Origin of the sequence: Leifsonia sp. AG29 (assembly GCF_009765225.1) — a bacterium.
GTDB lineage: Bacteria > Actinomycetota > Actinomycetes > Actinomycetales > Microbacteriaceae > Leifsonia.
Map to the genome: position 1 here is coordinate 2,436,259 of NZ_VMSF01000001.1, position 57,671 is coordinate 2,493,929.

The following is a 57,671-nucleotide window of genomic DNA, read 5'->3' on the forward strand; positions in this document are numbered from 1 at the left end:
GCCGCGGCGAGTTCCCCCGCCGCGTCACGATCCGCCACCACGACCACTTCGGCCATCAGTTCTCTCCTACCAGGGCCGCCCCGAGGGCGGCGACCGGGGTCCCCTCGGGCACGAGCCGGACCCGCCGGGGAAGCTGCAGCGATGCGAGGAACGGCGACGTCCGGCTCCAGCGCTCGAGCACCTCCCGCACCTGGGCGAGCAGGGGCTCACCCAGGTGGCTCAGACCGCCGCCGATGACCACCGCGTCGACGTCCACCGTCAGCACCAGGACGCGCACCGCCGAGGCGATGCCCTCCGCCAGCACGGCCGAGACGGCGAGCGCCTCCGGATCACCGGCGGCGGCAGCCGCGAACAGCGCGCGGACCGGCAGCGGGTCGTCGGTCGGCCAGTGGCGCGCTACCGCCGATCCGCTCGCCATCGTCTCGAGGCACCCGCGCTGGCCGCAGCGGCAGAGCTCTCCGGCCGGGTCGACGGGGAGGTGCCCGATCTCGCCCGCGATGCCGGTGGCGCCCCTCCACAGCGACCCGTTCACGACGATACCGGCCGCCATGCCGGTGCCGAGGTTGAGGTAGGCCATCGAGCCCCGGAGCCCGAGCACGTGGTAGGCGCCGAGGGCCGCAGCGTTGACGTCGTTCTCGAGGCGGACGCCGCGGCCGAGCCGGCCCGCGAGCAGATCGCCCAGCTCCACCCGGTCGAGCCCCAGGTTCACCGCGTGCGCGACACGGCCGGAGCTCCGGTCGACCATGCCCGGGATGCCGATGCCGATCGTGTCGAACCCCGCGGCTGCGAGCCCCGTCAGCTCCCCGATCCGCGTCACCGCCGTCACGGCGGTCTCCACCACCTCGGCCTGCCCGAACCCGGTCGAGAGGCGGACCCGCTGGGCGACCGAGCCCTGACCGTCCACGGCGACGGCATCGGTCTTGGTGCCGCCGATGTCGATGCCCAGTCTCACGCGTCCGACTCCGTTCGGTTCCGGGCCGGGTCGCCGCTCCCGTCCAGGAGCTCGAGGAGCGCTCGCCCGACCAGGCGCGAGGCGCCGAAGGTGGCCAGGTCGGCGTACGCGCGGCCGGCGTCCGGCCAGCCCATGTCTATCACGAGCACGCGGTCGTTCTGCGCGCGGAGCCGGTCGATCGTGTCGCGAGCGGACGGGTGCCGCTGGTTGTCCCTCCCGATGACGACGACGGGTGCAGAAGGGTCCGCCGCGACGGCGGCGAGCGGACACCACGGCGCCTCCCCCACGGCGATGTTCGCCTCCGTCTCGATCCGAACCACGGAGAACTGCTCACGAAGTCCGGTCAGCCACCGGCGCGCAGCCTCGGAGATCTCGAAGCTGCGGAGCACACGCGAGACGTCGTCGGAGTCCAGCTCGCCGCTCGCCGAGGAGGCGTCACCGGTCGCCGGCAGCGCGTCCGCGGCAGCGAGCGCCTCCACCCGGGACGCCGCCCGCACGATCCGCTCCTCGGAGAGGCGACCCGCGGCGACCGCCTGCGCGATCGCGTCCTCGATCTCGGTCAGCTGCTCGTCGGTGTTCCCCGTCCCGAGACAGAGGAGGTCGCAGCCCGCGGAGAGCGCCCGCACGGCCGCCTCCGGGATCCCGGTCTCGCCGCTGGCGCCGCGCATGTCGAGCGCGTCCGTCACCACGACCCCGTCGAAGCCCAGGTCGCCGCGCAGCAGCCCCTCGACGATGACGGGGCTGAAGGTCGCCGGATGCACCGCGTCGAGCTGCGGGAGGAGGATGTGCGAGGTCATCACGGCGCGGACCCCGGCGTCGACGACGGCCCGGAACGGGACGAGTTCCCGTTCCCGCAACGCGTCCGCGCCGGCATCGACGACGGGCAGCGACACGTGCGAGTCGGCCGATGTGTCACCGTGCCCGGGGAAGTGCTTCGCCGCCGCGGCGACGCCGGTGGACTGGAGGCCGCGCGTCCAGGCGACGCCGTGCGCGGCGACGAGCTGCGGGTCGGCGCCGAAGCTGCGCACGCCGATCACCGGGTTGCCGGGGTTCGAGTTGATGTCGACGTCCGGGGCGAAGTCGAGGGTGACCCCCGCCTCGCTCAGCTCGTGCCCGACCCGGCGCGCGACGGCCTCGGTGTACGCCTCGTCGCCGATCCGTCCGAGCACGGCGTTACCCGGGTAGGGCGACCCCGTCGCGTAGTGGAGCCGTGTGACGTCGCCGCCCTCCTCGTCGATGGCGATGACGGCCTGCGGGTTCGCATCGCGGATCGCCGCGGTGAGTTCGCGCACCTGGCCCGGCGAGGCGATGTTCTGACCGAACAGGCACACGCCGCCGAGTCCTGCGCGCAGCCGCTCCTCGAGCCAATCCGGGAGGGACGTGCCGAGGAAGCCGGGGAGGAGCGTGCCGGCGATGCGGCGGCGGAGCGCCTCCGGATCGGTGGAGGCGATGACGGGAGCCTCGCTCACCCCTTGACCGCCCCGCTGACGAGCCCGCTCGTCATCCGGCCTTGCACGATGAGGAAGAAGATGATCACGGGCACCGCGACGAGCGTGGAGGCGGCCATCACCTGGCCCCAGTCGGTCGCCCGGGACGCCGACTGGAGGATGAACCCGCGCAGCCAGAGCGGGAGCGTCTGGCTGCTGTTCTCCTGCAGGATGACGAGCGCCACCGTGAACTCGTTCCAGGCCTGGAGGAACGCGTAGACGCCCGAGGCCACCAGACCCGGGGCCAGGAGCGGGAAGGTGATCCGGAGGAACGCCTGGGTCCGGCTGAGCCCGTCGACCATGGCAGCCTCCTCGAGGTCGGCCGGGATGCCGGCGACGAACCCGCGGAGCATCCAGATCGTGAACGGCACGACCGCGGCGATGTAGAGGATGCTCACGCCGATCACGGTGTTCAGCAGCCCGAGCGTGCCCATGAGCTTGTACTGCGCGATGAACAGGCCCTCCGCCGGCAGCATCTGGATGAGCAGGACGGCCAGGACGAACCCCCTCCGGCCGCGGAACCGGAACCGGCTGATCGCGAGCGCCGCGAGAAAGGCGAACCCCAGGCAGAAGACGACCGTGACGAGGGCGACCACGACGCTCATGCCGAGTGCCGGGAAGAAGGTGCCACCGCCGATGACGGCCGTGAAGTTGTCGAACGAGCCGCCGAAGGGCAGCCAGGTCGGGGTGGTGCCCTGGAGGACGACGTTCGGCAGGAGGGACGAGTTCAGCATCCAGTAGACCGGGAAGACCCAGATCAGGCCGATCACGACGGCGAGGACACCGAGCAGCACCTTGGCCGGCCGGACCCGCGGACGAAGGCGGCGACCCCGCGCGGCGGAGACCTCGGCGGCGGTGGCGGCGGTCGTCATGATTCGTCCTCCTTGAGCAGCGACCGGACGTAGAACCAGCTGAGGGCGACCGTAAGGACGAGCACGAACACCGACACGGCACTCGCCATCGCGAAGTCGCTCGAGCCGACGCCGAGCTGATAGATGTACGTGCCGAGCAGGTTGGTCTCGCTCGCGATGGAGCCCTTGTCCTGGAGGAGCTTGATCTGGGTGAAGACGCGCAGATCCCAGATGATCTGCAGCAGCAGCACGATCCCCAGCACCGGCCGGATGATCGGCAGGATGATGAACCGGAGGCGCTGGGCACCGCGTGCGCCGTCCATCTGCGCCGCCTCCAGGACCTCGGTCGACACCTGGGTGAGCCCGGCGTAGACGGAGAACGCCACGAACGGCACGCTCATCCACACGACGATGATCGACGCCACGAGGAAGAACGACAGCGGGTTCTGCAGCCAGTTGTGGTTCCGGAAGTCCAGCCCGATCGATGTCAGCACCGAGTTGATCACTCCCCGCCGCCAGTCGAAGAGCCAGTTCCAGACCGTCATCGCGGCCACGACCGGCATGGCCCACGCGAGCAGGAGCGTGATCTGGAGGAAGACCCGGGAGGCGCGGCCGATCACGGTCATCAGGAGGGCCAGGCCGACTCCGATCACGACCGTGACGAACGCGGTGACCAGGCAGAAGACGATCGAGCGCGCGACCACGACCCACATGTACGGGTCCGAGAACAGCGTCACGTAGTTGTCGAACCAGACGAACGGCGCCGGCTGGCCGAACTGCTGGGCCAGGCCGAAGTGCTCCATCGAGGTGACGAGCTGCCACACCACGGGATAGCCGAGCGCGACGAGCAGGATCAGCACGGCCGGGAGCAGCAGCGCGTACGGGGTGAGCCGGAGGCGGCGCCTGCGCGCGCCCGGCGGGGTGTCCGAGGGGGGCACCACCGCGGCGGTGACGGGCTCGCGGGTCGCGGTCACGGCGCTCCTCCTTCTGTGCGGGCCCGGGCCGGGCGGCGGCGGGCGGGGATGGTCCAGGTGAAGTCTGACGGCACGGACGAGGGCGCGGAAGGGGTGCCTCCGCGCCCTCGCCCGACCGGTGTCAGGTGGTGCGGATCAGCCGTTCTTCTCGTTGAGGAGAGCGTTGATCTTGGTGTCGTACTGCTGGGCGAGGCCCTTCAGGTCGGAGGCGTCGCGGATCTTGGAGAAGAACTCCTCCATGACGTTCGCCGCCTCCACCTTGGCCCAGCCGGGAGCGGCGGGCGTCAGCTTGGAGTTCGACGCCGACGCGATGAGGGCCTTCGCGAACTGGTCGTCGCCGAGCGAGGAGGTGTACTCCTTGTTCGCCGGGCCGAGGCCGTTCTTGCCGAGCATCTCCTGGTACTGCTTCGAGAAGATGATCTTGAGGAGGGTCTTGGCGAGGCCCGGGTTCTTCGACTTCGCCGAGATGCCGATGTTCGAGCCGCCCGCGAAGACGGGGGCGGGCTTGCCGTCGGTGCCCGGCAGCACGTAGGTGCCGAATGTGGCGTCGTTCCAGGTGCGGACCGGCTTGCCGTCCTTCGTGGAGAGGTCGCCGATCGACCAGTGCGCCCAGCCGGGGGCCATGATCGTCGCGGCGGCGAGCGACGTGTCGCCCGTCTTGGTGCCGTTCGCGTCCACGGTCTGGTCGGTGTCGTTCAGGTAGATGTACTGGTTCGAGTCCTTGGCGTCGTTAGGTGCCTTGGAGGCGTTCTTGTACAGGTCCTGCAGCTGCTTCAGGCCCTTCAGCGAGTCGGCGGAGTCGAGCGTGGCCACCCACTTGCTCCCCTCCTTCTTCGCGATGTCCCCGCCGTTGGCGAAGATCCACGAGATGCCGTCGCGCCAGTCCTGGCCGCCGAGGAAGAAGCCGGAGAAGTCGGCGATGCTCTTCGGGTTCTTCGCGGTGATCTGCGCCACCGTCGAGTTGAACTCGTCGAGGGTGGTCGGCACCGAGACGCCGGCCGCCTGGTAGACGTCCTTCCGATAGAACATGTAGCGCGAGCCGAAGTAGTACGGCAGCGTGTAGTTCTTGCCGTCGACCTTGCCGGCCTCGACGAACGACGGCAGCAGGTTGTCGCCGCCCAGCTCCTTGTACATGTCGGAGATGTCGAGGAAGGCGCCGACGTTCGTGAACGTGGGCGACTGCGTGTTGCCCATCTCGGTCACGTCCGGCGTGTTGTTGGCGTCCGGGAGGGAGGTGGTGAGCTTCGTGACGATGTCTCCCCAGTCCTGCTGCTCGATCTTGAGCGTCGCTCCGGTCTCCTTGGCGAACTCCGTCTTCAGGTAGCTGCGGAGCGCGTCGGGCGTGTCGGAGCCGACGAGCCACAGCGTGACCGTCTTGCCCTTGCCGTCGGTGCTCGGAGCAGAGGCTCCGCCTGATGCGCATCCGGCGAGAACGAGAGCGGAAGCGGTGGCCACAGCGGCGAGGCCTACCAGCTTTCTCTTCATCGCGTTGTCCTTTCGTGATGTGGAGCTGTTCGTGGTGGTCGGTGGCCGCGGTCGCAGCGCACCGTCGGTGCAGGGGTCGGATTCGGCGATGCTGTGCTACGAGACCCCGAGTTGTCCGGACAGGACGAGTACGGCCGCGCCGCGCAGGACGATGTCCTGCCCCTGCGCGGTCATCCGGACGGCGAGGTCGGCGTGGTTCTCCGCCATCGTCCGGTTCCGGAGCGTGTGGACGGTCGCCTCGGCGAGCGGACCGTCGAGCAGATCGGTCGGGCCGCTGAGGACGATCTCCGACAGGTTGAGGGCGCCGACGACCGGCGCGAGCGCGATGCCGAGCCGCTGCCCGGCCTCGCGCAGGACGGGGGTGGGGTCGGCGCCGGCCTCCTCCGCCTCGGCGATCCCGCGCTGCAGCTGCGGCACGCTGAGCCAGTGCTCGAGCACCTGATCGCGGCTGTACGTCGCCTCGAGGCCGAGGTCGGTGCCGACCATGACCTGCCCGATCTCGCCCGCCGCGAAGTGGCTGCCGTAGACGAGGGCGCCGGCCACGATGAGCCCGGCGCCGATGCCGTGCCCGACGCGGATCAGCATCATGTCGCCGGTCGCTCCGCCGTAGCCGTACTCGGCGAGGACGGCCGCGTTGGCGTCGTTGGCCACGACGACCGGAAGGCCGGTCCGCTCGGCGAGGAACGACTGGAGGGGCAGCCCCACCCAGCCGAGGTTGGGAGCGGTGAGCACGGTCCCCGCCAGGTCGACGACACCCGGGGAGCCGACGCCGATGCCGAGCACCGGAGCGGTGGACGCGGCCACGAGGCCAGCGACCAGGCGCTCGACCTTCGCCAGTGCCTCCTCGCCGGTGGCGTCGTCGAGCATGACCTCGCTGGAGGTGAGGATCTCGCCATCGAGGTCCATGACCGCGCCGCGGAACCGGTCGTGGCCGCTCAGGTCGACGCCGACGATCCGGTACGCGCCGCGGTTGATGTCGAGCAGCACCGCGGGCTTGCCCGGGCGGGGCGCCTCCCGCTGGCCGAGCTCGACGACGAGGCCCTCGGCGAGGAGCTCGGCGACGAGGTCGGAGACGGTGACGCGGGTCAGGCCGGTCTCGCGGGCGAGGTCGGCCCGGCTGCGCTCCCCCGACCGGTAGAGCGTCTGCAGCACGAGCGACCGGTTGTGGCTGCGCGCGTGCTCGGGGAGGACCTTGGCGCTCGGACGGAGCGCGCGGCCGGGGGCGAACGCCGGGACGGCGTGGGCACCCGTGGCGGCACCGCGGGCCGCGGGAGCGCCGTTGCGCCCGGGGGCGACGACCCCCACCGCGGGGCCGGTGTCGGCAGCCTGTCGCTGAGCCGGCGTCGTCGCGCCTCCGGGCACCTCCGTGGTGGTCATGTTTGTTAGTAAAGCTTACGAACAATCAAAATGCAAGCATCATGTGGTCGTCGTTTCTGCGCCCGTGGCTAGGGGAGGAAGATCACGCCGGCACGCCGACAGCCGCAATCCCGGGAGGAGAACCCCGCGCGCGACCTGGCCCCGATCCTCCATTACCGCCTCCTACTGCCTCCCTCACCGCCTCGCATCACCCGGCGGAACCGGGCCCCGCAGCTCAACCGCACCCGCTGGGCCACCCGCTTGCAGCAACGGAGGGGGACACACGCGCCCGGCCGCGCCGATCCTCCGTTCGCCGCCGACACGCCAGTCGCAGCCCCAAACCCCCTCCCCTGATAACGCGACCCCGCAAACACGACGGGCCCGGCGGATCGCTCCGCCGGGCCCGTCGTCGAGGCGTCTCAGCCGAGACGCGCCTTGAGGTTCTCGCTGATCGCGTCGAGGAACTCCTCGGTGGTCAGGAACTTCTGCTCCGGGCCGACGAGGAGGGCGAGGTCCTTCGTCATCTTGCCCTCCTCGACCGTCTTCACCACGACGTCCTCGAGGGTGTGGGTGAAGTCGATGAGGTCCTGGTTGCCGTCGAGCTTGCCGCGGTGGGCGAGACCGCGGGTCCACGCGAAGATCGAGGCGATCGGGTTGGTGGAGGTGGGCTTCCCCTGCTGGTACTGACGGTAGTGCCGCGTGACGGTGCCGTGCGCGGCCTCCGCCTCGACGACCGAGCCGTCGGGCGTGGTGAGCACGGAGGTCATCAGACCGAGCGAGCCGAAGCCCTGCGCCACCGTGTCGGACTGCACGTCGCCGTCGTAGTTCTTGCAGGCCCAGACGTAGCCGCCCTCCCACTTGAGGCTGGAGGCGACCATGTCGTCGATGAGGCGGTGCTCGTAGGTGAGGCCGGCGGCGTCGAACTTCTCCTTGTACTCGGTGTCGAACACCTCCTGGAACAGGTCCTTGAAGCGACCGTCGTACGCCTTGAGGATCGTGTTCTTGGTGGAGAGGTACACCGGGTAGTTGCGGTCGAGACCGTAGTTGAAGGAGGCTCGCGCGAAGTCGCGGATGGACGCATCCTGGTTGTACATGGCGAGCGCGACGCCGGCGCCCGGGGCCTGGTAGACCTCGAAGCTCTGCGCCTCCCCGCCGTCGTTCGGCTGGAAGCTGATGGTCAGCGTGCCCGGGCCGTCGAAGGTGAAGTCGGTCGCGCGGTACTGGTCGCCGAAGGCGTGACGGCCGATGACGATCGGCTTGTTCCAGCCGGGCACGAGCCGCGGGATGTTGGAGATGATGATCGGCTCGCGGAAGACGACACCGCCGAGGATGTTGCGGATCGTGCCGTTCGGGCTCTTCCACATCTTCTTGAGGCCGAACTCCTCGACGCGGGCCTCGTCCGGCGTGATCGTGGCGCACTTGACGCCGACACCGTGCTTCTGGATCGCGTGGGCCGCGTCGATGGTGATCTGGTCGTCGGTCTCGTCGCGCTTCTGGATGCCGAGGTCGTAGTACTCGAGGTTCACGTCGAGGTACGGGTGGATGAGGGAGTCTTTGATCGCCTTCCAGATGATGCGCGTCATCTCGTCGCCGTCGAGTTCGACGACCGTTCCGTCAACCTTGATCTTGTCCACTGGTTCTCCTGGGGGGGTCTGCCTTTTTGAGCCGTCGACAGCTTACCGGAGAGGGACAACTATCTTGACATCGAGACAGTTTCTCCCGGCGGATGCTCGGCTGGCCGCGACTATGCCGCGGTCACCCGCGCACGTTACCCTTTCGTCATGGCTGAGTTGAGACTGGAAGAGCTGAGCGCGAAGACCGTGGTGGCGGCGAACGCGCTCACGTTGAAGCCCGGACAGGAGCAGTTCATCGCTCCCGTGTCCTACTCGGCCGCGGCCGCCGTCGCGGACCCGAACACGTCGTGGCAGCGCGTCGTCCTCGACGGCGATGAGGTCGTCGGGTTCATCATGGGCGACTTCGACCCCCACGCCCACCAGGAGGAGTTCAAGGCGATCCTCTGGCGCATCAACGTCGACGCCGACGACCAGGGCCGCGGCATCGGCACGTTCGCGGTCCGGGCCCTCGCCGACGAGGCGCGTGCTCGGGGGCACAAGCGACTGCACGTCATCTGGGAGTCCGGCGAGCTCGGCCCGGAGCAGTTCTTCCTCCGCACCGGCTTCAAGCCGATCGGCGAGACGCAGTACGGCGAGACGATTGGTGCCCTCGACCTCTGAGGAGGCGCCGGGCCGCGATCCTGACACGTTCGTCGAGCGCGTGCTCGACGTCGTGGACTCGATCCCCTCGGGCCGGGTCATGACCTACGGGGACGTGGCCGCCGCCCTCGGTTCCCGCGCAGCGCGCATGGTGGGCCAGATCATGGCGTACTACGGGGGCGACGTGCCGTGGTGGCGAGTGGTCCGGGCCGACGGGCGCCCGGCCCAGAACCACGAGCACATCGCCCTCCAGCACTACCGGGCTGAGGGCACGGCGCTCCGGGGAGGCGAGGGCCGGCCGTATCGCGTCGACCTGGCGATCGCCCGGCACCGCCCCTCCCTCTGAGACACCCGCCGCGGGGCGTCGGCGCGACATCATCCCCTCGGACGATGAAGCCCTCAGGTCGATGGTGTTGAATGAAGGTCGTCCACATCACATATCACCGGGAGCCTCCGTGTCACGAATCCGAACCGCCGGACTGGTCGCCTCGGGCGCATCGATCGTTCTGGCCCTGTCCGGATGCTCGGTGGTCTCCGCCTTCACGCCGCACGTGCAGTCGGGCATCTACGACACGGCCAAGGAGTTCCGCGCCGCCGACCAGAAGGCGTTCGGCTCCCCCTCGTTCGTGCCCGACGACGCGACCATCGTCCGGGTCGACTGGGACACCCAGGCGGGCACCGCGATCCTCACCTACAGCTCGAAGACGCACTTCGTGACCGGAACCTGCACCGCGCCCGCGCCCGTCCCGAAGGCGCCGCTCGCCGACAGCTGGTGGCCGGTCGACGGCTTCCCCGCCCAGGGCGTGCAGTGCCCGGGTGGGTGGACGGCGTTCCTCATCGGCGACCAGGTCTACGCGGCGAAGGGCTCCGCCTCCAGCTGACGGGCGTCACCCCGCCGCCGGCGCCTCGGTCGGCGAGCCCTCGATGTCCGTCTCCTCGCGAGCGGAGGTCGCGACGGGGATCGTCAGCTCGACGATCGTGCCCAGCCCCTCCACGGAGCGGACCTCGGCGTGGCCGTCCACCGCCTCCACCCGGTCGCGGAGTCCCTCGAGTCCGCCGCCCGGCTCGATCGCCGCGCCTCCTCGCCCGTCATCCTTGACGGTCACGGTCACTGTCGACCCGTCGCGGGTCACCGTGACCGAGCAATTCCGCGCGCGGGCGTGCTTGGCGGCGTTGGCCAGGCACTCCGACACGCAGTAGTAGATCGTCTCCTCCACCACATCGGGGAGGCGTTCGGGCACCTCCACCGCTACCTGGACCGGCAGGCGGCTGCGCAGCGCCAGCTCGTCGATCGCGGACCGCAGGTCGCCGTCGGTCAGCACCGTGGGGTGGATGCCGCGTGCCAGCTCCCTGAGTTCGCGGAGCGCATCGGCGAGCTGGTCCGAGGCGCGCTGGAGGTCGAGGGCGAGGTCGCCGTCGCCGTGCGCCTCCGCCTTCGCCGTCGCGATGCGCAGGCTGATGGCGAGCGAGACGAGCTGCTGCTGTGACCCGTCGTGCAGGTCGCGTTCGAGCCTCCGACGTGCGAGGTAGCCCTCCTCGACGATCCGCAGCCGCGACTCGCGCAGCTCCTGGATCGTCCGCTCGAGGCGCTCCCGGAGCCGGTCGTTGTCGACGGAGAGGAGCAGCGCGGACGACACGGCGTCGAGCAGGCGGTCGTCCTGACTGAGCGCGACGTCGTGCTCGATCAGGGCGATCGGACCCTGATCCGAGTCGATCGCGAGCGTCGAGCGGCCCGGACGCAGCGCCGCGGGGTCCGGCTCCTGCTGGTGGGGTGCGCGGTCGCCCTCGCTCGTCCGGTACTCGCGCCGGTGCTCGTCCCACCAGTAGACCCGGAGGGAGGGATCGTGCAGCGTCCGCGCGAGGCTCGACTCCCAGAGTCCCCGATCCACCCGGTCGCGGGCCGCGATCACGAGGTCGGCGACCCGCGAGCGCAGGCCGCGCGCGTAGAGCACGCCCGCCACGAAGGCGGGAGGGACGAGCGCGATCGCCAGCGGAGGGATGAACTGGAGCTCGCCGCTGTTCCAGCCCACCGCGAAGCTCACCGATTCCTGCACGGTGCCGTAGCACCACAGGATGAGCGCGAGCGGCATCACGAAGGCGACGCGACGGGCGGGCAGAGAGCTCGTGACCCATCGCACCGCCAGCCGGCCGGCGACCACGAGCATCGAGCCGAGCCCCACGAGCCGCCACGCGATGCCCAGCCAGTAGTCCGCATCGGCGCTCGGCATGACCGCGTACGGATTGGCCGCGCACCCGCACTCGATCGGGGACGGCGACGCGAAGAGCAGGATGCCCGCGAGCCTCACGATGAAGGCAATGGTCACCGTCAGCGCGATGACGCGGTCAAAGCGTGCGACCAGGCGGCCCGTCGGGTAGCAGAGCACCAGGATCCCGACGAGGACGGCCCACAGATCCGTGACGCCCTCGACCCACGGCCAGAGCCAGCCCCACTGCCGGACCAGGGGGTACCACGCGCCCGCCGACCAGAAGAAGGCGGCGCCCACCATGAGCCAGCCGGGAACCGGGCTGCGCACGATCCGCCACGCGACGATCGCCGAGACGCAGAAGTCGACGGCGACCGCGATGAATACGACGGCCCACGTGGCGCCGGAGGGACGGGGGCCGTAGTCGCCGGTGATCGCGCTCAGCGCCTGGGCGACGACGTTGGACGCGAGGGCGACGGTCACCGCCAGCGCGCGGACCCACACTCGCGCGGTCCGCACCTCAGCCGTCCCGGCCGAGGAACCTCAGGACGGCGAGCACCCGGCGGTGACCCTCGGCGGAGTCCTCGACGCCGAGCTTCGCCATGATGTGGCCGATGTGCGACTCGACCGTGCGGAGGCTGAGGTGCAGTTCGCTCGCGATACCGACGTTGGAGCGGCCCTCCGCCATCAGGCGGAGCACGTCGCGCTCGCGCGAGGAGAGCGCCTCCACCGCCGCCTCGGACGATCGCGCCGACACCAGCAGATGGACCACTTCGGGGTCGACGACCGAGCCGCCCGCGGCCACCGTGCGGACCGCGTTGACCAGGGTGTCGGCGTCGGCGACGCGGTCCTTCAGGAGGTAGCCGGTGCCGCTGCCCGCGCTCATCGCGCGGATCGCGTATGCGGCCGTCGTGTACATCGAGAGCAGGAGGATGCCCGCCGTCGAGCCGTCGGCGCGCAGCCGCTCCAGGGCGCGCAGGCCCTCGTCGGTGTGCGTCGGCGGCATCTTGATGTCCAGAACGATCGCGTCGACCGCCCCGTCGCCGCCCACGACGTCGAGCAGGTCCTCGGCCGAGCCGACCGCGGCCACGACCTCCAGGCCGCCGGCGCGCAGGATCTGGCCGATTCCCTCACGCAGCAGCACCGCGTCGTCGGCCACTGCGACGCGGAGCGGGCGGCCCTCCGCCTTCGAACCCCCGGGCACGCGCTTACCCTAGCAGTCAGAGAGCCCCCTTTGAGCCTCCCGGGAGGCTCATGCCAGCAGGCTGAGGATGGCCTCGCCCGTGAGCTCCTCCTTCGCGATGAACCCCTCCGCCCCGGACTGCGCGACCCGCTGCCCGTAATCGCTCACGGACCGGCTCGAGGTCAGGACCACCGCGGCGCCGGTCTCGTGCATCGCCGGGACGAGATCGAAACCGCTGCCGTCCGGAAGGCCCACATCGAGCAGCACGAGGTCGGGCGACAGTCGGCGGCTGAGCTCGACCCCGTCGTGGCCGGAGCCGGCACCCCCGACGACGGAGAACCGCTCCAGCTCGAGCAGCAGGGTGGCCTGTTCGCGGAACCGCACGTGGTCGTCGACGATCACAACGCGGAGGCACATGCCGACATCTTCTCCCGGGCCCGCGGACGCAGCATCCGTGCCACCACGCATTCCGAATGCGGTGACCCCCCGGATGCGGGCCAGCACGCGCAGCGCGACGATATGAGGGAAGCTCACCGGACCCGAATCGGTGGGCCGCGACCGGGAACCCGGCGGCTGATCCAACCCCTCGGTCGCCGGGCAGCCACCGGGGCCCTGCGGGAGAAAGGCTTCCTCCCGCAGGGCCCCTGGGGCCCCGCCGCGGCGGTGCGCCCCGGCGATCCGCCGATCCGCCGCTACACCAGCGAGTCGCGCCAGGCGGCATGCAGCTGGGCGAAGCGGCCCGTGCCGCCGATCAGCTCGCCGGGCGAGCCATCCTCCACGACGCGGCCGTGCTCCATGACGAGCACGCGATCCGCGATCGCCACGGTCGACAGGCGGTGCGCGATGATCACGGCGGTGCGGTCGGCGAGCAGCGTCTGCAGCGCCTCCTGGACGAGCCGCTCGCTCGGGATGTCGAGGGAGCTCGTCGCCTCGTCGAGGATCAGGACGGCCGGATCGGCGAGGAAGGCCCGAGCGAACGAGATCAGCTGCCGCTGACCCGCCGACACGCGGCCGCCGCGCTTGTTCACGTCGGTGTCGTACCCGTTCGGCAGACCCGCGATGAACTCGTGCGCGCCCACCGCGCGGGCGGCCGCCTCGACCTCCTCCCGGGTGGCGTCCGGCTTGCCGAGCGCGATGTTGTCGGCCACGGACCCGCTGAAGAGGTACGCCTCCTGGGTGACCATGACGATCGCTCGCCGGAGATCCTTCGGGTGGAGATCGCGAAGGTCCACGCCGTCGAGCGTCACGGCGCCCCGGCTCGGGTCGTAGAACCTCGAGATGAGCTTGGCCAGCGTCGACTTGCCGGCGCCGGTCGATCCGACCAGCGCGACCGTCTGACCGGCCGGGATGTCGAGCGTGAACTCCGGCAGGATGACGCGGTCCTCCTTGTAGGCGAAGGCGACGCCGTCGAAACGGACGTGGCCCTGCGCCTCCCAGAGGTCGTGCGGCTGGACGGGGTCGGGAACGCTCGGCTCCTCCTCCAGGACTCCCGAGATCTTCTCGAGCGCGGCGGCGGCCGACTGGTAGGAGTTGTAGAACATCGCCATCTCCTCCATCGGGTCGAAGAACCGGCGCGTGTACAGCAGCGCCGCCAGGAGCACGCCGATGGCGAGCTGCCCGTCGGCCACGCGGAACCCGCCGACGAGCAGCACGACGCCGACCGTGACGTTTCCGATCATCACGAGCCCGGGGTCGAAGATCCCGAACAGCTGGATGACGCGCGCGTTCACGTCGCGGTAGTCCTCGACGAGGCCGCCGAACTCCTTCTCGTTGCGCTTCTCCTTGCGGAACGCCTTCACCGCGCGGATGCCCGTCATCGTCTCGACGAAGTGGACGATCAGCTTGGCCGACGCCACCCGCGAGATGCGGAACAGCACCTGCGAGCGCTTCTGGAACCACCGCGTCAGGAGGTACAGCGGCACCAGCGAGCAGACGAGGACCACGCCGCTCAGCCAGTCGATCGAGAACAGCGCGATCGCGATGAACAGCATGTACAGGAAGCCCTGCACGAGCTGGTTGATGCCCGAGTCGAGCAGCTCGCGGATCGAGTCGAGGTCGCTCGTCTGCCGCGAGATGATGCGGCCCGACGTGTACGACTCGTGGAACTCGAGCGACAGCTTCTGGGTGTGGAGGAACACCCGCTTGCGCAGGTCGAGCAGGATCGCCTGGCTGATCCGCGCGCTGAGCACGGTGTACCACGCGATCAGCACAGCGCCGATGACGCCAGTCACCAGGTAGGCGACGCCGGCCGCGGCGAGCGGGAACCAGTTCTGCTTGAGCAGGGCCGGCAAGCCGTTGTCGATGCCGAACGCGATGATCGCCGGGCCGGCGACCTGCGCCGCCGTGCTGACGACGACGACCGCCGCCGTCAGCAGGAGCCGCAGGCGCAGCGGGCGCAGCAGCGACCCGAGGAGGCGCAGGGAGCGCCGGCGGATCTGCCGGCTCTCCTCCGCGCTCAGGTCGTTGCGCTCCTCCCCCTCGACGCCGAGGACGGATGTCGTGCTCACAGGTTCACCTCCTGAAGGAGTTCTTCGTTGTGCTCGTCCTCCAGGCTGGAGATGACGAACCGGTAGTGCTCGCTCGTCGCGAGCAGGTCGTGGTGGGTGCCCACCGCGGTGATCCGGCCGTCCTCGAGGAGGGCGACACGATCGGCCAGCATGACGGTGGAGGGGCGGTGCGCGACCACGAGGGCCGTGGTCGCTGCGAGCACGCGCCGGAGCGCGGCCTCGACGAGCGCCTCCGTGTCGACGTCGAGCGCCGACAGGGGGTCGTCGAGCACCAGGATGCTCGGCGCCGCGGCGACCGCTCGGGCCAGCGCCAGGCGCTGCCGCTGACCGCCGGAGAGGCTGAGCCCCTCCTCGCCGACCTTGGTCTCGACGCCCTCCGGCAGCTCGTACACGAAGCCGGCCTGCGCGATCTCGAGGGCCTCGGTGAGGACGCGTTCCGCCTCGGCCGAGTCCGGGTCGAGGTCGTCCCGCCCGAGCAGCACGTTGTCGCGCACGGTCGCCGAGAACAGGGTGGCGTCCTCGAAGGCCATCGCGATGGCCCGGCGGAGGTCGTACCTGGTCAGGTCGCGCACGTCGACGCCGTCGACGCGGACCGCGCCTCCCGTCACGTCGTACAGACGCGTCGTGAGGGCCGTCAGGGTCGACTTCCCGCTGCCCGTGAGGCCGACGAGCGCCATGGTCTCGCCGGGGCGGACCGTGAGCTCGATGCCGTCGAGCAGGTCCGGGAACCGCTCCGGGGAGTCCTGGTACCGGAAGTGCACGTCGTCGAAGACGAGCTCTCCCTTCGGCTCCCGGATCTTCTTCGGCTCGGCCGGGTCGGTGATCGTGTTGACCTCGTCCAGGACGTCGAAGAACCGGTCGGCGGCGGTCCGGGTGTCGAACGTCATCGAGAGGAGGAAGCCGATCGACTCGATCGGGAACCGCAGCACGGTCGCCGTCGCGAAGAACGCCACCAGCTCGCCCACCGTGAGCTGCCCCTGGGCCGCCAGCCAGACGCCGACGACCAGGCACAGGCCGAAGGCGATGTCCGGCACGAGGAGGAGCCAGAGCCAGATCCCCGCGATCGCCTTCGCCTTCTCGATCTCGGTCCCGCGCAGCTGCTCCGCCTGCGACTCGAACTTCTTGAGGGCGTGCTTGCCGCGGCCGAAGGCCTTCAGCACCCGGATGCCGTGCACCGACTCCTCGACGGCGGTCGCGAGGTCGCCGGCCTGGTCCTGGCTGCGCCGGGCGACGATGGAGTACTTCTTCTCGAAGACGAAGCCGTAGATCCAGAGCGGGATCGACAGCACCAGGAAGATGAGGCCCAGGATCGGGTTCCAGCCGATCAGGATGGCGAAGCCGACGACGATCGTCACCACGTTGACGACGAGGAGGACGATGCCGAACGACAGCCATCGCCGGATCAGGCTGAGGTCGCTCACGGCGCGGGACAGCAGCTGGCCGCTCGGCCAGCGGTCGTGGAACGCCACGGGGAGGTCCTGGAGCTTCGCGTAGAGCGCGTTGCGCATCGTCGCCTCGACGCGGGTACCCGGCGTGAGCACGAACCACCGCCGCAGCGAGATGAAGACCGCCTCCGCGGCCCCCAGGCCCACGACGAGCAGGGCCGCCGGCCACACCGCGCTCGGGTCGCCCGTCGACAGCGGGCCGTCGACGAGCCAGCGCAGCACCTGCGGGATGGACAGCGCGACGAGGCTCGCCAGCAATGCGGCGACCATGCCGAGGACGATGCGCGGCGCCGCCGAGCGGGCGAACGGCAGGATGCGCAACAGCGTGCGCGCCGTGCCCGGGCGCTTCGGGGTCGTGGATTTCTGGGACTGCTGACCGAGTTCAGCCGAGGACATGAAGATTCCGATTTCTCGTGGAGAGCGTCGTGATGCGAGGCGACCCATCGGCGCGGAGACGCGCGCGGTCGCGGGGAGGGACGGCGGACGGCACCCTGCCGGGCCGGCCCGAGGGAAACGTGGCTTCGGCGCCCGTCAGCGGGCGGCCGACCTGGGACCTACCAGGCGGGAACGGGTTCGGCGGGCCGCACGACGGCGGCGACGAGCCCGGACACGATCCACGTCCGTGTGTTCTCGATCGTCGTCATTGCGTCCTCCCAGCCCCGAAGCGATTCCTCTGCGTTGCTGCAACAAGGCAGCCCTACAGGATATTGCCAGGTTCGCCTCGAGCGCAACCCCGGCGCGGGGTCCGCCACCCTGGGGCGAGCCATGAGCACGTCGAAGATCTCTCAGAATGGGGGTCCCGATTGCGGCCCCGTCCGAGTCCCGCGTTGCTACTGTGAGCGCGTGACCGCACCCGAGCCCGCGCCGCTCAGTCGCCGCCGTCGCCTCCACGAGGAGGCCGGAGGCGGACGCTCCGTGCGTCACGGGCGCCTTCGGCGGCGCTCACCGGCGGGCGCGATCGCGGGTCTCCTCGGGGCCGTCGTGTCCGTAGCTCTCGTCTCTGCGGTCGGTGTCGGGACCTTCGCCGTCTTCGACACCGTGCGCAGCATCCGCCCGGCCGTCCACCTTCAGCTCGCCGCCAAGTCGGGCGCCGCACAGCCGGTGCCCGACGTCGCGGCCGCGACCGGTGAGATCAACGTCCTGCTCACCGGGACGGACACCAGAACCGGCCAGGGCGGTTCGTTCGACACCCCCGACGAGCTCGCCGGGAGCTCGGGCGCCGGGAACAACGACGTCACGATGGTGCTCCACGTGGCCGCGGATCACCGGAGCGCCGCCGTGATCAGCATCCCGCGCGACCTCGTCGTGCCGATCCCCGAGTGCATCGCCCCGGGTGGAGGCACGCTGTCCGCCACCACGGACATGTTCAACACCACGCTCGCCCGCGGCGGCCTCTCCTGCGTCGTCGCCACCGCCCAGAAACTGACCGGGCTGAGCATCCCGTTCGCCGCCGAGATCTCGTTCGACGGGGTCATCGCCATGTCGAACGCCGTCGGCGGCGTTCCCGTCTGCCTGGCGACGCCCGTGACGGACCCGTACGTCGGGCTCGACCTGCCGGCGGGCCAGCAGACGCTGGTGGGAGCGGATGCGCTCGCCTTCCTCCGCAGCCGCCACGGCGTCGGCGACGGCAGCGACCTCGGCCGCATCAGCGACCAGCAGCTCTTCCTCTCGGCGCTGATGCGGAAGACGACCAGCGCGGGCGTGCTCTCGAACCCTCTGACCCTCTACTCGCTCGCCCGGGCGGCCACGCAGAACGTCCAGTTCTCCGACACGCTCGCGTCGCCGACCACGCTCGTGTCGCTCGCGCTCGCGCTGAAGAGCATCCCGCTCGACCAGTTCGTGTTCCTCCAGTACCCCGCGGTCACCGACCCATCGGACACCGCGCGCGTCATCCCCGACGACTCGGCCGTCAGGTCGCTCCAGGAGGCGCTGGCGAGCGGCCAGCCGCTCGCCCTGACGGGTCGGACGGGCGTCGCGACCCAGCTCGCTCCAGGAGCGCCCGCGGGCACGGACGCAGGCTCCACGGCGTCACCCGCAGCGCCCGCGACGGGCGCACCGAGCGCCACTCCCTCCCCCGCTCCGACGAGTTCGACGCCGACGCCGACGCCGACACCGACCCCGACGCCGGGTGCCGCAACACTGCCCAGCACCGTCACCGGTCAGACCGCCGCCGAGCAGACCTGCACGAAGGGGAATTGACGCGACCGGTCCGCGTCAGCAGATGCGGATCGACAGGCAGGTGACGCAGCCCTCGAGCTTCTCGAACTCCGAGATGTCGACCTGGATGACGGTGTAGCCGAGGTCCTCCACCAGGGCGACCGACCGAGGCGCCGACGACGACATCAGCACGGTGTCGTCCGAGAGGACGACGACGGCCGTGCCGTGCCTTTCCGGGACCGGCAGGAAGCGCTCGAACACCCGCGGGTCGTCGACGAGCGGCTCGTAGCCGATGACCGTGCCGTCGGGGAGGGCCGTCACCGCGGTCTTGAGGTGGAGCGCCTTCGTCATCGGGACGGCCACGACCGTGTAGCCGAGGTCGCCGGCGATGGCGCGCAGCTGGCGGATGCCCTCGGCATTCGTCCGACCGCCGCGGCCGACGTAGACGGTCGACCCGACCTTCAGCACATCGCCGCCGTCCAGGGTGCCGGGCTCCTCGATGCGCTCGAGGCGCAGGCCCTGCGCCCGGAGGGCCGCCTCCGTCCCCGCGGTCTCGGGGCGGCGCGAGTCGGCGCCCGGACGGGTGATGACCGCGGTGTCGCCGAACACGACGGCGGTGTCCTCGACGAACACGGAATCGGCGAGGTCGTCCGCGCTGGCGACCTCGACCGTCTGCCAGCCGGCCTGGGAGAGCGCCGCCACGTAGGCGTCCCACTGCTGGTCGGCGAGGGAGGCGTCGATCGGCTCGCGCTCGATGTGGGTGACGAGCCCCTCGGAGAGGTTCTTCGCGGGGATGCGGACGAGGGCGATGCGGCGACCGGCGGCGGCGAACAGACTGCCGGACTCGATCGATGCGGCCAGCGCATACCCCACGGTGGGGAAGGCGACGGCGGCGATGAGCCAGAACGCGAGGTCGACGCCGATCAGGAAGAGGGCGGAGTTCTGCCAGGCCGAGTTCGTCAGCCCCGCACCCTGGGTGACGAAGAGGATCACCGTGCCGCCGATCACGCTGAGGACGGCGACCACGACACCGGCGACGATGCTGACCCAGCGACGCTGGAAGGCGCCGATCGCGCCCGCCACGAAGGCGAGGACGAGCAGCAGCAGGGCCGGGTACTGCTGGTACAGCACGGCGTTCGCGAGGATCTGAGCCTGGGGCGATGCGCCCTGCAGCCAGATCAGCACCCCGACCACGAAGACGATCGCCGCCACCGACCCGAAGAAGGCGGTGGCGGCGACCGCGACGGCGGAGACCAGGGATGCGACGAGCCGGCGGCCCCACGAAGACGTCATGGGTACCAACCCTAGCGGAGCCCGGCTATGCGTTTGCTGGCTCGCGGAGGCGCGCCAGGGCGAGCTCCTCGGCCGCCTCGAGGGCGGTGATCCCGCGCTCGTCGGCGGCCTCGAAGATCTCCGTCACGGTGTCCCCGATGCGCTCCACGCGCTCCCGCGTCGCCTCGGCGGACGGGTGCTCCTCGTTCATCATCGACAGGAAGATCACGCCTCCCGCGTTGACGACGAAGTCGGGCGCCCACAGGATGCCGCGGGCGGCGAGGCGCGCGGCGCCGTCCCGGGTGGCGAGCTGGTTGTTCGCGGGCCCCACGACGGCCTTCACCCGAAGCTCGTCGATGACCTCGCCGGTGAGGACGCCGCCGACTCCGGCCGGCACGAACAGGTCGCCCTCGACGCGGTGAGCCTCGGCAGGCTCGACCCAGGCGGCGCCGAGCGTGTCGGCCAGCGCTCGCTTGGCGGGATTCACGTCGGTGACGGTAAGGACGGCGCCTTCCGCGGCGAGGCGCATGGCGATGAGCGAGCCCACGTGGCCGAGGCCGAGCACGGTCACGCGGCGGCCCGACACCGAGCGCATCCCCGTCGCGCGCTCGAGCGTGGACAGCAGACCGGCGTAGACGCCGTTCGCCGTCGCGTCGCTCGGCTCGCCGACGCCTCCCTCCGACGGCGGAAGGCCGCAGACGTGCGCCGTGCGCGTGGCGACGACGGACATGTCCTCGGCGCTCGTGCCGACGTCCTCGGCGGTCATGTAGGCGCCTCCGAGGCTCTCGACGGCGTCGCCGAGGTCGAGCATGATCTCGTAGCGCTCGGTCGCCGTCAGCTCGTGCCCGCGGGGCACGTAGACGACCGTCTTGCCGCCGCCGCGGGCGACCCCCGCCGCAGCGTTCTTGAGGGTCATCCCCTCGGCGAGGCGCAGCGAGTCGGCGACCGCCTCCTGCCAGGAGTCGTACGTCCAGACCCGGCAGCCGCCGAGGGCGGGGCCGAGGACCGTGGAGTGGACCGCGATGCTGATCGTGAAGCCGCTCCGCCTCCCCTTCACGACGTGCAGTGTTTCGTGCGGAAGTTCGCTGGGCAGGACGGACATCGGTGTCTCCTCGTGGGATCGCGGGTGAATCGAAAGGGTCTTGTGGACCGCCGTCCATTCTCCCGCTCCCGGCGGGGAGCCGCAATCGGCGCGCGGCTCAGTGGAAGAAGTGCCGCTCCCCGGTGAAGTACATCGTCACGCCGGCGGCCTGCGCTGCGGCGATGACGTCCTCGTCGCGGATGGAGCCGCCCGGCTGCACGATGGCGCGAACACCCGCCCCGATGAGGATCTCCGGGCCGTCCGCGAACGGGAAGAACGCGTCAGAGGCGGCCACCGACCCCGCGGCGCGCTCGCCCGCGCGGGTCACCGCCAGGTTGCACGAGTCCACCCGATTGACCTGCCCCATGCCGACACCGACCGAGGCGCCGTCGTTCGCGAGCAGGATCGCGTTCGACTTCACGGAGCGGCAGGCCTTCCAGGCGAACTCGAGATCGGCGCGGGTGGCGGCATCGGCCTCCTCGCCGGAGACGAGCCTCCACGTGGAGGAGTCGAAGTCGTCGAAGCGGTCCGAGTCCTGCACGAGCACGCCCCCGGACAGCTGCCGGAACTCGGACGCGGACCGGGTGTAGCCCTCGGGCAGCTGCAGGATCCGGAGGTTCTTCTTGGTCTGGAGGAGCTCGAGCGCCTCCGGCTCGAAGCCCGGTGCGACGAGCACCTCGGTGAAGATGCCCTTCACCGTCTCGGCCATCGCCCGGGTCACCGTCCGGTTCGCCGCGATCACCCCGCCGTACGCCGACACCGGGTCGCACTCGTGCGCCTTCCGGTGCGCGTCGGCGATGTCGTCGGAGACGGCGATCCCGCACGGGTTGGCGTGCTTGATGATCGCGACGGCGGGCTCGGCGAAGTCGTAGGCGGCGCGCAGCGCCGCGTCCGCGTCGACGTAGTTGTTGTAGGACATCTCCTTGCCGCCGAGGAGGGTCGCCTGTGCGATCCCGCGGCCGCGCGGGTCGGCGTACAGCGCCGCCGCCTGATGCGAGTTCTCGCCGTAGCGCAGCGTGTGGGCGAGCTCCGCCTCCACCCGGAAGCGCTCGGGGAAGGCGTCCGTGGAGGGGGCTTCACCGGCGAACCACGCCGCGACGGCGCCGTCGTAGGCGGCCGTGTGCGCGAACGCCCGGGACGCGAGCTCGCGGCGCTGGTCGAAGGTGGTGCCTCCCGCGGCGATCGCCTCGGCGATGCGCGGGTAGTCCGACGGCGAGACGACGATGGCGACGTTCGCATGGTTCTTGGCGGAGGCGCGGACCATCGCCGGTCCGCCGATGTCGATCTGCTCGACGACGTCGTCGCCGACCGCGCCCGAGGCGACCGTCTCGACGAACGGGTACAGGTTCACGACGACGAGCTCGAACGGCTCGATGCCGAGATCCTTCAGCTGCTGCTCGTGATCCGCCAGTCGCAGGTCGGCGAGGAGGCCCGAGTGGATCGCCGGGTGAAGCGTCTTGACGCGCCCGTCGAGCGACTCCGGGAAGCCCGTGACGCTCGCCACATCGGTCACGGCGTAGCCCGCGTCGCGGATGGTGGAGGCCGTCGAGCCGGTGGAGACGATCTCGACGCCCGCCTCGGCGAGCGCCTTCGCCAGGTCGAGCAGTCCGGTCTTGTCGCTGACCGAGATCAGCGCCCGGCGGATCGGGACGACGTCCCGCTCGCGGTACAGGCTGGGGTCGTGACGTGGTCCGCTCATGCTCGGGCAAGCTCCTCGAGGTCGATGTGTCCGTTGGCGATGTCGAGGACGGCCTGGATCAGCAGGCGCCGCTCGACGGGCTTGATGCGCTCGTGCAGCGCTGTCTCGGTGTCGCCGGGCAGCACCGGGACGCGCTCCTGGCTGATGATCGGTCCGGCGTCGACGCCGTTGTCGACCACGATGAGACTCGCCCCGGTCTGGGTGACGCCCGCCGCCAGTGCGTCGCGGACGGCGTGCGCGCCGGGGAACTCGGGCAGGTAGGCGGGGTGTGTGTTGATGAGGGCCGGGGACAGCGTCTCGACGACCCGCGGCGGCACGAGGCGCATGAGGCCCGAGAGGATCACCAGGTCCGGTTCCCAGCGGAGGATCTCCTCCAGCAGGGCGTCGCCCCACTCCTCCCGGCTCGGATACGAGGTGAAGGGCACCGTGAAGGTCGGGACCCCGTACTCCTCGGCGTGCTCGAGGCCGTCGGCTTCGCGGTCCGCACCGACCGCCACCACGCGGGCGGGGAACTCCGCGTCCTCCGAGGCCTCCAGCAACGCGCGCAGGTTGGAACCGCCACCGGAGATCAGGACCACGATCGAGAGCACCCGTCAAGCCTAGCGGGGAGGGCGCGCGGCCGCCGCGCCGGTCAGCGGCGCACGCGCTCGCCCACCACGAGCCCGATGACGGCCGCGACGCCCACCTCGACGGCCGCGAGCCCGGCCACGAGCCACGGATTCGGGCCGACGTCGTGCAGCCTGCCCGGGCCGAGCGCGCCGGACGACCACCACGCGAGGAGGCCGAGCTCGACGCCCGCGACGACGCCGATGCCGAGGGCCGTGAGCAGGAGTGTCGGCAGGCCGAGGGCATCCAGGGGGCCGCGGCGGAACCGCAGCAGCGTCGCGGCCGCGAACCCCGCCAGGAGGGGCACCACCAGCCCGGCGAGACCGAACGAGTAGCCGTGCGCGGGCACGACGGCAAGCAGCGGGACGCCGGGCACGGGGCCGAGCGCCGTTCCGATCGGGCTGACCGAGGAGCCCGTGCCGATCGCGAAACCGGGCCCGACGAGCCACGAGGCGATCCACACCACGAGGTTCGGCAGGAAGGCCAGCTGCGCCACGGTCAGCGCGATGCCGCCGACGACGCCGGTCTGCAGCTGCTCGTACAGGCTGATGATGGAGCCGTAATTGCCGAAGATCAAGAGGGCGAGCACGAGCGCGGACGCTCCCACGACGATCGCGGTCGCAGCGGTTCCGGCTCGGAGAGCCGCCGCGACCCCGACGCGAACGGGCCCGGGTATGGAGCGGAGGCGCGCGAGCCCCTCCGCGCGGAGCCGGACGGGGGCCAGGAGGGTGCCCCCCGTGACCGGACGCCCTGTCTCCTCCCGCGATGGGATCGACGATCCGGCCGGCCCCCCGTTCCGCTCCAGCGGGGCGGCCGCGCGCAGCGTCGCGCCGATCAGCCCGACCCCGATCCCCAGCGCGTAGACGAACGGCGGCAGCACCACCCCTTGCCACAACGACGGTTGGACCACGGCGCTTCCGGCGCTCAGGGTGACGACGAGCGAGAGGAGGGCGAAGACGACGACCGCGCTGACCGCGCCGGTCACCCGGAAGCCGGTCTCCGCCGCCCGGATGCCGGTGCGCGCTCCGAGCCCGGCGGTCAGCACGGCGAACCCGAGGAGGGCGATCGTGACCTGGAACGGCACGGCGGCGGCCGGGAGTCCCAGTTCGGCGACCGTCTGCGGGTCGAGGCCCACGGTGAGGTTCACGCCGTGACCGACCAGCCAGATGTCGGCGGCGGACCGCCAGACGACGGTGAAATCGCCGGCCAGATGGTACTGCGCCGCCCACAGGATCGTCAGCGGGACGAGGCAGATGCCGAGTCCGATCGCGGCGACGATCAGCGCCTCGAGCGCTGCGAGGAGGGCGACGGTTCTGGGACTCATGACCGAACGGAGCCTACCGGGAGGCGGGGTCGCCCGGCGGCCGACACTTCGGCCCTCAGGAGACGGTCATCGCAGGGGTGTCCTCGTCGAGCTTCTGCGGCACGGCGACCGCGGGCCGTTGCACGAGCTCGAGCACGGCGATGACGAGCGCCGCGATCACCAGCGTCCAGATGATGAGTGCCGGCGTGAGCGGCCGGACGAACAGGATCACGGCCGAGGCGATGACCGCCACCGCCGCTCGGAGGAGCGCACGCTGCGCGTACAGCCACTCCCCCGTCCTGCCCGTGGTGATCCCGTGACTCTCGGCGGAGTTCCTCACCCAGGCCACCCCCGAGCCGAAGAAACCGCGCAGCCGTCTCGCGAACGCGAACGGACCGGCGTACCAGCCGACCAGCGCGACGGCGATGGCGAGCACGAGCACGGCGATCGCCGTATCGCGCATGGCGTCGCTCACCGTGCCATACAGCGTCTGAGCGACCGCCGAGGGCATGAGCGACGGGGTGACCGACGCCTGGAAGAGAAGACGGCCCGTGCCGACGAGCGCCAGCACGACGAGCATCGCGAGGGCCAAGCCGATCGAGGCCCAGACGAGGGCGAGGGCGCGACGCCGCGCGACCACCACCCCGAGCGCGAGGAACCCGATCGCGATCCAGGGGAGCCACGACCCGGCCGCGAGCGCGACACCGTAGAGGAGCTGCAGCGTGGGGACCGACGACTTCTGCGCGACGGTCACCGTCGGATTCACGGCGGGGATCTGGCTCGCGAAGGTCAGCCCCCGGTCGATGAGAGCCTGCTTGACCCGCTCGATGATCGGGCCGAGCTGGATGCCGATCGAGCCGTTCGCTCCGATCGTCACCGCCGATTGCGGGTTGTTCTGCATGGTGGCCACGAACTGCTTGTGCGTGGCCCGCAGCGCCTCCTGCCAGACCTGTTTGAAGGTGTCCGACCGCACGAAGTTGGCGACCGTGTCGTGGAGGAGCGAGACGATCCCCTGGGCCATCGGCTCTTTGAGCGCGTTCAGCGCCTTGGTGGCGACGGGCCCGGTCCCGAGACCGGTGATGCCGTCGATGACCTGCGAGGTCAGCTTCGGGATGTCGACCTTCTGCTGGACGACCGTCACGACCTGATCGGTCACGTAACTCTGCACGGCGGGGTCGTCGGCGAGCGGCGCGTACGTCGCCACGAATGTGTCCGTGTCGGTGAGCTGGACCTTCGCCCACGACGCGACCACCGCGACCGGCGCGAGCACGGAACCGATGACGATGAGGACGACAGAGAGCAGTGTCCACGCCCAGCTGCGCTTGTGGGGGGCGGCTGGAGCGGCCGGCGGTGCACTCGCTGCACCGGCGTCGAGAGCGGCCCCCGTGGAGGCTCGTTCCAGCTCGCCCCGCAATGCCGCGTTCTCCGCTTCCAGCGCCGCGAGCCGCTCGCGCACCTCGTCGTCCGTCATCCTCGCCATGACCGCCCCTTCCGCCGAGTGCGGCCACTGTAACGCCGCGGACCCCCGCTCGGGCATCCCGGTATCCGGAGGCGTGGAAGACGCGGGAAGGCCGGACCCCTGTGCGGGATCCGGCCTTCCGGTCGGGGCGATCGGTCAGAGCGCCGCGTACACCTCGCGCAGGAGCGCCGCGGTCTCGGACGGCGTCTTGCCGACCTTGACGCCGGCGGCCTCGAGCGCCTCCTTCTTCGCCTGGGCGGTCCCCGCGGAGCCGGACACGATCGCGCCCGCGTGCCCCATGGTCTTCCCCTCGGGAGCCGTGAAGCCCGCGACGTAGCCGACGACCGGCTTCGTCACGTTGGCCTTGATGAAGTCGGCCGCGCGCTCCTCCGCGTCGCCGCCGATCTCGCCGATCATGACGATCGCCTTGGTCTCGGGGTCGGCCTCGAACGCGGCGAGCGCGTCGATGTGCGTGGTGCCGATGATCGGGTCGCCACCGATGCCGATGGCGGTCGAGAAGCCCAGGTCGCGCAGCTCGTACATCATCTGGTACGTCAGCGTGCCGGACTTGGAGACGAGGCCGATCGGGCCCTTGCCGGTGATCGTCGCCGGCGTGATGCCGACGAGGGACTCGCCGGGGGTGATGATGCCCGGGCAGTTCGGACCGATGATCCGGGTCTTGTTGCCCTTCTCCTTGGCGTAGGCCCACGCCTCGGCCGAGTCCTGGACGGGGATGCCCTCCGTGATGACGACGAGGAGCGGGATCTCGGCGTCGATCGCCTCCACCATCGCGTCCTTCGCGAACGCGGGCGGCACGAAGATGATCGACACGTCGGCGCCGGTCTTCTCGATCGCCTCGACGACGGAGCCGAACACGGGGAGCTCGACGTCGCCGTGGGTGACGGTGGTGCCGGCCTTGCGGGCGTTCACGCCGCCGACGACCTGCGTGCCCGCCTTCAGCATCAGCGCGGTGTGCTTGGTGCCCTCGCCGCCGGTGATGCCCTGGACGATGACCTTGGAGTCCTTGTTGAGGAAGATAGACATGGTTGTTCGTCCTTCGCTTACTTCGCTGCCAGCTCGGCGGCCTTGTCGGCGCCCTCGTCCATGGTGAGCGCGAGGGTGACCAGCGGGTGGTTCGCCTCGGTGAGGATGCGGCGCCCCTCCTCGACGTTGTTGCCGTCGAGACGCACGACGAGCGGCTTGTTGGCCTCGTCGCCGAGGATCTCGAGCGCCTTGACGATGCCGTTCGCGACCGCGTCGCACGCGGTGATGCCGCCGAACACGTTCACGAACACGCTCTTGACCTGCGGGTCGTTCAGGATGACATCGAGACCGGCGGCCATGACCTCGGCGGAGGCGCCGCCTCCGATGTCGAGGAAGTTCGCGGGCTTGACGCCCTTGTGGTTCTCGCCGGCGTAAGCGACCACGTCGAGGGTCGACATGACGAGGCCCGCGCCGTTGCCGATGATGCCGACCTGGCCGTCGAGCTTGACGTAGTTGAGGTCGGAGGCCTTGGCCTTCGCCTCCAGCGGATCGGCGTCGGCCTTGTCCTCCAGCGCCCCGTGGTAGAGGTGGCGGAAGCCGGCGTTGTCGTCGAGGGTGACCTTGCCGTCGAGGGCGATGATGTCGCCCTCCTCTGTGAGAACCAGCGGGTTGACCTCGACCAGGGTCGCGTCCTCGCCCTTGTAGACCTCGTAGAGCTTCACGAAGACGTCGGCGACCTTCTCGACGAGCTCGTCGGGGAAGCCCGCAGTGCGGGCGATCTCGGTCGCCTTCGCCGAGTCGATCCCCTGGATCGGGTCGACCTCGACGCGGGCGAGCGCCTCGGGCTTCTCGACGGCGAGCTGCTCGATCTCCATGCCGCCCTCGACGCTCGTGAGCGACAGGTACGACCGGTTGGCGCGGTCGAGGAGCACCGAGAAGTAGAACTCGCGCGCGATGCGCGCTCCGCCGGCCACCATCACGCGGCGGACGACGTGGCCCTTGATGTCGAGGCCCAGGATGGCCTTGGCGGCCTCCTCGGCGTCGTCGGCGGTCTTCGCGACCTTGACGCCGCCGGCCTTGCCGCGGCCTCCGGTCTTGACCTGCGCCTTGACGACGGTGACGCCGCCGAGCTTCTCGGCCGCGGCGCGCACCTCCTCGGGCGTGTCCGCGACGATGCCCGGCAGCACCGGGACCCCGTACTTCTCAAACAGGTCTCTGGCCTGGTACTCGTATAGATCCACGGTTATCCAATCCGCTGCTGGCCCGGTGCGCTCGTGGCTTCCGGCTGGTGTCTCATGGCGGCTCGGCAGAATAGCTCGACGCCGAGATAAATTCGCCAGTGAGAACTTTAGCGCCTCCGCCTGACCGGACCGTAACCCTCCTGCCCTCACACCGGGCCCTCGGCGGGTGCTCTCCACAGATCGTCGGCTCCCCCCTCGCCGGCCTCCCGCGCTCGCGAGGGTGGAGACATGACTCACCGGATCTCGAACCTCCTGCTCGCCGTCATCCTCGGCGGCCTCGCCGTGCTGATCGGCGCCGTGCACTCCGCGCTCAGTCTTGCTCCACCCGCTCGCGCTCTGGCGGGCGACGGGCACGGTCCTGGCTACCGCTCCGAGTCAGGCTGGTGGCTGGGCAGCTACCGGCTCGACGACGGCGTGCAGGGCTTCTGCCTCGATGCCGGCAAGAAGAGCCCGACGGGGTACGCCTACGACTACGTCGACGCCTCGGCGCTGGGGCGCTTCGACCCCGAGCAGACGGCGCGCCTCGCCTACATCTCGCGCACGTGGGCGGCCACCGGTGACCGGCTCACGGCGGCCGCCGGCCAGGTGGCGACGTGGATGGTCGCCGGCCTCGGCGGCAGCACCCCGGAGAGCATGGCGGCGCGTGCGGGTGCCGACGCCCCCGCGGTCCTCGCCCGAGCTCACGAGATGCTCGCCGAAGCCGACCGCGCGGCGTCGCGTTCGGTGAATGCCTCCGTCGTCGTCGAACTCGCCGAGAGCGGACACGGGCGACTGCGCGTCGAGGTCACGGTCGACCGCCTCGGCGGCCCCGAAGTGCTGTCTCCTGGCGCGCACACCGCCCACGTCGTGCTCAGCGGAGCGACGACCGCCGATGGGCGGACCGAGGCGGACGTACCGAGCGGAACGGACATCGACGTGGTCCCGACAGACACCGGTGCGAGCGTCTCCGTGACGGCCGAGGCGACCCTGACCTCGCTACCGTACGGCGACCGGATGCTCGTCGCCGTGCCGCACGCGACCGAGGCCCAGTCCGTTCTGGTCGCGCAACCGGCAGACGCATCGGCCGAAGGGTCCGCGAGCGCGGTCGGCCCCTCCCCACGACCGTTCCAACCGACGGTGCAGACCGTGGCGAGCCATGCCCTCGCCGAGCCGGGTACAGCACTCCACGATCGCCTGACCGTCTCCGTGAGGAACGAGGAGGACCTGCTCCCGACCTGGGGCGTACGGCGCACCGACGACGGATTCGCCCCCGTCCGCGCGATCGTCGAGAGCACCCTGCACGGGCCCTACACCGAGCCCATCGCCCTCGCCGACGCACCGCCGAGCGACGGCCCCGCCGTCTGCACCGTGGAAACGGTCATCGAAGGCCCTGGTGAGTACGTCACACCGGAGTGCGTCGTCGCCGCCGAGGGCTACTACGTCTGGACGGAGCGGATCGATCCCGAGCGGCTTGCGCCCGGCGAGGGCGGTGAGCGCCTGCGCCCCTGGCAGTCGGCGTTCGGGCTCGAGTCCGAGACGACCATCGTGCAGAAGAATCCGGTGCTGGCACCTGCCGCACCTGCCGCACCTGCCGTACCGACCGAGCTGGCCGCGACCGGGAACCTGAGCGGGCCCGCCACGGCGGTACTGGCCACTGCCGCGATGCTCACTGTCGCCGCGGGTGGACTGCTGACGGTCGCCGCCCGCTTCACGGGCCCGGGGGGCCGCCGCCGAGCGCGCCCAATCCGGGCACGGTGAGCAGGACCATGCCGAGGAGCACCGTGAGAATGATCCCGTGGGCGCATGGCCGTCCGCGCGATCCGTGGGCACCATGGAGGAGTGACCTCAGTACCCGGACATCCGACGGCCCTCGCCGAGATCGCGGGCGAGTCGCTGTCGCTGCTCGGAGGCGGTCGGGCGCTCCTCCTCCAGATCGCGCACCCCTCCGTGGGGCGCGGCGTGGCCGAGCACAGCGACTTCGCGGGGAGGATGCTCGATCGTCTGCACGGCACGATCACCTTCGTCTACGCCTCGGTGTTCGCGACGCCGGAGGAGTTCGCCGAGGTCAAGCGGGCGGTCGACCGGGCTCACGGGCCGGTGCGCGGTCCGGCGGATGGGCCCAGTCCCGCCTACTCGGCCTTCGACCCCGAGCTGCAGCTCTGGGTCGCTGCGACGCTGTACCAGACCATGATCGAGCTCCACGAGAGGTTCTTCGGTGCCCTGGAGCCCGCGACGGCCGACGCCGTCTACCGGGACTTCACCCGGCTCGGCCTGAACCTTCAAGTGCGCTCGTCGCAGTGGCCGGCCTCCCGGGCCGCGTTCGACGAGTACTGGCACTCGATGATCGGCCGCTTGACCGTGACCGAGGAGGCGCGCGCCATCGCCGCGGAGCTCCTCCGGCCGACGAGGCTGCCGGTGTGGCTGCGGGCGGTGTTCCCTCAGGTACGGCTCGTCACGGCCGGTCTATTGCCCGACAGTGTGCGCGAGCAGTACGGAATCCCCTGGGACGACGACCGCCGTCGGCGGTTCGAACGCTGGATGCATTGGGCGGTTCTCGTGTACCGGCGGCTTCCGAAAGCCGCTCGAACCGCTCCCCGGGAGCTCTACCTGCGTCGGATGCGGAGAGCCCTGCGCGAGAAGGCCCTAAGCCGAACGACGGTTTGACGCTCGAGAGCGCTCCACGAGTCGGGCCAGCAGGACGAGCGCGATGCCGATCCCCGCCCCCAGGACGGTCTCGAGCACGCGGTCGAGCAGCAGAACGCCCAGCGGTGCGGGGCTCGCCAGATGCGACACGGCGAGGGCCATCGGCGTGATGAACACCAGCGCCCACCCGTAGGACCGCCCGACGAGCATCTCGGCGAAGAACTGGCAGACGACGATCACAGCGATCACCAGGAGCGCGGGCGGCGACCACGCCAGCACCGCCGCGGCGACCACCACGCCCGCGACTGTCCCGATGATGCGGTGCACCGAACGAGACACCGAGTGCGCGGCGCGGGCGGGCGGGATCACGGCGACGACGCTCACGACCGCCCAGTAAGCGTGACCCAGACCGAAGAACAGCGCGATCGCACCGGCGAGGAGGACGCCGACCACGTTCTGCGCCACGGTCAGCCAGACACGCCAGTCCTTCGCCGCACCCAGATCGACGCCGGGTCGGCGCCTCAGCTCCTTCAGCAGGCCGGACGAGCCGAGGAGTCCCTCCGTGCGCGAGCCTCCGTCCGGGCGGGAGGCGGTCCCGGACGCGCGCCCACCGACCGTCCGCCGGATCGCCCACCCCGACAGGGTGAGCAGCCACGAGAACGCAGCGACCGCGGCCGCCAGCGCGATCCTCGGCAGGGCCTCGCGGGGAGGCGTCGGCACGGCGGCGCACACCAGCAGGGCGAAGACGAAGAACAAGGGTTGGGAGGGCAGCAGCTGGAAGGCGGTCGCGAGGATGGTCCCGGCCGCGACGACCACCACGAGGAGCAGCGCGAGCAGGGCGAGCGGCTCGCCGGCCAGCGCCACACCGACGCCGACGGCGATGCTGACGAGCATGGCGACGCCGGCGACCGTGACGCTCCGGATGCGCAGGCGATACGGCTCGTTCCGGCCGTACAGCGCGGTGAACGCACCGAACGTCGCGTAAGCCGCCAGATCGAGCCGACCGGCCGCATGAAGCAACAGGAGGGGCACCGCGACGGCGACGGCCGCACGGAGTCCCACTTCGACGCTCATCGAAGCGAGCGCGTCGCGCCTCACAGCTTTTCGATCGGGGCGATCTTGATGAGGAGCTTCTTCGCGCCCACCTTCTCGAACTGGACGTGCGCGACGCGCTTGGCGCCCTCGCCGGTGACGGTGGTCACTCGGCCGTCTCCGAAATCGGCGTGACGGATCCGGTCTCCGGCCGCGAGCTCCAGATCTCCGTTGTCGCGCACCTGACCCGTGACCCGGTTGGGCCACTCGGCCTTCGGCCGTTCCGGTTTCGAGAACCCGCCGGCGCGGAAGCTGTCGTTCCAGCGTCCGGAGTCGCCCGCACCGAGGCCCGGGCGTCGCGCGTTGAGCGCCCGGGACTGGCTCCCGCCGCGGCCGTTGGCCGCGCCCGGCGACTGGCGCCAGTCGATGAGATCGGCCGGGATCTCCTGAAGGTACCGGCTGGGCATGGCCACCGCCGTCTCGCCGAACTGGGCCCTGGTCATGGCCAGCGAGAGGAACAGCCGCTTCTTCGCCCGGGTGATGCCGACGTAGAAGAGGCGCCGCTCCTCCGCCGGGCCACCGGGTTCGTTCGCCGACATGCGGTGCGGGAGGAGGTCCTCCTCGATGCCCGTGAGGAAGACGGCGTCGTACTCGAGCCCCTTCGCCGTGTGCAGGGTCATGAGCGACACCGCACCGCTCGAGTCGTCGATCTCGTCCGCTGCCGCGACGAGCGACACCTCGGTCAGGAAGTCGACGAGCGTGCCGTCGGGATTGTTGCGCGCGAACTCCCGGGTCACGGCCACGAGCTCGTCGACGTTCTCGGCACGGGCCTCGTCCTGCGGGTCGCGGCTGTTGCGCAGCACGTCTAGCAGCCCGCTGCCGTCGAGAAGGAAGGTCAGCACGTCGGCCACCGAGGACGCCCCCGCCGGATTCGCGGGATCGGCCTTGGCGGCGGCCTCGTCGAGGAGGCCGGAGAGCTGGAGGATCGCCGCGGTCACCTTCGGCCCGAGACCGAGCGAACCGGCGTCGCGCATCGCGTCACGGAAGGTCATGCCGTTGTCTTCGGCGTAGCTGGCGAGCTGCGTCTCGGTGGCGGGGCCGATGCCCCGCTTCGGCGTGTTGAGGATCCGCCGGAGAGCCAGGAGATCGTCGGGGTTGGCCACCGAGATGAGATACGCCATGGCGTCTTTGATCTCGGCCCGTTCGTAGAACTTGGTGCCGCCCATGACCTTGTACGGCAGGGCGGACCGGATGAAGATCTCCTCCAGCGCACGCGTCTGAGCGTTCGTCCGGTAGAAGACCGCGATGTCCTTGTAGTCCATGCCGGCCGAGTGGAGCTTCTCGATCTCGTCGGCCACGAACTGGGCCTCGTCGTGCCCGGAGTAGCCCGTGTAGCCGACGATCTTCTCCCCGTCGCCCACGGCGGTCCAGAGCTTCTTGTCCTTGCGATCGAAGTTGTTCGCGATGACGGCGTTTGCCGCGCTCAGGATGTTCTGCGTGGAGCGGTAGTTCTGCTCGAGCAGCACCACCTTCGCCCCGGGGAAGTCGCGCTCGAACTCGACGATGTTGCGGATGTCGGCGCCGCGGAAGGCGTAGATCGACTGGTCCGAGTCGCCGACGACGGTGAGGGAGGCGCTCGGCACCAGGCCCGCAGCGTCGCGGAGCCCCCCGATGTTCCGCCCCCGCGACTCCAGCTCGTCGGCGACCGCGGGCGCGACCGGCATCGTGAGCTCACGGATGAGGGCGTACTGCGCATGGTTGGTGTCCTGGTACTCGTCGACCAGGATGTGCCGGAACCGCGTCTGGTACAGGGCGGCGACCCGCGGGAAGGCCCGGAAGAGATAGACCGTCTCGGCGATGAGGTCGTCGAAGTCGAAGGCGTTGGCCCGCCGCAGCTCGCGGGTGTACTGCCGGAAGATCTCGAGGAACATCACCTCTTGCGGGTCGCTGAGGTTCGCCGAGCGGGCGTAGGCCTCGATGTCGGTAAGCTCATTCTTGAGCTTCGAGATCCGGCCCGCCGCGCCTCCCACCGTGAAACCGAGCGTGTCGGCGTCGAGCTCCTTGATGATCCGCTTGAGGAGGGCCCGCGTGTCGCCCGAGTCGTAGATGGTGAAGCTCGCCGTCTTGCCGATCGTCTCGGCCTCGCGCCGCAGGATGCGGACGCACGCCGAGTGGAAGGTGGAGATCCACATGCCCTGCGCCTTGCCTCCGAGCAGCTGCTCGACGCGCTCGCGCATCTCGTTGGCGGCCTTGTTGGTGAACGTGATCGCCAGGATCTCGCTCGGCCACGCCTCCCGGCTCTCGATCAGCCCGGCGATACGTCGCGTGAGCACGCTCGTCTTGCCGGAGCCCGCCCCCGCGACGATGAGGAGGGCCTGCCCGCGGTACTCGGCGGCCTCGCGCTGCTGCGGGTTGAGTCCGGCGAACAGGCGCTCGCTCGGCCCGCGGTACCCGCCGCGCCCGGAGGAGGAACCGCCCGGACCGCCCCCCGATCGCCCGGCTGCGGGCTCGTCGCCCTGCCACCCGTCGAGGATGATCGGAACGGAGGAGGGCGCCGTGGCAGCGCCGGTGGGGGCATCGGGGAGGCTCGTCATGTCTGTCCCGATTCTACCGGCCGACCACTGTCATTCGCCCGGGACGGAGGCCGTCAGCGGCCGTCGCGCACTGCCGTCGCGAGGTCGGGATGGTCGGCGAAGACGCCGTCGACGCCGGAGTGCAGCAGGATGGCGAAGTACCGCCTCCACTGGCCCCACTCCGGCTCTCCGCCCGGTCCCCGGAACTCCGGGGGGAGCATGCCGTTCTCCGGGCGGAGGGTCCAGCAGTACACGGACAGGCCGGCGGAGTGCGCCAGGTCTACCAGGTCGGAGGTGACCGCGCCGACGTCGCCGCCGCCCTCGTCGAACAGCGCGACCGAGACGGAGCCCGACGCGAGGATCAGGTGGGTGTCGACGCTGATGCCGTCGACGTGTTCGCGGGCGGTGCGAGCCGCCGGACCGAGCGCGTAGAGCCCGCGGAGGCTGAGATCGGACGCGTAGGTGGCCGCGGAGGAGCCGTCCCGCGCAACGCGATCCGCCGGCGCTCCCTCCTGCTCGATGAGGTAGACGCGCTTCCCGCGGAAGTCGCGGTCGCTCAGCTGCCGGAGCACGGTGAGCTCGAAGCTCTCGGCGACGAGGCCGCGCCGGTCGGTCCAGCCCGCCTCGGCGAGCTCCGCGGTGAACAGCTCGTCGAGCGGGAGCCCGACCGACTCGTGATAGGTGGCGTGCTTGAGCTCCGCGACCATGCCGAGCTCCCGGCCGTGGTCCTCGGAGGCGCGATCGACTAGTTCGAACAGGTCGCGGAGGCGCAGCAGCGGATAGCGGTCGTCGAACGTCGAGCTCGCCTGCCGGAGCTTCGGGAGCCGCTCGCGGGCGCGCAGGGTCGAGAGCTCGGCCCAGGTGAAGTCCTCCGTGAACCATCCGGTCAGCGCGACGCCGTCGACCTCCTTCGTGGTGCGCCGGCCGGCGAACTCGGGCCGGGTCGCGACGTCCGTGGTCCCGGAGATCTCGTTCTCGTGGCGCAGGACGAGCACGCCGTCCTTCGTCGCCACGATGTCGGGCTCGACGGCATCGGCCTCCAGGGCGAAGGCGAGCTCGTAGGAGGCGGCCGTGTGCTCCGGGCGGTACCCGGGCGCGCCCCGGTGGCCGATGACCAGCGGACGAGGGCGAGCGCGCATGCGCCGATCCTATCCGCGTGCTGCACCGCGCCCGCGGCTCCCCGGGTGCCAGAATCGACAGCGTGTCCGCACCCGCCGCCTGGCGCGAGCCCGCCTCCCTGCTGCCGCTGCACTGGGGGTCTTACCGGGCGCGCCTGCTCACCGGCCTCGCCATGCTCGTCGTCGGCACCGCGTGCGTGCTCGGCACGACCGCCTACAGTCTCCCGTTGCTCCTCATCGGCTCGGTCCTGCAGCCCGCGGGCTGGGCCGTCCTCCCCTCCACGGTCGGCCGCCGCGTCGCGGTGCCCCTGCCCGTGCTCGGATTCACCTGGCTCATGCTCGGCGGCTCGGAGTTCTCGTGGTGCTACTGCATCACCCTCGCGGCGTGGCTGCTCGTCCGTCTCCGGCCGCTCCCGTCGTTCGCCGTGCTGGTGCTCCCGGTCGTCTCGAGCCTCGTTCTGGCGGGGACCGTGACGACGTACGAGCAGGGCTGGATCACGATCCTGGTGAGCACGCTGACCATCGTGGCGGCCGCTTGGCTGGCCCGGTTGATCGCGATCAGGTGGGATTCATGGCAATCTGTCAGAACCCTCAGAAAAGAACCATCTAGATTGGATCAAAGAGATCCACAGTGATCCCGACAGAGCGAGGAACCCATGGCACTCAACAATCCGGCCTTCTCGACCAACCCGGCGTTCAACGGCAACGGCCGGGCCGCCACCACGGTCAGCGCTGAGAACCTGGAGCAGATGTACCAGGCGCCGTCGGCCACGGCCGTCGAAACGGACAGGATGACCGTCGAGGACACGATCGCGAAGACCGCGTTCTGCTTCGTCCTCCTGCTGATCGGCGCGGGCATCGGCTGGTTCGTGCCGGCCCTGGCGATTCCCGCGGCGCTCATCGGCTTCGTGCTGGCGCTCGTCAACATCTTCAAGAAGAAGCCCTCCCCGGCTCTCGTGCTCAGCTACGCGGGCGTCGAGGGCATCTTCGTCGGCGCGATCTCGATGGTCTTCGAGGCGCAGTGGCCCGGCGTCGTCGTCCAGGCGGTCATCGCGACCTTCGCGGTGGTCGGAGTCACGCTCGCGCTGTTCGCGTCCGGCAAGATCCGCGCGTCCGCCAAGGCGACCAAGGTCTTCCTCATCGCGATCACCGGGTACGTCGTGTACTCGCTGATCAACGTCGGCCTGATGCTGTTCGGCGTCACGAACAACCCGTTCGGGCTGAGCGGCAGCGTCGAGATCTTCGGCATCAAGCTCGGCGTCATCCTCGGCATCCTCGTCGTGCTGATGGGCGCCTACTCCCTGGTGCTCGACTTCGACTTCATCCAGCGCGGCGTCCAGAACCGCGCACCGCGCGCCTTCGGCTGGTCCGGAGCCTTCGGCATCATGGTCACCGTGATCTGGCTCTACCTCGAGATCCTCCGTCTGCTCGCCATCTCGCGCGACTGAGCCGTCGCTCCACGCCAGAAGGGCCGGGACGCTTCCGCAGCGTCCCGGCCCTTCTCACGTCTGCGGGAGGGTCACTCCCACTCGATCGTCCCCGGCGGCTTCGACGTGACGTCGAGCACGACCCGGTTGACCCCCTCCACCTCGTTGGTGATGCGGTTCGAGATCTTCGCGAGCAGATCGTACGGGAGGCGCGTCCAATCGGCCGTCATGGCGTCCTCACTGGAGACGGGGCGCAGCACGATCGGGTGACCGTAGGTGCGACCGTCGCCCTGCACACCGACCGAGCGGACGTCGGCCAGCAGCACGACCGGGCACTGCCAGATCTCCGCATCGAGCCCGGCCGCGGTGAGCTCGGCGCGCACGATCGCGTCGGCGTCGCGCAGCAGGTCGAGCCGCTCCTGCGTGACCTCGCCGACGATCCGGATGCCGAGGCCGGGGCCCGGGAACGGCTGGCGGGAGACGATCGCCTCGGGCAGCCCGAGCTCGCGGCCGATCGCTCGGACCTCGTCCTTGAAGAGCGTCCGTAGCGGTTCGACGAGCTCGAACTGGAGGTCTTCGGGAAGGCCGCCCACGTTGTGGTGGCTCTTGATGTTGGCGGTACCCGTTCCACCGCCCGATTCGACGACATCCGGGTACAGGGTGCCCTGCACGAGGAAGCGGATCGGGTCGCCCTCGCTCTCCGCCTCGGCGATCAGGTCGGCCTGCGCCTTCTCGAACACGCGGATGAACTCGCGGCCGATGATCTTGCGCTTCGTCTCCGGGTCGCTGACGCCGGCCAGCGCCTCCAGGAACTGCTCCTGAGCGTTGACGGTGACGAGCCGGACACCGGTGGCCTTGACGTAGTCCTCCTCGACCTGCCGGGCCTCGTCCTTCCGGAGGAGCCCGTGGTCGACGAACACGCAGACGAGCTGGTCGCCGACCGCCTTGTGCACGAGCGCGGCGGCGACAGCCGAGTCGACGCCTCCCGAGAGCGCGCAGATCACGCGACCGGAGCCGACCTGCGCCCGGATCGCGGCGACCTGGTCGTTGATCACGTTGCCGCTGTTCCAATCGGCCGGGATGCCCGCGGCGCGGTGGAGGAAGTTCTCGAGCACGGCCTGCCCGTACTGCGAGTGCTTCACCTCGGGGTGCCACTGCACCCCGTAGAGCCGCCGGTCGTCGTTGGCGAACGCGGCCACGGGGGCGCCCTCGGTGGAGGCGAGCACCTCGAAGCCCTCGGGCGCACGCGACACCGAGTCGCCGTGGCTCATCCACGCGGTCTGCTCCGCGGGCTGACCGTCGAGCAGGACGCCGCCATCGGAGATCCGCACCGCGGTCGAGCCGTACTCGCGCAGCCCGGTCTTCGCGACCTCGCCCCCGAGCGCCGACGCCATCACCTGGAAGCCGTAGCAGATGCCGAGGACGGGGACGCCGAGCTCGAAGATCGCCTCGTCGAGCTGGGGGGCGCCCTCTTCGTAAACGCTCGAGGGGCCGCCGGACAGCACGATCCCGGACGGCCGCTTGGCGGCCACCTCGGAGGCGGTCACCGTGTGCGGGACGATCTCGGAGTAGACGTTCGCCTCGCGGACCCGGCGGGCGATCAGCTGCGCGTACTGCGCGCCGAAGTCGACCACGAGGACCGGTCCGGAGGGGTTGGCCGAGTCGGCTCCCCCGAGGATCTCGCTGAACGCTGCGTCGGTGCTAATTTGTCGCCTCCACGAGCTTGGCTGCCTCGGCCTCGCGGCCGGCCAGGTAGGTCTTGACCTGCTTGGTGATGCGCGCCTCCACGAAGAAGGACAGGAACGGCACGACGCCGCCCAGCGCGATGGTGATGAACTTGGTGAACGGCCAGCGCATGAGACTCCACAGGCGGAAGTCGGAGAAGAGGTAGACGACGTACAGCCAGCCGTGGGCGATGAGGATGCCGGTGCTGAGGTCGAGGCCGGTCGGTGCGACGGCCGTCCTGACCGGGACGAAGGTGAGGGCGCCGTAGTTGCTGAACGCGAAGAGCTGGTAGCCGAGGCCGTACTTGACGATCATCTCGACGCAGAGGAGCAGGAGCATGATCCCGGTGACGTAAGCGAACACCTGGTAGAACCGCAGGGCGCCCCGGATCTTCGGGAAGTCTTCGGGTTTCGGAGCGAGGGGCATGGGCTTATTCTACTTTCCCCGCGTGCGCGGCCTCGCTCGCTGCGAGCTCCCTCAGCTCGTCCTCCTTCTCCTTCGCGTCCTTCACGAGGCGGTACCAGAAGAAGATGGCGAATCCGGCGAAGACGATCCACTCGGCGGCATAGAAGATGTTGAGCCAGTTCAGCTCGGTCTGGGCGATGGGAGGCGGCGAGTAGATCGCCGTCAGGCCGGCGGGCGCTCCGCGCTCGACGACGTAGGCGTTGTAGACGTCGACACCGTCGACCGCGGTCCACAGGTTGTAGAGCGCGCCGACGCCGAGCGTCCGCATGAGCTGGGGGTGCTTCTTGTCGGTCGGCACCTCCGGCTGCTCGTCGGGCAGGATGCGCCCCACCAGCTTCGCGTCCTCCGTCGGTCCGGCGTCGAGTCGTGCGACCGCGGCCTTCGCCGCGGCCTCGTCCGGAGCCCAGCCCCGGGCCACGGCGAGCGCCACCGGTCCATTCGTTCCCTGCACGGTCGCGTGACCGACCACCCACCAGCCGCTCCGGCCCTGGTTGAGGCGATCGTGGAGGAGCTGGTAGTCGCCCGGCACGAAGGAGGCCGTGAACGTGACCAGCTGGCCGACCGCCCGGTCCGTGATCGGGCCCCCCGGCTTAGCGACCGACTCGAGCGGCAGCACGGTCTCGCTCGGCGTCTCGACCGCCTTCCCCGACTCGATGGCGCGCTCCAGCTGCCACTGCCCGAGCGCCGCGAACCCCGCGGCGAGTGCGAGCGCGAGGAGGAGCGCCCCGATCCAGCGAGGACGGAGCATCATGCGGAAGAGGGTCGTCTCCTCCGCGGGGATGCTCTCCGGAGCGCCCGCGGAGGCGGCCGGGGAGCCGGGGGTCGTGCTGATGTCAGTCCTGCTTTCGCTCGGCGCTCATGTCCTGCTGCTGCATGGCCTGCTCGACGATCCGGTCGACGGCCTGCTGCGTCTGGTCCGCCCGCGTCGGGTCGCGCCGCGCTGCGGGGCCGAGGTCCGCTGTCGCCGCCTCGACGAGGGCGATCTCCTCGTCGAGCATGCGATCGCTTCTCGGTCTCCGCCCGCGGCGCTTCGACGGGTCGGACCGCAGAATCATCGCACCGATCCTCTCGGAGTTCGCTGCGAGGATCGGGCCGAGCACGGCCATGATGAGCACGTACAGGCCGGCGAACGGCTGGATGCGGGAGTCCAGGCCCGCCGCGAGGGACAAGGTGGCGAGGATCAGCGCGAACTCGCCGCGGTTCTGGAGGATCGCCGCGGTGTTGATCCCGGCCTGGACGCCCATCCCGTTGATCCAGGCGACGAACTGGCCCGCCGCGATGTTGAGCACGATCGTCATCAGCACGGCGAGCAGCACCGGGACGAGCACCGACGGGAACTTCGCGGGGTCGAGTGCGAGCCCGAAGTTGAGGAAGAAGAAAGCCGCGAAGACATCGCGGAGCGGGATCGCGATGTGCTCGATCTTGGTGCGGTGCTTGGTCGCCCCGAGGACGAGACCGATGAGGAAGGCGCCGATCGCATCGGTCACGCCGATCAGCTCGCCGAGACCGGCGAACAGGACGCCCAGTCCGAAGAACAGGATCGTGAACAGCTCGTCGTCCTTCGTGCGGACCAGTCGCGACACGAAGCGCCCGCCCCACCGGGCGACCGTGAACATGACCACGAGGAAGGCGAACGCGATCGCGAGTTTCGCGACGACCGGCCAGAAGTCCGTCTCGCCGCTCAGCACCACCGAGACGATCGCCAGGTAGATCGCGATGAAGATGTCCTCCACCACGGTCACGCCGAGGATCATCGGGGTCTCGGTGTTGGGGAGCCTCCGCAGCTCGATCAGCAGCTTCGTGACGATGGCCGAGGAGGAGGTGGCCGTCATCCCGGCGATGATCAGCGCCTCCCGGGTCCCCCAGCCCACCCAGAAGCCGAACGCCAGCCCGACGCCCATGTTGATGACGATGTACGAGCCGCCCGAGACGATGAGCTTGCCGAAGTTGCCGAAGAACTCGTCCTGGTCGAACTCGAGCCCGAGGTTGAACAGCAGGAGGATGAGCCCGAAGATCGCGATGAGCTCGATGTAGGTGCTGTCGAAGTTGAGCGGGAACCACCCGGTGTGCGGGCTCGCCAGCAGTCCGACCAGCATGTAGATGGGAATCGCGGGAAGACCCACCAGCTTGCCGAGGCGCCCGAGCACGTAGGCCACGAGCAGCAGGATGCCGAGAACGATGAGGTCTTCGCCGAGATGCACGTCGGTCAGCCTCCGGGCGGAGCGTCGGCGGACACCCGGGACGAGACCTCGCCCGAGCGGAAGAACGAGAAGGCCTTGGCCACCTTCTCCGGGCTGCCGGCGACGACGAGCGTGTCACCGGGGAACACCTTGAAGTCCGGCGCGGGAGCCGGGTTGGCGGAATCGCCGCGCACGACCGCGACGACCGTCAGGCCGACGAAGCCGCGGTCCCCGGGGGCGCCGAGCTGCTGCCCGGCGATGTAGTCCTCGTAGTCGACGGTGAACCAGTCGATGCTGAGCCCCGGGATCTGATCGAGAGCGGTGAGCGACTCGGTGATCTGCGTTCCGCCGAGGAGCTCGGCGAGGGTGTGCGCCTCGTCCTCGTTGAGGCGGAGCGACACCTTGGTGACGTCGGCGCCGTCCTCGTGGTCGGAGAAGGTGATGAGGTCGCTGTGCCCGGATCGGTGTGCGATGACCCCGACCTTGCCGCCGTCGTCGGTCACGAACGTGTGCAGCACGCCGACACCGGGCAGCTTGACCCGTCGAACGTCAACCATCATCCGTCTCCAGCCGTCAGGGGGTTGCCTCCAGCCTACCGGAGGCGCGCGAAGGCCCTCCGGGGTCGGTCGTCCCGGAGGGCCTTCCTGGCGTGCCTCAGGCGCCGGCGGCTGGCGCCTTCGACCCGGCAGCAGCCTTCGCGGCCTCCGCGTCGACGTCGACGATGTCGGGCGCCTGGAGCCGGATGCGGTCGGCGGACTCGTCGTCGGGCTGCAGCTGGCTGGCGCGCTCGGCCTCGACCCGGCGCAGGTAGGTGCGCACCTCGCGCTCCTCGCGGTCCTTGTCCCAGCCGAGCACGCGCGCCATGAGGGAGGCGGCGACCGGGGCCGCCGAGACGCCGCGGTCCCAGGCTTCGATGGAGATGCGCGTGCGCCGGGCGAGCACGTCCTCCAGGTGCAGCGCGCCCTCGTTGGTGGCCGCGTACACCACCTCGGCGCCGACGTAGTCGTCGGCGCCCGGCAGCGGGTCGGCGAGCGAGCGGTCGTCGCGGATCAGCTGGAGGATGTCGTCGGTCAGCGTGCCGTACCGGTTGAGGAAGTGCTCGATGCGCGCGACGTGGAGGCCGTTCTCCTCGGCGATCCGGCGCCGTCGGTTCCACGCGGCCTGGTAGCCCTCCGCCCCGATCAGCGGGATCTCCATGGTCGTGCTCTGCGGGATCTTGCCGTCGAGGGCGTCGACCGCCGCGTCGATGGCATCCTTCGCCATCACGCGGTACGTCGTCCACTTGCCGCCCGCGATGACGACCAGCCCGGGGACGGAGTGCGCCACCAGGTGCTCGCGGGACAGCTTGGAGGTCTGCTCCGACTCGCCGGCGAGAAGCGGGCGGAGCCCCGCGTAGACGCCCTCGACGTCCTCCCGGGTGAGCGGGACGTTCAACACCTCGTTGACATGGGCGAGGAGGTAGTCGATGTCGGCCGCCGTCGCCGCCGGATGGGCCTTGTCGAGGTGCCAGTCGGTGTCGGTGGTGCCGATCAGCCAGTGCCGGCCCCACGGGATGACGAAGAGCACGCTCTTCTCGGTGCGGAGGATGAGCCCCATCTTCGACTGGAACCGGTCGCGCGGCACCACGAGATGGATGCCCTTGGAGGCGCGGACCTTGAACTGACCGCGCTCGCCGACCATCGACTGCGTATCGTCGGTCCAGACCCCGGTGGCGTTGACGACCTGCTTCGCGCGGATCTCGAACCGCTCGTCGGTCTCGAGGTCGTGAGCCTTCACGCCCACGACGCGCTCCCCCACCTTGATGAACCCCTCGACGCGGACCCGGGAGGCCACGTGGGCTCCGTAGTGGGCGGCCGTGCGGGCGAGGTTCGCGACGTAGCGCGCGTCGTCGACCTGGGCGTCGTAGTAGGTGAGGCCGCCGATGAGGGCGTCCTTGTTCATCGACGGGATGGCGTTGAGCACCTGGCGCTTGCTCAGGTGGCGGTGGTGCGGCACCCCCGGCGGCCGGAGGCCGCTGTACGAGAAGATGTCGTAGAGCATCATTCCGGCGCCGATGTAGAAGCGCTCCCACACCCGCTTGTGCAGGGGGTACAGGAAGCGCACCGGCTTGACCAGGTGGGGCGCGATCCGCTGCAGGAGCAGCCCGCGCTCGATGAGCGCCTCCCGGACCAGCCGGAAGTCGAGCTGCTCGAGGTAGCGGATGCCGCCGTGGACGAGCTTGGAGGAACGGCTCGAGGTGCCCGACGCGAAGTCGCGGGCCTCCACGAGACCGGTCTTCAGGCCCCGGGTCACGGCATCGACCGCGCTCCCCGTCCCGACGATCCCTCCTCCGACCACGAGGATGTCGAGCTCCGTCTCCTTGAGCGCCGCGATCGCGGCTGCCCGCTCGGCCGGGCCGAGCCGTGACGAGTACGCCACGGCGGGGTTCGACGATTGTGCCATCGTTGCCTCCCTCCTCGGCCGGTTCCGGCCGAAAGCTAGTGCCCCAGGTACGGCGCGACGACGACTTCGACGCGCTGGAACTCCTTCAGGTCCGAGTATCCCGTGGTGGCCATCGAGCGGCGAAGTGCTCCCACCAGATTCGCAGAGCCCTCGGCGACCGGAGCCGGGCCGTACAGGATCTCCTCGAGCGGCGCGACCTGCCCCACCTGGACCCGGTTTCCGCGCGGGAGCTGGGGGTGGTGCGCCTCCGCACCCCAGTGCCAGCCGCCGCCCGGCGCGTCGGTCGCGCGGGCGAGCGTCGTACCCAGCATGACGGCGTCCGCGCCGCACGCGATCGCCTTGACGATGTCGCCCGAGCTGCCGAGACCGCCGTCGGCGATGACGTGGACGTACCGGCCGCCCGACTCGTCCATGTAGTCGCGCCGCGCCCCGGCGACATCGGCGACGGCCGTCGCCATCGGGGCGTGGATGCCCAGCGTGGAGCGCGTGGTGGAGGCGGCGCCCCCGCCGAACCCGACGAGCACGCCGGCCGCGCCCGTGCGCATGAGGTGCAGGGCCGCGGTGTAGGTGGCCGCGCCTCCCACGATCACGGGCACGTCGAGCTCGTAGATGAACTTTTTGAGGTTGAGCGGCTCGACATTCTTCGAGACGTGCTCGGCCGACACTGTGGTGCCGCGGATGACGAACAGGTCGACGCCGGCGTCGACCACCGTCTCGTAGAGCTCCTGAGTGCGCTGAGGCGAGAGCGCGCCCGCGACGGTGACGCCCCCCTCCCGGATCTCGGCGAGGCGGCGCGTCACCAGCTCGGGCTTGATCGGCTCCGAGTAGATCTGCTGCATGCGGGCGGTCGCGCGCTCGGCGGGCAGCGACCGGATCTCGGCGAGGAGCGGCTCCGGATCCTCGTAGCGGGTCCACAGGCCCTCCAGGTCGAGCACGCCGAGGCCGCCGAGCTGCCCGATCATGATGGCGGTCGTCGGCGAGACCACGGAGTCCATCGGGGCCGCGATGAAGGGGATGGAGAACTGGTAGGCGTCGATCGCCCAGGACACGGAGACGTCCTCGGGGTCGCGCGTGCGGCGGCTCGGCACCACGGCGACGTCGTCGAAGGCGTACACACGGCGGGCGCGCTTGGCGCGTCCGATCTCGATCTCCATACTCACCCGTTCAGTCTATGGCGGGACCCGATCTGTCAGAGTAGACCCGTGACCGTCGAAGCAGACCCACTGAGCAGACTCCGCCAGCGGACCAGCGAGAAGTGGCGCGAGTATCCGGACGACGTGCTCCCCCTCTTCGTCGCCGAGATGGACTACCCGCTCGCCCCTCCCATCGCCTCCGCCCTCCACGCTGCGATCGACCGCAGCGACACCGGGTACATCGGCCCGGACCGCGCGACCCAGGAGGCGTTCGCCGCTTTCGCGTCGCGGCGGTGGAGCTGGGAGGTCGATCCGGCGCGCGCCCGGACGACCACCGATGTGGGCGTCGTGCTCGTCGAGTCCCTCCGGATGCTGATCGAACCGGGCGACCGGGTCATCGTGACGCCGCCCGTCTACCCGCCGTTCTACGACTTCATCCCCGAGGCCGGCGGCGTGGTCGAGGAGGTGCCGCTGCTGCAGGGCGGCGAGGACGGCGCCGGGTGGGCGCTCGACGTCGCCGGGCTGGAGCGGGCGTTCGCCGGTGGGGCCCGCGTGCTCCTCCTGTGCAACCCGCACAACCCGCTCGGCCTGGTGCACCCGCGCGCCGAGCTGGAGGCGGTGGCCGCGCTGGCGGCCCACCACGGCGCCTGGGTCGTGAGCGACGAGGTGCATGCCCCGCTCACCCACTCCGACGCCGCCTTCACGCCCTTCCTCTCCGTCTCGGAGGAGGCGCGTCAGGTGGGCGTCGCCGCGCACGCGGCCAGCAAGGCCTGGAACCTCGCCGGTCTGAAGTGCGCCCTGTTCGTCGCCGGCTCGGAGGAGATGGCCGCCCGCGTCAGGGCGCTTCCGATCGAGGTGGAGGTGCGGACCAGTCACCTCGGCCGCATCGCCACCACGGCGGCTTACAGCCACGGCGAAGAGTGGCTCGACGGAGCCCTCCGTGCGATCGAGACGAACCGGCAGCTCCTCAGCGTCCTCCTCACCGACCGGCTCCCGCGGGTGCTCTACCGCGAACCGCACGCGAGCTACCTGGCCTGGCTCGACTTCCGTGAGCAGGGCTGGGGCGACGACCCCGCTCGGCGCATCCTCGAGGAGGCGCGAGTCGCCCTGAACCCGGGCACCGACTTCGGCCGCGAGGGCGCCGGGTTCGTCCGGCTCAACTTCGCGTGCTCGCCCGAGGTCCTCACGGAGGCGATCGACCGGATCGCCGCACTCTGACCGCTGCGCCTCCTCACGAACGCAGGAGACCCTGCGCTCCGGGAGGCATTCCGACCGCTCCGTGCCGCGAGCCTCCTCCCGAACCCGCGAAACCGCGGCCCCGGCCGTCGATCGTCCTCCGTTATCCGCAGCAGGAGGCGCGCAGCGGCGCCGGCCGGGCGAACGGAGGCGCACGGCAGAAACACGAAGGTCCGGCCTCAACCGAGACCGGACCTCCTGCGCTGAAGGATCAGCGGCGGTAGTTGGGCGCCTCCACGACCATCTGGATGTCGTGCGGGTGCGACTCCTTCAGGCCGGCGGGCGTGATCCGGACGAACTTGCCGTTGGCCTTGAGCTCGGGGATCGTGCGGGCACCGACGTAGAACATCGACTGGCGCAGGCCGCCCACGAGCTGGTAGGCGACGGCGGAGAGCGGGCCGCGGAACGGCACCTGGCCCTCGATGCCCTCGGCGATGAGCTGCTCGTCGCTCGGCACGTCGGCCTGGAAGTAGCGGTCCCGCGAGTACGAGGTCTTCTTGCCGCGGGTCTGCAGCGCGCCGAGCGAGCCCATGCCGCGGTAGTTCTTGTACTGCTTGCCGTTGACGAAGACCAGCTCGCCGGGCGACTCGGTTGTGCCGGCGAGCAGCGAGCCGAGCATGACGCTGTCGGCGCCGGCGACCAGCGCCTTGGCGATGTCGCCGGAGTACTGCAGACCGCCGTCGGCGATCAGCGGGACGTTCGCGGCACGAGCGGCGAGGGACGCCTCGTACACCGCCGTCACCTGGGGGACGCCCACGCCGGCCACCACGCGGGTGGTGCAGATCGACCCCGGGCCGACCCCGACCTTGACCGCGTCGGCGCCCGCGTCGATGAGCGCCTGTGCTCCGCTCCGCGTCGCCACGTTGCCGCCGATGACGTCGATGTGGGAGGCGCGGGGTTCGTGCTTGAGCCGCGAGATGATATCGAGCACGCCTTTGCTGTCGCCGTTCGCGGTGTCGACGACGATGACGTCGACGCCCGCGTCGACCAGGGTCATGGCGCGCTCCCACGCGTCGCCGAAGAAGCCGATGGCGGCGCCCACGCGCAGGCGGCCCTCGTCATCCTTCGTGGCGAACGGGTACTTCTCGCTCTTGTCGAAGTCCTTGACCGTGATGAGGCCGCCGAGCTTGCCCTCGGCGTCGACCAGCGGCAGCTTCTCGATCTTGTGCTCGGCGAAGATCGCGACCGCCGAGTCCGGGTCGATGCCGACCGGCGCGGTGATGAGCGGCTGGCGCGTCATCACGTCGCGCACCTTGGTGGTCGAGCGCTCGAACGGCGAGACGAACCGCATGTCGCGGTTCGTGATGATCCCGACGAGCGTGCCGTCGGGCTCCACGACCGGGAGCCCGCTCACGCGGAACTGGCCGCACAGCAGGTCGACCTCCTCGACCGTCGCGTCGGGGGTCGTGGTGACCGGGTTGGTGATCATCCCCGACTCGGACCGCTTGACCTTGTCGACGTGCGCCGCCTGGTCCTCGATGGAGAGGTTGCGATGGATGATGCCGATGCCGCCCTGGCGGGCCATCGCCACGGCCATGCGCGACTCCGTCACGGTGTCCATGGCGCTCGACAGGAGCGGGGTCGCCATGGTGATGCGCTTGGTCAGACGAGTGGAGGTGTCCGCCTCGCTCGGGATGACGTCGGTGTGCCCCGGGAGCAGCATCACGTCGTCGTAGGTCAAACCGATGAAACCGAACGGATCCGCCTGATCCATGTCACCCCTTTGAGGTCGCGCGTGTGTGGATGTCTCATGGTAACGGCTGAAGCCTGGGGAGTATTCCGGCCTCATCCGTCCCGGGAGGGGCGGAGGGGACGCTACTCGACCGGCGCCAGGTCGAGCTCGGCCTGCCGCCGCCCCTGCCGCGCGGCGACGATCATGTCGACGCTCAGGATGAGGAGCGCGAGCCACACGATGGCGAATCCGACCCAGCGCTCCGGAGGCATCGCCTCGTGCAGGACGACGACGCCGACGAGGAACTGGATGAACGGCGCGAAGTACTGGATGAAGCCCATGTACACGAGCGGGAGGCGACGGGAACCAGCGGCGAAGAACAGCAGCGGCACCGCCGTGATCACGCCGGCGCCCGCGAGCGCCACCGTGTGCCAGACGCTGACGGTGCCGAAGGTGATGCCCGCGGTCATCGCGACGATGACGAGCTGGACGATCGCGACCGGCGTGAGCCACAGCGTCTCGAGGGTCAGCCCGGAGACCGCGTCGACGCGGGCGCCGACGCGCTTCTTGATCAGGCCGTAGAAGCCGAACGAGAAGGCCAGCAGCAGGGCGATCCACGGGAACGCTCCGTAGCCGACCGCGAGCACGATCACCGCGACGACGCTCACGCCCACAGCGACCCACTGGGCGACGCGGAGCCGCTCGCGCTGCACGATCACGCCGAGCAGCACGGTGACGATCGGGTTGATGAAGTAGCCGAGCGCCGCCTCCACGACATGACCGCTCACCGTGGCGAGCACGTAAGTCTGCCAGTTCACGTAGATGAGCGCGCCCGCGGCGCCCATGGTGAAGAAGGTGCGCCGGTCGCGGAGCAGGGCGGCGAAGGGGCGCCACGCTCGGGTGGCGGCGATGACGATCGCGCAGAAGACCAGCGAGAAGAGGACGCGCCAGGCGACGATCTCCCACGCGGAGGCGGGAGCGAGCGCGATGAAGTAGATCGGGAGGAAACCCCACAGCACGTACGCCGAGACGGCGTAGACGAGGCCGGAGGTGCGGTGCTCCGTCAGCGGCTTCCCGGTGGGAGCCGACGACGTCTGGGATCGCTGTGACACTCCTGAGACTCTACCTCCGACTCACGACACGCACCGGAGACGCCGGAGGCCCCGGACGCGACGAGCGCGCCCGGGGCCTCCGGGGAAGGGGGTGTGTCAGCGGACGACGACCGCGAGGACGTCGCGCGCCGAGAGGACGAGGAAGTCCTCGCCGCCGACCTTGACCTCGGTGCCGCCGTACTTCGAGTACAGCACCTTGTCGCCGACGGCGACGTCGAGCGGCACGCGGTTGCCGTTGTCGTCGATGCGGCCGGGGCCGACCGCCACGACCTCGCCCTCCTGGGGCTTCTCCTTGGCGGTGTCGGGGATGACCAGACCGGAGGCAGTGGTCTGCTCAGCCTCGACCTGCTTGATGACGATGCGATCCTCGAGCGGCTTGATGGAGACCGACACGGTTGACCTCTTTCCTGTGACTAGCACTGGTGTGAACCAAGACTGATTAGCAAACTCGCACTGAGAGTGCTAACACGAGTCTAGGGGGTGGATTAGCAGTCTTGCAACGTGAGTGCCAAGGGTAGCGTGGAGGCATGGAACGGTCCGAACTGGTCGAGCTGCTCAGCCCCGAGGGCCTGCGCCTCCTCGACTCGCTGCCTCCCTATCACAGCGAGCGCGACATCCTCCGGATCGTCTCGGATCTGCGGAAGGCCGGGCACTCCCCGGCCCTCGTCGCCGCCGTGCTCACGCAGTCGAAGCTGCGGCGGAAGGGCGCGGCGAAGTTCGGCGACTTCGCATCACGCATGCTGTTCACGGAGGCTGGACTCGAGCAGGCAACGCGGCTCCCGGTGGCCGCGCGTCACGCCGGGCGCTTCCGTTCGGCGGGGCTCACCCGCGTCGCCGACCTAGGCTGCGGCATCGGCGGGGATGCCCTGGCGCTCGCGGCGCTCGAGCTGGAGGTGACCGCCGTCGAGGCGGACGAGGTGACGGCGGCCATCGCGGCGTTCAACCTCGCGCCGTTCCCGACGGCCACGGTGGAGCACATGCGGGCCGAGGAGGTCGACCTCCGGGCGATCGACGGCGTCTTCCTCGATCCCGCACGCCGCAGCGCGGGGCACACGAACACGGAGCGGCTCACCGATCCGGACGACTACACGCCGTCGCTCGGCTTCGCGTACGAGCTCGCGACGGGTCGTTCGGTCGGCCTGAAGCTCGGCCCCGGCTTCGACCGCGACCTCATCCCCTCGACCGCGGAGGCCCAGTGGGTGTCGGTGGACGGGCAGACGGTGGAGCTCGGCCTCTGGTTCGGGGCTCTGACGCGGCCGGGGATCCACCGCGCCGCACTCGTCGTCCGTGGCGACTCAGCGCACGAGCTGACGGCCGAGTCGGACAGCGAGGACGCCGAGATCGGACCGCTCGGCGAGTACCTGTACGAGCCCGACGGCGCGGTCATCCGCGCGCGCCTGATCGGCGACCTCGCCCGGAGCATCGGCGGGTGGATGCTCTCCGACCGGATCGCCTACATCACCGCCGATCGGCCGGTCGAGACGCCGTTCGCCGCCGGGTTCCGCATCCTGGAGCCTCTCCCCTATGCCGAGAAGGACCTCAAGCGCGCCCTCCGTCAGCGCGGCATCGGCACGCTGGAGATCAAGAAGCGGGGTGTGGACGTCGACCCGGCGACGCTGCGCAAGCGCCTGGCGCTCGACGGAGACCGCCCGGCGACCCTGATCCTGACCAGGGTCGCCGGGCGGCACACGGCGCTGCTCGCGGAGCGGATCGGCTCCTAGCCTCCGTAGTTGTAGACGTTGTTCGAGATGTTCGCGAAGATGACCGCGAGCACGATCCAGGAGATGATCGCAAGCGCCACGCTGACGAACCCGAGGATGATGCCCGTCAGCCAGAAGCCGCGGGCCTGAGGCTCGCGGTTGCGGCCGATGAATCCGAGGATCACGCCGGCGACGCCGAACAGGAAGCCGATCCCCCAGACCAGGCTGAGGACGACGCCGATGATGCCGCCGACGAGGGAGAGGATGCTCAGGATGGGCGACTTCGCGGCGGGCTGGCCGTACGGCTGGGCGTAGCCCGGCGCCGGCTGGCCGTAGGCGGGCTGGCCGTACGCCTGCTGGCCATACCCGGGTGCGGGCTGCTGGCCGTACCCTGGGGCGGGCGGCTGGCCGTACCCGGGCGCGGGTGGCTGCTGGCCGTACGGCTGGCCCGGGGCGGGCTGCGGCGGGGCCGGCTGACCCGGCGCGGGCGGCTGCTCGTACGAGGGAGGCGGAGGGGGCACAGCCCCGGGCTCTCCGGGAGGAGGAACAGCGCCCTCCCGGGGTTCGTTGTCCGCGGGGACGTTCGGATCGCTCATGGGGACCCTCTCCTTCTGGCGCAAGCTCGTTCGTCAGAGCTTCCTGAGAAAACGCTGTAACGCCTCCATGGTGACAGCGGCCCCGGAGAGTGTCAACGTCCCCGTCAAGGCCGTGCCCCCTCAGCCGGCGACCTGGATGTCCGTCACCGGGAGGGTCGAATCCGCGCCGAAGCCGAGCCCGCTCGGCGCGTGCCCGGCCATGATGAGCTGCGCCCCGAGCGCCGCGATCATCGCCCCGTTGTCGGTGCAGAGCGACAGGGCCGGGATGCGGAGCTCGACCCCCGCCTCGGCGGCGCGCTGGACAGCCAGCTGACGCACGCGTGCGTTGGCGACCACGCCGCCGCCGAGCAGCAGGCGGGGCACGTCGTGGTCGCGGCAGGCCGCGATCGCCTTGCTCAGGAGGACGTCGGCGACCGCCTCCCGGAAGGATGCGGCCACATCGGCCACCGGCACCTCCTCGCCCGCGTCCTGGCGCTGCTCCACCCAGCGCGCGACGGCGGTCTTGAGGCCCGAGAACGAGAAGTCGTAGCGGTGCCGCTCGAGATCCTTCGGCTTCGTCAGGCCGCGCGGGAACCGGATCGCGCGGGGGTCGCCGTCCGCCGCGACGCGGTCGATCTGCGGTCCGCCGGGATACGGCAGGCCGAGCACGCGGGCCACCTTGTCGAACGCCTCCCCGGCGGCGTCGTCGATCGTCTCGCCGAGCAGACGCACGTCGGAGACGAGGTCGTGCACGAGCAGGAGGGAGGTGTGGCCACCGGAGACGAGGAGGGCGATCGTCGGCAGCTCCACCGGGTGGCCCGGGCCTCCCGCCGCGTCGAGGAGATCGGCGCCGACATGGCCGACCAGGTGGTTCACGGCGTACAGCGGCTTGTCGAGCGACACCGCGAGCGCCTTCGCCGCCCCGACCCCCACCATCAGCGCGCCGGAGAGACCGGGGCCGCTGGTGACCGCGATCGCGTCGACGTCGGCCAGCTCGATGCCGGCATCGGCGACCGCGGTGCGGAGGGTGGGTGTGAGCGCCTCCAGGTGCGCTCGGGCGGCGACCTCCGGCACGACGCCCCCGTAGCGGGCATGCTCCTCCATCGACGACGCGATCGTGTTCGCGAGCAGTGTCGTCCCGCGCACGATCCCGACGCCGGTCTCGTCGCAGGAGGTCTCGATCCCGAGAACGAGCGGGGTGTCACGGTTCATGGTCGGTCCTCAGGCGATGGTGGTCTCGGGTTCGGGCACGTGCAGCCGCATGACGATGGCGTCGACCCCGTCCGGCTGGTAGTAGCGGGGACGCACCCCCACCCCCTCGAAGCCGAGCGAGCGGTACAGCTGCTGGGCGCCGGGGTTGTCGGCGCGCACCTCCAGGAAGACATCGCGGGCCCCGCGCTTCCGGGCCTCCCCGATGAGGGCGAGCATCAGCTGCCGACCGAGTCCGCGCCGACGTGCGCTGGGCGCCACGGCGATGGTCTGGATGTCGCCCTCGCCCGAGCCGCGCGGCGCGAGGAGTCCGGCGTAGCCGTCGATCGCGTCGCCCCCGGCCGAATCGATCGCGACGAGGTAGTAACCGTTCGAGCCGGTGACCTCCGACATCATGGTCGCGTCGGACCAGGCGTCCGTGACGAACGTCGCGCGCTCGAGCTCCATGATGGCGGGAACATCATCGGCGTTCGCGCGGCGCAGCTGCCACGCGCCCCCGGCTTGCCCGGTCACGCGCTCACCCGCTTCGGCCCTGCCGAGAGCGTGACGTCGGGAGAGCGCAGGTAGAGCGGTTCGTCCGGGTCGAACGGAATACCGTTCGCGTATCGCAGCTCGGCGATCATCCCGAGCCGGCCGGCCGGAACGATGCCCGCGTCGAGCCGCGGGAACTCCGGGTGCGGCAGCTCTGCCGGCTTCCCGAGGCCGGGGCCGGCGAGGCGGACCGGCAGCCCGAGCTCGTCCACGCCCGAATACGCCGTCCAGTACAGTTCGCGGCGGCGCGCGTCCGTCACCACGAGGAGAGGGCCGGACGCTCCAGAGAGGTAGCTGTCGTAGGCGACGGCGTCATGACTGACGACCGGAACCAGCGGACGTTCGATTCCGATCGCGAACGCCTTCGCCGCCGCGATGCCGACGCGGAGACCCGTGAAGGGTCCGGGCCCCATCCCCGCGACGACGCCCGAGAGGGAGGCGCGTCCGGCGCCCGACGCCGCCAGCGCCTCCTCGATCATGCTGCCGATGACCTCGGCGTGCCGCATCGTATCGGTCTCGACGACCTCCGCGAGCACCCCGCCCTCCCGGTCGACGACGGCGACGCTCGTCCCGGCTGACGTGTCGATGGCGAGGAGCATGCCCCCAGCCTATTCGCCGGTCCAGCGCGGACCGAAGCCGGTGACCCGGACCGTGCGGGGCTCGGGAGCGTCGACCGCCTCCTCGTCGACCGCCTCCTCGTCGACCGCCTCCCCGTCGACGGCCTCGGGCTCGTCGGCCCCGGGTGCGGCGCTCGCACCCGTCGGCCGGTCGATCTCGACCTCGAGCCACGACTCGGCGACACCGTCCAGCATCCCGGCGCCCCACTCGACCACGACGACGGAGTGCTCGAAGTCGATGTCGAGATCATCGAGCTCGAGCGCGCTCGACAGCCTGTAGGCGTCGACGTGGACCAACGGCGCGCCCCCGACGAGGCTGGGATGGGTCCGCGCGAGCACGAACGTGGGGCTCGTGACCGGGCCGCGCACCCCCAGGCCCTCGCCGATCCCGCGGGTCAGGGTGGTCTTGCCCGCACCGAGCGGGCCGGTGAGGACGACGAGGTCGCCGGGTCGCAGCTCGGCCGCGAGGGCGAGGCCGAACTCGTGCATGTCTTCCGGGGTCGAGACCACGCGCGTCAGCGGGACGCTGAAGACCTCGCTCATTCGGCTCCTCCGGTGAAGGTCCGGCGCAGCCGCCCCCCGAGACGGGTGACGATCTCGTAGTTGATGGTGCCGGCCGCCTCGGCCCAGTCGTCCGCCGTGGGAGCGCCGGTCGCCGGGTCGCCGAAGAGCACCACCTCGTCGCCGACGGCGACCGGCAGATCGCCCACGTCGACGACGAACTGGTCCATGGCGACGCGGCCGCTCACTCGGAACCGCCGGCCGCCGATCATCACCGGGCCGCTGTTGGAGGCGTGACGCGGGATCCCCTCCGCGTACCCCAGCGGCACGAGCACCAGTGTCGTCTCGCGCTCGGTGCGGTAGGTGTAGTCATACGACACCCCCTTGCCGGCCGGAACGCGCCGGACCGCGGCGACCCGACCGCGCAGGGTCATCGCGGGACGCAGCCCCAGGTCGCGAGCCGAGCCGCCGAACGGCGACAGTCCGTAGGCCGCGATACCGAGCCGAACCAGGTCGAATCGCGCTTCCGGGAGCGTCAGGGCGGCCGCGCTGGCGGCGATGTGCCGGAGCCCGGGCCGCAGGCCTGCTGCCTCGGCCCGCTCGAGCCCGCGTTGGAAGAGGGCCACCGCCTCCCGATCGTGCTCGGCAGAGGCGTTGGAGAGGTGGCTGAACAGCCCGCGGACGACCAGACGCCCCTCGGCCTCGAGCTGCGCGGCGCGGGCGAAGACGGCGTCCCACTCCTGCTCGGCGACGCCGTTCCGACTCAGCCCCGTCTCGAGCTTCAGCTGCACGAACGGGGTCCGGGAGCTCGGTGCGGCGGCGACCGCCTCCAGCTGGGCCAGCGAGGAGAGCCCGAGGTCCACCGCGTGGTCGATGGCCTGCGTGAAGTCCTCGTCGGGGTCGTGGAGCCACGCGAGGACCGGCGCGTCGACCCCGGCCGCACGCAGTTGGAGGGCCTCGGCGATCTCGGCGACGCCGAGCCAGTCGGCGCCTCCCGCGATCGCCGCCCGGGCGCTCTCGACCGCGCCGTGCCCGTAGGCGTCCGCCTTCACCACGACCATGACGTGCTCGGTGCCGACGAGGTCGCGCAGCCGCGCCACATTCTCCGTGATGGCGCCGAGGTCGACCCTGCGCTCGCGGAACGGACCGCTCACGGCTGCCGCTCCGTCACCACGAAGGCCGCCGCCACGCCGGCGTCGTGCGTCATCGACACGTGGATGCTCGTGATGCCGCGCTCGCGGACCTGGCGCTCGACCACGTTGTGCAGCACGAACCCGGGGTCGCCCTCATCGCTCGCGACGATCTCCATGTCGTGCCAGCGCACGCCCTCCGAGCCGCCCAGGGCCTTGATGAGGGCCTCCTTGGCTGCGAACCGTGCGGCGAGGGAGTGCGTCGGCAAGAGGCGCTCGGCCTCCGTGAACAGCCGCTCGCGCAGTCGCGGGCTGCGGTCGACCGCGCGTTCGAACCGCGCCAGGTCGACCACGTCCACGCCGATGCCCGCGATCACGGCGCCCCTACTCGACGGTGACGGACTTGGCCAGGTTCCGCGGCTGGTCGACGTCGAGGCCCTTCGCCGCCGACAGCTCCATGGCGAAGATCTGGAGCGGGATCACGGCGAGCAGCGGCTCGAAGAGCGGCGCGGCCAGCGGGATGCGGATCACCTCGTCGGCGAACGGGAGCACCGCCGCGTCACCGGCCTCGGCGATCGCGATGACGCGGGCGCCGCGGGCGCGGATCTCCTGGATGTTCGACACGACCTTCTTGTGGAGCTCGTCCGACCAGCGGGGGCTCGGCACGACCACGAAGACGGGCTGCCCGGGCTCGATGAGCGCGATCGGACCGTGCTTGAGCTCGCCCGCGGCGAAGCCTTCCGCGTGGATGTAGGCCAGCTCCTTGAGCTTGAGGGCGCCCTCGAGGGCGATCGGGTAGCCGACGTGGCGGCCGAGGAAGAGCACCGACCGGGTGTCGGACATCCAGCGCGCGAGCTGCGCGATCGTGTCGTGCGCCTCCAGGACGGTCTGGATCTTCTCGGGGACGGCCTGCAGCTCCTCGAGCGCGTCGTGCTGCTGCGCCTCCGCGAGCGTGCCTCGCACGCGCGCGAGGTGCAGGCCGAACAGGTAGAGCGCCGTGATCTGGGCGACGAAGGCCTTCGTGGAGGCGACCGCCACCTCGGGCCCGGCGTGCGTGTAGAGCGCAGCATCCGACTCGCGCGGGATCGTCGCGCCCTGCGTGTTGCACACCGAGATCGCCTTTGCACCGGCCTCCCGCGCGTACTTGACCGCCATGAGGGTGTCCATCGTCTCACCCGACTGGCTGATGGAGATCACCAGGGTGCCCTCGGTCAGGACCGGCTCGCGGTACCGGAACTCGTGGCTGAGCTCGACGGTCACGGGGACGCGCGCCCACTTCTCGATGGCGTAGCTGCCGACGAGCCCGGCGTAGGCGGCGGTGCCGCAGGCGAGGATCGTGATGCGGTCGATCCCGGCGAAGTACTCGTCGCCGAGCGCGTCCAGCTCGGGGATGCGGACCTCCCCGTCGGCGACGCGCCCGCGGATCGTGTTCGCGACCGCGTCGGGCTCCTCGGCGATCTCCTTCGCCATGAAGGAGGACCAGCCGCCCTTCTCGGCGGCGGAGGCGTCCCACGCGACCTCGAACGGCTCGACCTCGACCGGTGCGCCCGCGAAGTCGGTGACGGTCACCGAGTCGGGGGTGATCGTGACGATCTGGTCCTGGCCGATCGCCATCGCCCGGCGCGTGTGCTCGACGAAGGCGGCGACGTCGGAGCCGAGGAAGTTCTCGCCGTCGCCGAGGCCGATGACGAGGGGCGAGTTGCGGCGGGCCCCGACCACGACGTGCGGCTGGTCCTGGTGCAGCGCCAGCAGCGTGAAGGCGCCCTCGAGCCGCGAGACGACGCGCTGGAACGCCTCGCTCAGGTCTCCGGTGACGCGGTACTCGCGGCCGAGCAGCACGGCGGCCACCTCGGTGTCGGTCTCGGAGCGGAAGGTGAAGCCGTCGGCGAGGAGCTCGTCCTTGAGGGTGGCGAAGTTCTCGATGATGCCGTTGTGGATGACGGCGAGGCGCCCGTCGTCGCCGAGATGCGGGTGGGCGTTGGTGTCGGTGGGGCCGCCGTGGGTGGCCCAGCGCGTGTGGCCGATGCCGGTCTGGCCGTTGGGGATCGGCCGCGCCCCCAGCTCGGCGGTGAGCTCCGAGAGCTTGCCGGCCTTCTTGGCGGTGCCGAGGGCGCCGTCCGGGCCGATCACGGCGATGCCGGCCGAGTCATAGCCCCGGTATTCGAGGCGCTTCAGACCGCCCAGCAGCACCTCGAGACTCTTGTCGGTGCCG

General features: G+C 70.6%; 52 protein-coding genes (2 of these 52 only partly in view). 10 read left to right on the top strand and 42 right to left on the bottom strand.

All coding sequences use genetic code 11. The annotated features are described in order from the left end of the window. The 8 genes from nagB to FPT20_RS11780 form a co-directional block, all read right to left on the bottom strand. On the bottom strand, window positions 1–56 hold the 5' portion of the coding sequence (gene nagB / locus FPT20_RS11745; protein ID WP_158865480.1) for a glucosamine-6-phosphate deaminase. The gene continues 730 nt to the left of window position 1, outside the view; 56 of the gene's 786 nt are visible here — the first part of the coding sequence; it begins with the start codon at window positions 54–56; the stop codon falls past the left edge of the window. Continuing rightward, on the bottom strand, window positions 56–952 hold the full coding sequence (locus FPT20_RS11750) for an ROK family protein (RefSeq protein WP_158865482.1): 897 nt from the start codon (window positions 950–952) through the stop codon (window positions 56–58). Before FPT20_RS11750 ends, nagB begins: the two co-directional genes overlap by 1 nt. Beyond that, complete coding sequence (gene nagZ / locus FPT20_RS11755; RefSeq protein WP_158865484.1) at window positions 949–2,421, bottom strand: beta-N-acetylhexosaminidase; 1,473 nt, start codon at window positions 2,419–2,421, stop codon at window positions 949–951. The genes FPT20_RS11750 and nagZ overlap by 4 nt, the downstream gene beginning before the upstream one ends. Then, window positions 2,418–3,311 carry a carbohydrate ABC transporter permease gene (locus tag FPT20_RS11760; protein ID WP_158865486.1) on the bottom strand — a complete coding sequence of 298 codons (894 nt, stop codon included), beginning with the start codon at window positions 3,309–3,311 and terminating at the stop codon, window positions 2,418–2,420. The genes nagZ and FPT20_RS11760 overlap by 4 nt, the downstream gene beginning before the upstream one ends. Next, window positions 3,308–4,231 carry a carbohydrate ABC transporter permease gene (locus tag FPT20_RS11765; protein ID WP_442786508.1) on the bottom strand — a complete coding sequence of 308 codons (924 nt, stop codon included), beginning with the start codon at window positions 4,229–4,231 and terminating at the stop codon, window positions 3,308–3,310. The genes FPT20_RS11760 and FPT20_RS11765 overlap by 4 nt, the downstream gene beginning before the upstream one ends. A 168-nt stretch (window positions 4,232–4,399) precedes the next feature. After that, window positions 4,400–5,749 (bottom strand): extracellular solute-binding protein, encoded by a 1,350-nt coding sequence (locus FPT20_RS11770; protein WP_158865490.1) that lies wholly within the window; start codon window positions 5,747–5,749, stop codon window positions 4,400–4,402. Window positions 5,750–5,845: 96 nt separating this feature from the next. Next, window positions 5,846–7,126: an ROK family transcriptional regulator gene (locus FPT20_RS11775; protein WP_158865492.1), complete on the bottom strand. Its 1,281-nt coding sequence runs from the start codon at window positions 7,124–7,126 to the stop codon at window positions 5,846–5,848. A 398-nt stretch (window positions 7,127–7,524) separates the two neighbouring features. After that, window positions 7,525–8,739, bottom strand: a complete 1,215-nt coding sequence (locus tag FPT20_RS11780) for an NADP-dependent isocitrate dehydrogenase (RefSeq protein WP_158865494.1) — start codon at window positions 8,737–8,739, stop codon at window positions 7,525–7,527. Between the two features lie 147 nt (window positions 8,740–8,886). On the opposite strand from FPT20_RS11780, the gene FPT20_RS11785 reads away from it, so the two are divergent. The 3 genes from FPT20_RS11785 to FPT20_RS11795 all read left to right on the top strand — a co-directional run bounded on the left by FPT20_RS11785 (window position 8,887) and on the right by FPT20_RS11795 (window position 10,199). Then, window positions 8,887–9,339: a GNAT family N-acetyltransferase gene (locus tag FPT20_RS11785; protein ID WP_158865496.1), complete on the top strand. Its 453-nt coding sequence runs from the start codon at window positions 8,887–8,889 to the stop codon at window positions 9,337–9,339. Next, window positions 9,323–9,664 carry an MGMT family protein gene (locus FPT20_RS11790; protein WP_199245752.1) on the top strand — a complete coding sequence of 114 codons (342 nt, stop codon included), beginning with the start codon at window positions 9,323–9,325 and terminating at the stop codon, window positions 9,662–9,664. Before FPT20_RS11785 ends, FPT20_RS11790 begins: the two co-directional genes overlap by 17 nt. Before the next feature lie 109 nt (window positions 9,665–9,773). Continuing rightward, entirely contained in the window at window positions 9,774–10,199 is a 426-nt protein-coding gene (locus FPT20_RS11795) for a hypothetical protein (protein WP_158865500.1), read from the top strand. Between the two features lie 6 nt (window positions 10,200–10,205). On the opposite strand, the gene FPT20_RS11800 is transcribed toward FPT20_RS11795, so the two are convergent. From FPT20_RS11800 to FPT20_RS11820, 5 genes are all read right to left on the bottom strand, one after another. Then, window positions 10,206–12,041 carry a sensor histidine kinase gene (locus FPT20_RS11800; RefSeq protein WP_158865502.1) on the bottom strand — a complete coding sequence of 612 codons (1,836 nt, stop codon included), beginning with the start codon at window positions 12,039–12,041 and terminating at the stop codon, window positions 10,206–10,208. Window position 12,042: 1 nt separating this feature from the next. Further along, window positions 12,043–12,726: a LuxR C-terminal-related transcriptional regulator gene (locus FPT20_RS11805; protein WP_158865504.1), complete on the bottom strand. Its 684-nt coding sequence runs from the start codon at window positions 12,724–12,726 to the stop codon at window positions 12,043–12,045. A 48-nt stretch (window positions 12,727–12,774) separates the two neighbouring features. Continuing rightward, window positions 12,775–13,122, bottom strand: coding sequence for a response regulator (locus tag FPT20_RS11810; RefSeq protein WP_158865506.1), 348 nt, complete (start codon window positions 13,120–13,122; stop codon window positions 12,775–12,777). Window positions 13,123–13,397: 275 nt separating this feature from the next. Next, window positions 13,398–15,212, bottom strand: coding sequence for an ABC transporter ATP-binding protein (locus FPT20_RS11815; RefSeq protein ID WP_158865508.1), 1,815 nt, complete (start codon window positions 15,210–15,212; stop codon window positions 13,398–13,400). Further along, a complete protein-coding gene (locus tag FPT20_RS11820) occupies window positions 15,209–17,053 on the bottom strand; it encodes an ABC transporter ATP-binding protein (protein ID WP_158865510.1) in 1,845 nt (614 codons plus the stop codon). Before FPT20_RS11820 ends, FPT20_RS11815 begins: the two co-directional genes overlap by 4 nt. Window positions 17,054–17,500: 447 nt before the next feature. On the opposite strand from FPT20_RS11820, the gene FPT20_RS11825 reads away from it, so the two are divergent. Continuing rightward, window positions 17,501–18,856, top strand: coding sequence for an LCP family protein (locus tag FPT20_RS11825; RefSeq protein WP_233265494.1), 1,356 nt, complete (start codon window positions 17,501–17,503; stop codon window positions 18,854–18,856). Between the two features lie 15 nt (window positions 18,857–18,871). Here FPT20_RS11825 and ddaH read toward each other — a convergent pair whose 3' ends face one another. The 8 genes from ddaH to sucC form a co-directional block, all read right to left on the bottom strand. Then, entirely contained in the window at window positions 18,872–20,107 is a 1,236-nt protein-coding gene (ddaH, locus tag FPT20_RS18165) for a dimethylargininase (RefSeq protein WP_158865514.1), read from the bottom strand. Between the two features lie 25 nt (window positions 20,108–20,132). Further along, window positions 20,133–21,188 carry a Glu/Leu/Phe/Val dehydrogenase family protein gene (locus FPT20_RS11835; protein ID WP_158865516.1) on the bottom strand — a complete coding sequence of 352 codons (1,056 nt, stop codon included), beginning with the start codon at window positions 21,186–21,188 and terminating at the stop codon, window positions 20,133–20,135. Between the two features lie 97 nt (window positions 21,189–21,285). Then, on the bottom strand, window positions 21,286–22,866 hold the full coding sequence (purH, locus tag FPT20_RS11840; RefSeq protein WP_158865518.1) for a bifunctional phosphoribosylaminoimidazolecarboxamide formyltransferase/IMP cyclohydrolase: 1,581 nt from the start codon (window positions 22,864–22,866) through the stop codon (window positions 21,286–21,288). Further along, window positions 22,863–23,456: a phosphoribosylglycinamide formyltransferase gene (gene purN / locus FPT20_RS11845; RefSeq protein ID WP_158865520.1), complete on the bottom strand. Its 594-nt coding sequence runs from the start codon at window positions 23,454–23,456 to the stop codon at window positions 22,863–22,865. The genes purH and purN overlap by 4 nt, the downstream gene beginning before the upstream one ends. A gap of 41 nt (window positions 23,457–23,497) precedes the next feature. Beyond that, on the bottom strand, window positions 23,498–24,796 hold the full coding sequence (locus tag FPT20_RS11850; RefSeq protein ID WP_158865522.1) for a cell division protein PerM: 1,299 nt from the start codon (window positions 24,794–24,796) through the stop codon (window positions 23,498–23,500). Between the two features lie 55 nt (window positions 24,797–24,851). Beyond that, entirely contained in the window at window positions 24,852–26,255 is a 1,404-nt protein-coding gene (locus FPT20_RS11855; RefSeq protein ID WP_158865524.1) for a hypothetical protein, read from the bottom strand. A gap of 135 nt (window positions 26,256–26,390) precedes the next feature. After that, the gene (gene sucD / locus FPT20_RS11860) at window positions 26,391–27,278 is read right to left on the bottom strand and encodes a succinate--CoA ligase subunit alpha (RefSeq protein ID WP_158865526.1); all 888 of its coding nucleotides are present in this window, start codon (window positions 27,276–27,278) and stop codon (window positions 26,391–26,393) included. Between the two features lie 17 nt (window positions 27,279–27,295). After that, window positions 27,296–28,459 carry an ADP-forming succinate--CoA ligase subunit beta gene (gene sucC / locus FPT20_RS11865; RefSeq protein ID WP_158865528.1) on the bottom strand — a complete coding sequence of 388 codons (1,164 nt, stop codon included), beginning with the start codon at window positions 28,457–28,459 and terminating at the stop codon, window positions 27,296–27,298. A 228-nt stretch (window positions 28,460–28,687) separates the two neighbouring features. Between sucC and FPT20_RS11870 the strand changes: the two genes are divergently transcribed. Together FPT20_RS11870 and FPT20_RS11875 are read left to right on the top strand one after the other, a co-directional pair. Then, the gene (locus FPT20_RS11870; protein WP_158865530.1) at window positions 28,688–30,196 is read left to right on the top strand and encodes a hypothetical protein; all 1,509 of its coding nucleotides are present in this window, start codon (window positions 28,688–28,690) and stop codon (window positions 30,194–30,196) included. Between the two features lie 81 nt (window positions 30,197–30,277). Continuing rightward, window positions 30,278–31,102 carry an oxygenase MpaB family protein gene (locus tag FPT20_RS11875; protein ID WP_233265495.1) on the top strand — a complete coding sequence of 275 codons (825 nt, stop codon included), beginning with the start codon at window positions 30,278–30,280 and terminating at the stop codon, window positions 31,100–31,102. On the opposite strand, the gene FPT20_RS11880 is transcribed toward FPT20_RS11875, so the two are convergent. From FPT20_RS11880 to FPT20_RS11890, 3 genes are read right to left on the bottom strand one after another with little or no spacing between them, the layout of a single operon-like run. Then, the gene (locus tag FPT20_RS11880; RefSeq protein ID WP_158865534.1) at window positions 31,082–32,155 is read right to left on the bottom strand and encodes an FUSC family protein; all 1,074 of its coding nucleotides are present in this window, start codon (window positions 32,153–32,155) and stop codon (window positions 31,082–31,084) included. The two genes, FPT20_RS11875 and FPT20_RS11880, sit on opposite strands and share 21 nt — an antisense overlap. Window positions 32,156–32,175: 20 nt before the next feature. Next, a complete protein-coding gene (locus FPT20_RS11885; protein WP_158865536.1) occupies window positions 32,176–34,707 on the bottom strand; it encodes an ATP-dependent helicase in 2,532 nt (843 codons plus the stop codon). Between the two features lie 53 nt (window positions 34,708–34,760). Then, entirely contained in the window at window positions 34,761–35,825 is a 1,065-nt protein-coding gene (locus FPT20_RS11890; RefSeq protein ID WP_158865538.1) for a glycerophosphodiester phosphodiesterase family protein, read from the bottom strand. 62 nt (window positions 35,826–35,887) lie between these two features. Here FPT20_RS11890 and FPT20_RS11895 point away from each other — a divergent pair, with 62 nt between their 5' ends. After that, window positions 35,888–36,439: a hypothetical protein gene (locus FPT20_RS11895; RefSeq protein WP_233265496.1), complete on the top strand. Its 552-nt coding sequence runs from the start codon at window positions 35,888–35,890 to the stop codon at window positions 36,437–36,439. A 21-nt stretch (window positions 36,440–36,460) separates the two neighbouring features. Continuing rightward, window positions 36,461–37,252: a Bax inhibitor-1/YccA family protein gene (locus FPT20_RS11900; RefSeq protein ID WP_158865540.1), complete on the top strand. Its 792-nt coding sequence runs from the start codon at window positions 36,461–36,463 to the stop codon at window positions 37,250–37,252. Between the two features lie 71 nt (window positions 37,253–37,323). Here FPT20_RS11900 and guaA read toward each other — a convergent pair whose 3' ends face one another. The 7 genes from guaA to FPT20_RS11935 form a co-directional block, all read right to left on the bottom strand. Continuing rightward, window positions 37,324–38,910 carry a glutamine-hydrolyzing GMP synthase gene (gene guaA, locus FPT20_RS11905; protein ID WP_158868106.1) on the bottom strand — a complete coding sequence of 529 codons (1,587 nt, stop codon included), beginning with the start codon at window positions 38,908–38,910 and terminating at the stop codon, window positions 37,324–37,326. A 22-nt stretch (window positions 38,911–38,932) separates the two neighbouring features. Further along, window positions 38,933–39,382, bottom strand: a complete 450-nt coding sequence (locus FPT20_RS11910) for a DUF3817 domain-containing protein (protein WP_158865542.1) — start codon at window positions 39,380–39,382, stop codon at window positions 38,933–38,935. Between the two features lie 4 nt (window positions 39,383–39,386). Next, window positions 39,387–40,172 carry an SURF1 family cytochrome oxidase biogenesis protein gene (locus tag FPT20_RS11915; protein WP_158865544.1) on the bottom strand — a complete coding sequence of 262 codons (786 nt, stop codon included), beginning with the start codon at window positions 40,170–40,172 and terminating at the stop codon, window positions 39,387–39,389. 82 nt (window positions 40,173–40,254) lie between these two features. Then, entirely contained in the window at window positions 40,255–41,622 is a 1,368-nt protein-coding gene (locus FPT20_RS11920; RefSeq protein ID WP_158865546.1) for a cation:proton antiporter, read from the bottom strand. A gap of 5 nt (window positions 41,623–41,627) precedes the next feature. Next, window positions 41,628–42,161: a cation:proton antiporter regulatory subunit gene (locus tag FPT20_RS11925; RefSeq protein WP_233265497.1), complete on the bottom strand. Its 534-nt coding sequence runs from the start codon at window positions 42,159–42,161 to the stop codon at window positions 41,628–41,630. 94 nt (window positions 42,162–42,255) lie between these two features. Further along, window positions 42,256–44,043, bottom strand: a complete 1,788-nt coding sequence (locus FPT20_RS11930; protein WP_158865548.1) for a glycerol-3-phosphate dehydrogenase/oxidase — start codon at window positions 44,041–44,043, stop codon at window positions 42,256–42,258. 35 nt (window positions 44,044–44,078) lie between these two features. After that, the gene (locus FPT20_RS11935) at window positions 44,079–45,197 is read right to left on the bottom strand and encodes a GuaB3 family IMP dehydrogenase-related protein (protein ID WP_158868110.1); all 1,119 of its coding nucleotides are present in this window, start codon (window positions 45,195–45,197) and stop codon (window positions 44,079–44,081) included. A 48-nt stretch (window positions 45,198–45,245) separates the two neighbouring features. Between FPT20_RS11935 and FPT20_RS11940 the strand changes: the two genes are divergently transcribed. Beyond that, entirely contained in the window at window positions 45,246–46,394 is a 1,149-nt protein-coding gene (locus FPT20_RS11940; RefSeq protein WP_158865550.1) for a MalY/PatB family protein, read from the top strand. 229 nt (window positions 46,395–46,623) lie between these two features. Here FPT20_RS11940 and guaB read toward each other — a convergent pair whose 3' ends face one another. The 3 genes from guaB to groES all read right to left on the bottom strand — a co-directional run bounded on the left by guaB (window position 46,624) and on the right by groES (window position 49,589). Further along, window positions 46,624–48,126, bottom strand: coding sequence for an IMP dehydrogenase (guaB, locus tag FPT20_RS11945; RefSeq protein WP_158865552.1), 1,503 nt, complete (start codon window positions 48,124–48,126; stop codon window positions 46,624–46,626). A gap of 101 nt (window positions 48,127–48,227) precedes the next feature. Further along, window positions 48,228–49,196 carry an EamA family transporter RarD gene (gene rarD, locus FPT20_RS11950; protein ID WP_233265498.1) on the bottom strand — a complete coding sequence of 323 codons (969 nt, stop codon included), beginning with the start codon at window positions 49,194–49,196 and terminating at the stop codon, window positions 48,228–48,230. Window positions 49,197–49,292: 96 nt separating this feature from the next. Beyond that, a complete protein-coding gene (gene groES, locus FPT20_RS11955; RefSeq protein WP_158865554.1) occupies window positions 49,293–49,589 on the bottom strand; it encodes a co-chaperone GroES in 297 nt (98 codons plus the stop codon). 134 nt (window positions 49,590–49,723) lie between these two features. Here groES and FPT20_RS11960 point away from each other — a divergent pair, with 134 nt between their 5' ends. Beyond that, window positions 49,724–50,917: a THUMP-like domain-containing protein gene (locus FPT20_RS11960; RefSeq protein WP_158865556.1), complete on the top strand. Its 1,194-nt coding sequence runs from the start codon at window positions 49,724–49,726 to the stop codon at window positions 50,915–50,917. Here FPT20_RS11960 and FPT20_RS11965 read toward each other — a convergent pair. From FPT20_RS11965 to glmS, 8 genes are all read right to left on the bottom strand, one after another. Continuing rightward, window positions 50,914–51,492: a DUF4190 domain-containing protein gene (locus tag FPT20_RS11965; protein ID WP_158865558.1), complete on the bottom strand. Its 579-nt coding sequence runs from the start codon at window positions 51,490–51,492 to the stop codon at window positions 50,914–50,916. The two genes, FPT20_RS11960 and FPT20_RS11965, sit on opposite strands and share 4 nt — an antisense overlap. A 120-nt stretch (window positions 51,493–51,612) precedes the next feature. Continuing rightward, a complete protein-coding gene (tsaD, locus tag FPT20_RS11970) occupies window positions 51,613–52,683 on the bottom strand; it encodes a tRNA (adenosine(37)-N6)-threonylcarbamoyltransferase complex transferase subunit TsaD (protein ID WP_233265499.1) in 1,071 nt (356 codons plus the stop codon). Between the two features lie 9 nt (window positions 52,684–52,692). Then, window positions 52,693–53,193, bottom strand: a complete 501-nt coding sequence (gene rimI / locus FPT20_RS18025; protein WP_233265500.1) for a ribosomal protein S18-alanine N-acetyltransferase — start codon at window positions 53,191–53,193, stop codon at window positions 52,693–52,695. Next, window positions 53,190–53,810 (bottom strand): tRNA (adenosine(37)-N6)-threonylcarbamoyltransferase complex dimerization subunit type 1 TsaB, encoded by a 621-nt coding sequence (gene tsaB, locus FPT20_RS11975; RefSeq protein ID WP_158865560.1) that lies wholly within the window; start codon window positions 53,808–53,810, stop codon window positions 53,190–53,192. The genes rimI and tsaB overlap by 4 nt, the downstream gene beginning before the upstream one ends. A gap of 9 nt (window positions 53,811–53,819) precedes the next feature. Further along, the gene (gene tsaE, locus FPT20_RS11980; RefSeq protein WP_158865562.1) at window positions 53,820–54,371 is read right to left on the bottom strand and encodes a tRNA (adenosine(37)-N6)-threonylcarbamoyltransferase complex ATPase subunit type 1 TsaE; all 552 of its coding nucleotides are present in this window, start codon (window positions 54,369–54,371) and stop codon (window positions 53,820–53,822) included. After that, entirely contained in the window at window positions 54,368–55,483 is a 1,116-nt protein-coding gene (alr, locus tag FPT20_RS11985) for an alanine racemase (RefSeq protein WP_158865564.1), read from the bottom strand. The genes tsaE and alr overlap by 4 nt, the downstream gene beginning before the upstream one ends. Further along, window positions 55,480–55,836, bottom strand: a complete 357-nt coding sequence (locus tag FPT20_RS11990) for a holo-ACP synthase (RefSeq protein ID WP_158865566.1) — start codon at window positions 55,834–55,836, stop codon at window positions 55,480–55,482. Before FPT20_RS11990 ends, alr begins: the two co-directional genes overlap by 4 nt. 7 nt (window positions 55,837–55,843) lie before the next feature. Beyond that, window positions 55,844–57,671, bottom strand: the 3' portion of a protein-coding gene (gene glmS, locus FPT20_RS11995) for a glutamine--fructose-6-phosphate transaminase (isomerizing) (protein WP_158865568.1). Its footprint extends 23 nt past the window's final position; only the last 1,828 of its 1,851 coding nucleotides appear in the window; its start codon lies off the right edge, out of view; its stop codon occupies window positions 55,844–55,846.

Coding starts and splice junctions, on each gene's coding strand:
- FPT20_RS11960 (WP_158865556.1), top strand. CDS start 49,724: ATGGAACGGTCCGAACTGGTCGAGCTGCTCAGCCCCGAGGGCCTGCGC.
- FPT20_RS11770 (WP_158865490.1), bottom strand. CDS start 5,749: ATGAAGAGAAAGCTGGTAGGCCTCGCCGCTGTGGCCACCGCTTCCGCT.
- ddaH (WP_158865514.1), bottom strand. CDS start 20,107: ATGACGTCTTCGTGGGGCCGCCGGCTCGTCGCATCCCTGGTCTCCGCC.
- FPT20_RS11890 (WP_158865538.1), bottom strand. CDS start 35,825: ATGCGCGCTCGCCCTCGTCCGCTGGTCATCGGCCACCGGGGCGCGCCC.
- FPT20_RS11880 (WP_158865534.1), bottom strand. CDS start 32,155: ATGAGCGTCGAAGTGGGACTCCGTGCGGCCGTCGCCGTCGCGGTGCCC.
- FPT20_RS11835 (WP_158865516.1), bottom strand. CDS start 21,188: ATGTCCGTCCTGCCCAGCGAACTTCCGCACGAAACACTGCACGTCGTG.
- FPT20_RS11885 (WP_158865536.1), bottom strand. CDS start 34,707: ATGACGAGCCTCCCCGATGCCCCCACCGGCGCTGCCACGGCGCCCTCC.
- FPT20_RS11870 (WP_158865530.1), top strand. CDS start 28,688: ATGACTCACCGGATCTCGAACCTCCTGCTCGCCGTCATCCTCGGCGGC.
- FPT20_RS11930 (WP_158865548.1), bottom strand. CDS start 44,043: ATGGCACAATCGTCGAACCCCGCCGTGGCGTACTCGTCACGGCTCGGC.
- tsaE (WP_158865562.1), bottom strand. CDS start 54,371: ATGAGCGAGGTCTTCAGCGTCCCGCTGACGCGCGTGGTCTCGACCCCG.
- purH (WP_158865518.1), bottom strand. CDS start 22,866: ATGAGCGGACCACGTCACGACCCCAGCCTGTACCGCGAGCGGGACGTC.
- FPT20_RS11850 (WP_158865522.1), bottom strand. CDS start 24,796: ATGAGTCCCAGAACCGTCGCCCTCCTCGCAGCGCTCGAGGCGCTGATC.
- tsaB (WP_158865560.1), bottom strand. CDS start 53,810: ATGCTCCTCGCCATCGACACGTCAGCCGGGACGAGCGTCGCCGTCGTC.
- FPT20_RS11855 (WP_158865524.1), bottom strand. CDS start 26,255: ATGGCGAGGATGACGGACGACGAGGTGCGCGAGCGGCTCGCGGCGCTG.
- FPT20_RS11775 (WP_158865492.1), bottom strand. CDS start 7,126: ATGACCACCACGGAGGTGCCCGGAGGCGCGACGACGCCGGCTCAGCGA.
- FPT20_RS11965 (WP_158865558.1), bottom strand. CDS start 51,492: ATGAGCGATCCGAACGTCCCCGCGGACAACGAACCCCGGGAGGGCGCT.
- FPT20_RS11785 (WP_158865496.1), top strand. CDS start 8,887: ATGGCTGAGTTGAGACTGGAAGAGCTGAGCGCGAAGACCGTGGTGGCG.
- FPT20_RS11810 (WP_158865506.1), bottom strand. CDS start 13,122: ATGTGCCTCCGCGTTGTGATCGTCGACGACCACGTGCGGTTCCGCGAA.
- FPT20_RS11760 (WP_158865486.1), bottom strand. CDS start 3,311: ATGACGACCGCCGCCACCGCCGCCGAGGTCTCCGCCGCGCGGGGTCGC.
- FPT20_RS11820 (WP_158865510.1), bottom strand. CDS start 17,053: ATGTCCTCGGCTGAACTCGGTCAGCAGTCCCAGAAATCCACGACCCCG.
- tsaD (WP_233265499.1), bottom strand. CDS start 52,683: ATGAACCGTGACACCCCGCTCGTTCTCGGGATCGAGACCTCCTGCGAC.
- FPT20_RS11915 (WP_158865544.1), bottom strand. CDS start 40,172: ATGATGCTCCGTCCTCGCTGGATCGGGGCGCTCCTCCTCGCGCTCGCA.
- FPT20_RS11925 (WP_233265497.1), bottom strand. CDS start 42,161: ATGATGGTTGACGTTCGACGGGTCAAGCTGCCCGGTGTCGGCGTGCTG.
- sucD (WP_158865526.1), bottom strand. CDS start 27,278: ATGTCTATCTTCCTCAACAAGGACTCCAAGGTCATCGTCCAGGGCATC.
- FPT20_RS11900 (WP_158865540.1), top strand. CDS start 36,461: ATGGCACTCAACAATCCGGCCTTCTCGACCAACCCGGCGTTCAACGGC.
- guaB (WP_158865552.1), bottom strand. CDS start 48,126: ATGGATCAGGCGGATCCGTTCGGTTTCATCGGTTTGACCTACGACGAC.
- FPT20_RS11910 (WP_158865542.1), bottom strand. CDS start 39,382: ATGCCCCTCGCTCCGAAACCCGAAGACTTCCCGAAGATCCGGGGCGCC.
- FPT20_RS11935 (WP_158868110.1), bottom strand. CDS start 45,197: ATGGAGATCGAGATCGGACGCGCCAAGCGCGCCCGCCGTGTGTACGCC.